53 protein-coding genes and 1 riboswitch (2 of these 54 cut by a window edge) are annotated in these 57,019 nt (G+C 62.5%); of the genes, 29 read left to right on the top strand and 24 right to left on the bottom strand.

Annotated elements, in window-relative coordinates; translation table 11 throughout:
- Nucleotides 1-161: the 3' end of a hypothetical protein gene (locus LDN70_RS19585; protein ID WP_142937560.1), read on the top strand. The gene continues 379 nt to the left of window position 1, outside the view; only the last 161 of its 540 coding nucleotides appear in the window; the start codon falls outside the window, past its left edge; it ends in the stop codon at nt 159-161.
- 130 nt (nt 162-291) lie between these two features.
- On the opposite strand, the gene LDN70_RS19580 is transcribed toward LDN70_RS19585, so the two are convergent.
- On the bottom strand, nt 292-1,200 hold the full coding sequence (locus tag LDN70_RS19580; RefSeq protein WP_223941166.1) for a GerMN domain-containing protein: 909 nt from the start codon (nt 1,198-1,200) through the stop codon (nt 292-294).
- Between the two features lie 88 nt (nt 1,201-1,288).
- A complete protein-coding gene (locus LDN70_RS19575; RefSeq protein ID WP_142937561.1) occupies nt 1,289-1,858 on the bottom strand; it encodes an NAD(P)H-dependent oxidoreductase in 570 nt (189 codons plus the stop codon).
- Between the two features lie 123 nt (nt 1,859-1,981).
- Here LDN70_RS19575 and LDN70_RS19570 point away from each other — a divergent pair, with 123 nt between their 5' ends.
- The 7 genes from LDN70_RS19570 to LDN70_RS19540 all read left to right on the top strand — a co-directional run bounded on the left by LDN70_RS19570 (nt 1,982) and on the right by LDN70_RS19540 (nt 11,465).
- Nucleotides 1,982-2,587 carry a TetR/AcrR family transcriptional regulator gene (locus LDN70_RS19570; protein WP_223941165.1) on the top strand — a complete coding sequence of 202 codons (606 nt, stop codon included), beginning with the start codon at nt 1,982-1,984 and terminating at the stop codon, nt 2,585-2,587.
- 331 nt (nt 2,588-2,918) lie between these two features.
- Nucleotides 2,919-3,902 (top strand): ABC transporter permease, encoded by a 984-nt coding sequence (locus tag LDN70_RS19565; RefSeq protein WP_142937562.1) that lies wholly within the window; start codon nt 2,919-2,921, stop codon nt 3,900-3,902.
- A complete protein-coding gene (locus LDN70_RS19560) occupies nt 3,902-4,873 on the top strand; it encodes an ABC transporter permease (RefSeq protein ID WP_142937563.1) in 972 nt (323 codons plus the stop codon). Before LDN70_RS19565 ends, LDN70_RS19560 begins: the two co-directional genes overlap by 1 nt.
- Nucleotides 4,870-7,029, top strand: a complete 2,160-nt coding sequence (locus LDN70_RS19555; protein ID WP_223941164.1) for a dipeptide ABC transporter ATP-binding protein — start codon at nt 4,870-4,872, stop codon at nt 7,027-7,029. Before LDN70_RS19560 ends, LDN70_RS19555 begins: the two co-directional genes overlap by 4 nt.
- A 76-nt stretch (nt 7,030-7,105) precedes the next feature.
- Complete coding sequence (locus LDN70_RS19550) at nt 7,106-8,833, top strand: ABC transporter family substrate-binding protein (RefSeq protein ID WP_142937565.1); 1,728 nt, start codon at nt 7,106-7,108, stop codon at nt 8,831-8,833.
- A 185-nt stretch (nt 8,834-9,018) separates the two neighbouring features.
- Nucleotides 9,019-10,235, top strand: a protein-coding gene (locus tag LDN70_RS19545; RefSeq protein WP_142937384.1) for an IS3 family transposase whose coding sequence is annotated in 2 segments (ribosomal slippage) — nt 9,019-9,283 and nt 9,283-10,235 — 1,218 coding nt in all. Because the reading frame shifts where the segments join, the coding sequence is not laid out codon by codon here.
- A gap of 183 nt (nt 10,236-10,418) precedes the next feature.
- Entirely contained in the window at nt 10,419-11,465 is a 1,047-nt protein-coding gene (locus LDN70_RS19540) for a Gfo/Idh/MocA family protein (RefSeq protein WP_223941163.1), read from the top strand.
- On the opposite strand, the gene LDN70_RS19535 is transcribed toward LDN70_RS19540, so the two are convergent.
- On the bottom strand, nt 11,449-11,925 hold the full coding sequence (locus LDN70_RS19535) for a hypothetical protein (RefSeq protein ID WP_142937567.1): 477 nt from the start codon (nt 11,923-11,925) through the stop codon (nt 11,449-11,451). The genes LDN70_RS19540 and LDN70_RS19535 overlap by 17 nt on opposite strands.
- A 36-nt stretch (nt 11,926-11,961) precedes the next feature.
- Complete coding sequence (locus LDN70_RS19530; protein WP_166842499.1) at nt 11,962-13,164, bottom strand: WXG100 family type VII secretion target; 1,203 nt, start codon at nt 13,162-13,164, stop codon at nt 11,962-11,964.
- 334 nt (nt 13,165-13,498) lie between these two features.
- Here LDN70_RS19530 and LDN70_RS19525 point away from each other — a divergent pair, with 334 nt between their 5' ends.
- The 4 genes from LDN70_RS19525 to LDN70_RS19510 all read left to right on the top strand — a co-directional run bounded on the left by LDN70_RS19525 (nt 13,499) and on the right by LDN70_RS19510 (nt 16,657).
- Nucleotides 13,499-14,215 carry a hypothetical protein gene (locus LDN70_RS19525; RefSeq protein WP_142937569.1) on the top strand — a complete coding sequence of 239 codons (717 nt, stop codon included), beginning with the start codon at nt 13,499-13,501 and terminating at the stop codon, nt 14,213-14,215.
- Between the two features lie 92 nt (nt 14,216-14,307).
- Nucleotides 14,308-14,859, top strand: a complete 552-nt coding sequence (locus LDN70_RS19520) for an RNA polymerase sigma factor (RefSeq protein ID WP_142937570.1) — start codon at nt 14,308-14,310, stop codon at nt 14,857-14,859.
- On the top strand, nt 14,856-15,701 hold the full coding sequence (locus LDN70_RS19515; RefSeq protein WP_223941162.1) for a hypothetical protein: 846 nt from the start codon (nt 14,856-14,858) through the stop codon (nt 15,699-15,701). Before LDN70_RS19520 ends, LDN70_RS19515 begins: the two co-directional genes overlap by 4 nt.
- 128 nt (nt 15,702-15,829) lie before the next feature.
- On the top strand, nt 15,830-16,657 hold the full coding sequence (locus LDN70_RS19510) for a type IV toxin-antitoxin system AbiEi family antitoxin domain-containing protein (protein ID WP_223941161.1): 828 nt from the start codon (nt 15,830-15,832) through the stop codon (nt 16,655-16,657).
- Here the strand turns inward: LDN70_RS19510 and ald are convergent.
- Nucleotides 16,647-17,765 carry an alanine dehydrogenase gene (ald, locus tag LDN70_RS19505; protein WP_142937573.1) on the bottom strand — a complete coding sequence of 373 codons (1,119 nt, stop codon included), beginning with the start codon at nt 17,763-17,765 and terminating at the stop codon, nt 16,647-16,649. The genes LDN70_RS19510 and ald overlap by 11 nt on opposite strands.
- Before the next feature lie 209 nt (nt 17,766-17,974).
- On the opposite strand from ald, the gene LDN70_RS19500 reads away from it, so the two are divergent.
- The gene (locus tag LDN70_RS19500; RefSeq protein WP_223941160.1) at nt 17,975-19,189 is read left to right on the top strand and encodes a PucR family transcriptional regulator; all 1,215 of its coding nucleotides are present in this window, start codon (nt 17,975-17,977) and stop codon (nt 19,187-19,189) included.
- Between the two features lie 165 nt (nt 19,190-19,354).
- On the opposite strand, the gene LDN70_RS19495 is transcribed toward LDN70_RS19500, so the two are convergent.
- A complete protein-coding gene (locus tag LDN70_RS19495) occupies nt 19,355-20,677 on the bottom strand; it encodes a hypothetical protein (RefSeq protein WP_223942710.1) in 1,323 nt (440 codons plus the stop codon).
- Nucleotides 20,678-20,679: 2 nt separating this feature from the next.
- Nucleotides 20,680-20,828: riboswitch (cyclic di-AMP (ydaO/yuaA leader) on the bottom strand.
- A 239-nt stretch (nt 20,829-21,067) separates the two neighbouring features.
- On the opposite strand from LDN70_RS19495, the gene LDN70_RS19490 reads away from it, so the two are divergent.
- A complete protein-coding gene (locus LDN70_RS19490; protein ID WP_223941159.1) occupies nt 21,068-22,138 on the top strand; it encodes an ATP-dependent DNA ligase in 1,071 nt (356 codons plus the stop codon).
- An 81-nt stretch (nt 22,139-22,219) separates the two neighbouring features.
- Here LDN70_RS19490 and LDN70_RS19485 read toward each other — a convergent pair whose 3' ends face one another.
- The 6 genes from LDN70_RS19485 to ptsP form a co-directional block, all read right to left on the bottom strand.
- Nucleotides 22,220-22,498, bottom strand: coding sequence for a DUF6480 family protein (locus LDN70_RS19485; protein ID WP_142937577.1), 279 nt, complete (start codon nt 22,496-22,498; stop codon nt 22,220-22,222).
- Between the two features lie 113 nt (nt 22,499-22,611).
- Entirely contained in the window at nt 22,612-23,415 is an 804-nt protein-coding gene (locus LDN70_RS19480) for an alpha/beta fold hydrolase (protein WP_166842493.1), read from the bottom strand.
- Between the two features lie 2 nt (nt 23,416-23,417).
- The gene (locus LDN70_RS19475) at nt 23,418-23,678 is read right to left on the bottom strand and encodes a maleylpyruvate isomerase mycothiol-dependent enzyme family protein (RefSeq protein ID WP_223941158.1); all 261 of its coding nucleotides are present in this window, start codon (nt 23,676-23,678) and stop codon (nt 23,418-23,420) included.
- Between the two features lie 36 nt (nt 23,679-23,714).
- Nucleotides 23,715-24,131, bottom strand: a complete 417-nt coding sequence (locus tag LDN70_RS19470) for a helix-turn-helix domain-containing protein (RefSeq protein WP_166842491.1) — start codon at nt 24,129-24,131, stop codon at nt 23,715-23,717.
- 139 nt (nt 24,132-24,270) lie between these two features.
- Nucleotides 24,271-24,549 (bottom strand): HPr family phosphocarrier protein, encoded by a 279-nt coding sequence (locus LDN70_RS19465; RefSeq protein ID WP_089596564.1) that lies wholly within the window; start codon nt 24,547-24,549, stop codon nt 24,271-24,273.
- A gap of 30 nt (nt 24,550-24,579) precedes the next feature.
- Nucleotides 24,580-26,280 (bottom strand): phosphoenolpyruvate--protein phosphotransferase, encoded by a 1,701-nt coding sequence (gene ptsP, locus LDN70_RS19460; protein ID WP_223941157.1) that lies wholly within the window; start codon nt 26,278-26,280, stop codon nt 24,580-24,582.
- A 129-nt stretch (nt 26,281-26,409) separates the two neighbouring features.
- Between ptsP and LDN70_RS19455 the strand changes: the two genes are divergently transcribed.
- From LDN70_RS19455 to LDN70_RS19420, 8 genes are all read left to right on the top strand, one after another.
- Nucleotides 26,410-27,132 (top strand): TetR/AcrR family transcriptional regulator, encoded by a 723-nt coding sequence (locus LDN70_RS19455; protein WP_142937582.1) that lies wholly within the window; start codon nt 26,410-26,412, stop codon nt 27,130-27,132.
- 66 nt (nt 27,133-27,198) lie between these two features.
- A complete protein-coding gene (locus LDN70_RS19450; protein WP_223941156.1) occupies nt 27,199-29,295 on the top strand; it encodes a PTS mannitol transporter subunit IICBA in 2,097 nt (698 codons plus the stop codon).
- Complete coding sequence (locus tag LDN70_RS19445) at nt 29,295-30,443, top strand: mannitol-1-phosphate 5-dehydrogenase (RefSeq protein WP_223941155.1); 1,149 nt, start codon at nt 29,295-29,297, stop codon at nt 30,441-30,443. The genes LDN70_RS19450 and LDN70_RS19445 overlap by 1 nt, the downstream gene beginning before the upstream one ends.
- Before the next feature lie 171 nt (nt 30,444-30,614).
- Nucleotides 30,615-31,565 (top strand): siderophore ABC transporter substrate-binding protein, encoded by a 951-nt coding sequence (locus LDN70_RS19440; RefSeq protein WP_223941154.1) that lies wholly within the window; start codon nt 30,615-30,617, stop codon nt 31,563-31,565.
- A gap of 12 nt (nt 31,566-31,577) precedes the next feature.
- On the top strand, nt 31,578-32,585 hold the full coding sequence (locus LDN70_RS19435; RefSeq protein ID WP_223941153.1) for an ABC transporter permease: 1,008 nt from the start codon (nt 31,578-31,580) through the stop codon (nt 32,583-32,585).
- Nucleotides 32,578-33,642, top strand: a complete 1,065-nt coding sequence (locus tag LDN70_RS19430) for an iron chelate uptake ABC transporter family permease subunit (protein WP_223941152.1) — start codon at nt 32,578-32,580, stop codon at nt 33,640-33,642. Before LDN70_RS19435 ends, LDN70_RS19430 begins: the two co-directional genes overlap by 8 nt.
- Before the next feature lie 13 nt (nt 33,643-33,655).
- Nucleotides 33,656-34,414 carry an iron ABC transporter ATP-binding protein gene (locus LDN70_RS19425; RefSeq protein WP_142937587.1) on the top strand — a complete coding sequence of 253 codons (759 nt, stop codon included), beginning with the start codon at nt 33,656-33,658 and terminating at the stop codon, nt 34,412-34,414.
- Nucleotides 34,415-34,718: 304 nt separating this feature from the next.
- Nucleotides 34,719-38,579: a CLIPPER-2 domain-containing protein gene (locus tag LDN70_RS19420; RefSeq protein ID WP_223942690.1), complete on the top strand. Its 3,861-nt coding sequence runs from the start codon at nt 34,719-34,721 to the stop codon at nt 38,577-38,579.
- A gap of 79 nt (nt 38,580-38,658) precedes the next feature.
- Here the strand turns inward: LDN70_RS19420 and cycA are convergent, their stop codons facing one another.
- The 5 genes from cycA to LDN70_RS19395 form a co-directional block, all read right to left on the bottom strand.
- The gene (cycA, locus tag LDN70_RS19415; protein WP_187697086.1) at nt 38,659-40,119 is read right to left on the bottom strand and encodes a D-serine/D-alanine/glycine transporter; all 1,461 of its coding nucleotides are present in this window, start codon (nt 40,117-40,119) and stop codon (nt 38,659-38,661) included.
- 165 nt (nt 40,120-40,284) lie between these two features.
- Nucleotides 40,285-41,046: an ABC transporter permease gene (locus LDN70_RS19410; RefSeq protein ID WP_166842484.1), complete on the bottom strand. Its 762-nt coding sequence runs from the start codon at nt 41,044-41,046 to the stop codon at nt 40,285-40,287.
- Nucleotides 41,043-41,837, bottom strand: a complete 795-nt coding sequence (locus LDN70_RS19405; protein WP_166842483.1) for an ABC transporter ATP-binding protein — start codon at nt 41,835-41,837, stop codon at nt 41,043-41,045. The genes LDN70_RS19410 and LDN70_RS19405 overlap by 4 nt, the downstream gene beginning before the upstream one ends.
- Nucleotides 41,834-42,199, bottom strand: a complete 366-nt coding sequence (locus LDN70_RS19400; protein WP_142937592.1) for a DUF1048 domain-containing protein — start codon at nt 42,197-42,199, stop codon at nt 41,834-41,836. Before LDN70_RS19400 ends, LDN70_RS19405 begins: the two co-directional genes overlap by 4 nt.
- A 1-nt stretch (nt 42,200) precedes the next feature.
- A complete protein-coding gene (locus LDN70_RS19395; protein ID WP_142937593.1) occupies nt 42,201-42,530 on the bottom strand; it encodes a PadR family transcriptional regulator in 330 nt (109 codons plus the stop codon).
- 113 nt (nt 42,531-42,643) lie between these two features.
- Between LDN70_RS19395 and LDN70_RS19390 the strand changes: the two genes are divergently transcribed.
- From LDN70_RS19390 to LDN70_RS19380, 3 genes are read left to right on the top strand one after another with little or no spacing between them, the layout of a single operon-like run.
- The gene (locus LDN70_RS19390; RefSeq protein WP_223941151.1) at nt 42,644-43,150 is read left to right on the top strand and encodes a GNAT family N-acetyltransferase; all 507 of its coding nucleotides are present in this window, start codon (nt 42,644-42,646) and stop codon (nt 43,148-43,150) included.
- Between the two features lie 59 nt (nt 43,151-43,209).
- Nucleotides 43,210-43,650, top strand: a complete 441-nt coding sequence (locus LDN70_RS19385; RefSeq protein ID WP_142937595.1) for a MarR family winged helix-turn-helix transcriptional regulator — start codon at nt 43,210-43,212, stop codon at nt 43,648-43,650.
- A 29-nt stretch (nt 43,651-43,679) separates the two neighbouring features.
- Nucleotides 43,680-44,918 carry an MFS transporter gene (locus LDN70_RS19380; RefSeq protein WP_142937596.1) on the top strand — a complete coding sequence of 413 codons (1,239 nt, stop codon included), beginning with the start codon at nt 43,680-43,682 and terminating at the stop codon, nt 44,916-44,918.
- 59 nt (nt 44,919-44,977) lie between these two features.
- Here the strand turns inward: LDN70_RS19380 and LDN70_RS19375 are convergent, their stop codons facing one another.
- The 3 genes from LDN70_RS19375 to rraA form a co-directional block, all read right to left on the bottom strand.
- Nucleotides 44,978-46,447 carry a sugar porter family MFS transporter gene (locus LDN70_RS19375; RefSeq protein ID WP_142937597.1) on the bottom strand — a complete coding sequence of 490 codons (1,470 nt, stop codon included), beginning with the start codon at nt 46,445-46,447 and terminating at the stop codon, nt 44,978-44,980.
- 325 nt (nt 46,448-46,772) lie between these two features.
- A complete protein-coding gene (locus LDN70_RS19370; RefSeq protein ID WP_142937598.1) occupies nt 46,773-48,425 on the bottom strand; it encodes an MDR family MFS transporter in 1,653 nt (550 codons plus the stop codon).
- A 132-nt stretch (nt 48,426-48,557) separates the two neighbouring features.
- Nucleotides 48,558-49,031, bottom strand: a complete 474-nt coding sequence (gene rraA / locus LDN70_RS19365) for a ribonuclease E activity regulator RraA (RefSeq protein WP_011776445.1) — start codon at nt 49,029-49,031, stop codon at nt 48,558-48,560.
- Between the two features lie 157 nt (nt 49,032-49,188).
- Between rraA and LDN70_RS19360 the strand changes: the two genes are divergently transcribed.
- Complete coding sequence (locus LDN70_RS19360; protein ID WP_223941150.1) at nt 49,189-50,493, top strand: MFS transporter; 1,305 nt, start codon at nt 49,189-49,191, stop codon at nt 50,491-50,493.
- Nucleotides 50,494-50,495: 2 nt separating this feature from the next.
- On the opposite strand, the gene LDN70_RS19355 is transcribed toward LDN70_RS19360, so the two are convergent.
- From LDN70_RS19355 to LDN70_RS19345, 3 genes are all read right to left on the bottom strand, one after another.
- Nucleotides 50,496-51,341, bottom strand: coding sequence for an FG-GAP repeat domain-containing protein (locus tag LDN70_RS19355; RefSeq protein WP_223941149.1), 846 nt, complete (start codon nt 51,339-51,341; stop codon nt 50,496-50,498).
- Nucleotides 51,342-51,717: 376 nt separating this feature from the next.
- Nucleotides 51,718-52,863: an FG-GAP-like repeat-containing protein gene (locus tag LDN70_RS19350; protein WP_142937601.1), complete on the bottom strand. Its 1,146-nt coding sequence runs from the start codon at nt 52,861-52,863 to the stop codon at nt 51,718-51,720.
- A gap of 51 nt (nt 52,864-52,914) precedes the next feature.
- Nucleotides 52,915-54,042: an FG-GAP repeat domain-containing protein gene (locus tag LDN70_RS19345; RefSeq protein WP_223941148.1), complete on the bottom strand. Its 1,128-nt coding sequence runs from the start codon at nt 54,040-54,042 to the stop codon at nt 52,915-52,917.
- A 204-nt stretch (nt 54,043-54,246) separates the two neighbouring features.
- On the opposite strand from LDN70_RS19345, the gene LDN70_RS19340 reads away from it, so the two are divergent.
- From LDN70_RS19340 to LDN70_RS19330, 3 genes are all read left to right on the top strand, one after another.
- On the top strand, nt 54,247-54,855 hold the full coding sequence (locus LDN70_RS19340) for a TetR/AcrR family transcriptional regulator (protein WP_166842476.1): 609 nt from the start codon (nt 54,247-54,249) through the stop codon (nt 54,853-54,855).
- A 279-nt stretch (nt 54,856-55,134) separates the two neighbouring features.
- On the top strand, nt 55,135-56,325 hold the full coding sequence (locus LDN70_RS19335; protein WP_166842475.1) for an NAD(P)-dependent malic enzyme: 1,191 nt from the start codon (nt 55,135-55,137) through the stop codon (nt 56,323-56,325).
- 120 nt (nt 56,326-56,445) lie between these two features.
- Entirely contained in the window at nt 56,446-56,955 is a 510-nt protein-coding gene (locus LDN70_RS19330; protein ID WP_223941147.1) for a DUF456 domain-containing protein, read from the top strand.
- A gap of 62 nt (nt 56,956-57,017) precedes the next feature.
- Here the strand turns inward: LDN70_RS19330 and LDN70_RS19325 are convergent, their stop codons facing one another.
- On the bottom strand, nt 57,018-57,019 hold a 2-nt sliver of the coding sequence (locus LDN70_RS19325) for a polysaccharide deacetylase family protein (RefSeq protein ID WP_166842474.1). Its footprint extends 946 nt past the window's final position; only 2 of the gene's 948 nt are visible here; the start codon falls outside the window, past its right edge; only part of the stop codon is in view: it crosses the right edge, with 2 bases visible at nt 57,018-57,019.

Below are 57,019 nucleotides of genomic sequence, written 5' to 3'. Positions count from 1 at the left end.
TGGTGGTTGCCGCCCTGGTCACGGTGGTTCTGGAGGGAGACTCCGTTACGGGACTGTGGATCCCGGAGGCTCTGGCTTTCCTGCTGGCGTTCGCTTCCGTCCTGGCGCTTCTTCGCGTGGGGTGGGCGCTACGGAGGGTGTTGGCAATCGCCACGGCGTGAAGCTCCAAGCCCCGCCAGTCCGCTACTACGTTGCGAGCCCGCTATCACGTTGCGAGCCCGCTATCACGTTGCCGGGCGACAACGGAACAGCGGCTTCACAACGGGTTGCGGGGCCACCGGCAGCCCGTCATCACCGCACGCTCAGCGCCTCTGTCAGTGTTCGGCCGTTCACGTAGATCTCGGCACGTGAAGCGCCGCTGGCCTGCACTATGGTCTGCGTCAGTTGCGCCTGGATGCGCGGGATGTCGCACACACCCCCGGGCCGCAGTGATCCGCTGAGGTTCACCACCACCGTGGCCCCGTTCATGTAGCCGGAGAGATAGCGCAGCGACGAATTGGCCAGTGCGTCGTAGAGGGCTGCATCGCTATCCACTGGCATTCCGGCTTCCAGGAGCCGGCCGAGGGCAACGGACAGCGGATCGCCGGGTACGGCAACGCCCCTGACGGGTACCAGGCTGTCGTTGCAGCCGAACCGCACGCCCCGGGCGCCGCCGTCGTCAATTGCCACGTAGTAGACCGCCGGCCCGGTGGTGTCAGCATCCACGGGGATGACGGTGGGCGTAGCTGTTGGTTCAGGCGCGCTGGTGCCTGGCTGGGGTGAGGGCTCGACGACGGCGGTCGGCTGGGTCGGTGGGGCCTCGGAAGGAGTGATCGAGGGCGCGGGAGTGGGTGTTGCCGGTGAGGGTGGAGCGGCAGGGACGGCAACGGAGGGAGTCCCGGACTGTGCAGGGGGAGGAGTAGGTGGGGCAGGAACTGACGCAGCGGGCGCGGATGCCGTGGGCGTGGTGCTGGGTGATGGGGAGCGTGGGGTGACCGAAACCGTCGGTAAGGGGGTGGGACCGGCAGCTGGGGTAGGTGCGGTAGTGCAGCCAGCCACCCACAGACCGAAGATGAGGCAGGCAGCGGTGATCGCCGTCGTGCTTTTTGTTCCCCGTCCGGCATGCATGACAGCCCCGCGCTCCTGTCCATCCACCTGTACTTCCAACGGTAGGACGGGATGGCCGAACACAACATGCCGTTCCGGTGACGGTTCGGACAAGAGTTGATCACGTCCGCCGAGGCAGGCCGCTGGAACGCGAATGCCCCCGCTCCGCGGCTAGCGGAACGGGGGCATTAAAAGCGGGGGATCAGGCTGCTGCTTCTTCTTCTTCCTGAACGGCGGTCAGGGGCTCGAAGATGGCCTTGATCTGCTCTACAACCTCGGCGTCGTCCTTCGGGTGCAGTTCAGCGAAACGGATCATGGAACCCGGTACTGCAAGCTTGACGTCCTCAAGTACCTTGGCGCCGGCGATCCCGGCGGCCTTGCGGGCCTCATCCTGCGCCCACACGCCACCGAACTGGCCAAAAGCGGTTCCGACGACGGCGGTCGGCTTGCCGGAGAGGGCGCCGGCACCGAACGGGCGGGACAGCCAGTCAATGGCGTTCTTCAGGGAGGCGGGCATGGTGCCGTTGTGCTCGGGGGTGACCAGCAGGATGGTGTCGGCGTCGGCTGCTGCAGCGCGGAGGGCGGCGGCTTCGGCGGGGACCTGGCCTTCGACGTCGATGTCTTCGTTGTAGAAGGGGATGGTGCCCAGCGAGCCGTGAATCTGCACGTCAACGTTCTCGGGTGCGTTCAGCTGGATGGCTTCGGCGAGCTTCTTGTTGTGGGAATCGGCGCGCAGGCTGCCGACGAGGGTAAGAACTGTGCTCTTGGACATGGTGTCTCCTTGTGTCTGGCCGGTGCCTTGCGGGTCCGACCTGCGTTGTGTGGGCTTTGTGGCCTTCATCGATACTAAACGGACTATGGTCCGCTTTCTATTCCCGGGGTCTAGAATATTTCTGTGAGCTCGATCCCCATGAGGCCGGACGTGCCCCTAGGTGCGCCCCACGAGCGCAGCGACGCAGCGAGAAATCGCGAGCGCCTCCTCAACGCTGCCCGGGATCTGGTGGCCGAGTTTGGTGCCGAAGCGCTGACCATGGATGCGCTCGCTTGCAAGGCCAAGGTGGGCAAGGGGACTGTGTTCCGCCGGTTTGGCAGCCGCGCTGGGCTGATGATGACGCTGCTGAGTGACTCGGAGTCTGAATTCCAGGCTGGTTTCATGTTCGGCCCACCCCCTCTGGGTCCCGGGGCGTCACCGAAGGATCGTTTGGTGGCGTTCGGCGAGGGGCGGATCTATTTCGTCTTGGAAAACGGTGAACTCCTGAAGGCCGCCGGGGCTGCAACCCGCAACAGGTTCGATGTTCCCGCGACCAAACTTTCGCATCGACATATGGAGGTCCTGCTGCGGGAGGCGGGAATCGCGGATCCTTGGGTGATGGCGATGTCCCTGACGTACGCTCTGGACCCTGAGCGAATCGTGGACGACGTCCGCGTCCGGGGCATTTCACCCACCCGGCTTGCGGATTCCTGGCGTGAGCTGATCACGCGGCTCCTGCGCGCGGCCTAAACAGCCAAGGGCCGGCGAATATGCCCGTGAGGGCACTCCTGCCCGCTCCTCGGTGAGCCCATAAGTATCGCTGGGGTCCTAAACATGACGCAACCTGCACATAACAATCTGGCTGCAGCCGCGAAACTGGACACCGTGAAGCAAAACGTGAAGCAGTTATTGTGGTAGTTTCCTCTTGAATGTGACGCATGCCATACAGGGCTGGTGATCACTGAAGGGGCGTGGGGACCCAACCACCCGCTGCGCCACTTCGCAGCTGACGCCGGCCACAGCCGGGAACCGCGGAAGGACGAGCTTTGAGTTTTGCCACGATTCGGGGCAGCTACCCGACATGCTGAAATATCTGATGAAGCGGTCGGGAATCTACCTGATCATGATCTTCCTGACCACGAGTGCAGGGTACTTCCTGGCGGTCTCGTCCCTGAAGCCCGCAGTTCTGGAGCAGGAGAAGATCCCGCGGCCAACCCCCGAACAGGTAGCGGCGTCCTTCAGGGGACTCGGTCTTGATCCGGAGTTGAACCCGTGGGAACGGTACATTCAATGGCTCTGGGGCATTGTCACCCGCTGGGACTGGGGCCGCAGCCCCAACGGCGCGTTCGTCAACGCCGAGTTCGCCGACCGCGTGTTGGTCTCCACCCGGCTGTTCATCGCCTCGATCATCCTGACCTTGGTGATCGGCGTCGCCCTCGGTGTCTATTCCGCCGCACGCCAGTACAAGTTCCAGGATCGCGTCATCACGTCCTACAGCTACCTTGTCCACATCCTCCCCGCGCCCATCGCCTACTTCCTGGTGCAGCTCGGGGCCATCGGCATCAACGAGGCCGTCGGGGAGCGCATCTTCTTCGTGACAGGAATTTCGACGCCGGGAATCGACCCCGGTTGGCCCGCTTTCGTTGACATGGTGGCCCACTATGCCGTGCCCACCTTCGCGATGACCGTCTTTGGTTGGGCTGGCTACCAGATCGCCCAGCGGCAGTACCTGTTGGACAACGTCAATGCCGACTTTGTCCGCACCGCCCGGGCCAAAGGACTCACCCGCAACCAGGCCATCAGGAAGCACGCGCTGCGCGTGTCCTTCATCCCGGTTGCCCAGAGCATCGCGTTCACCATCCCCGCAATCTTCACCGGCGGCTTCTTCGCCGAGGCCATCTTCGCCTGGCCAGGAATCGGCCTCTGGAGCATCCAGGCCATCAGCCTGCAGGACGTCAACGTGGCCACGGCCACCTTGGCCTACGGGTCAGTGATCTTCGCGATCGGCGCCATCCTTGCTGACTTCGCCACCACACTGGTCGATCCACGAGTGAGGGTCCAGTAATGACAAACATCATTGATCCCATTGCGGAAATCGACGAATCCCGGGTTGGCGACCAGGACGTCGTCATTGGCAAGTCCCGAATCATCTTCCGCCGCTTCATGCGGAACCGGACCGCCGTCGCCGGCTTGTTCATTTTCCTCGCGTTGTTCCTTTTCTCGATCTTTGGCGGGTTCCTCACCTCATGGGACAAGGACACCATTGATCCGTTGAACATTGGCATGCCGCCGTCGCCGGACCACTTGCTCGGCACCACGCAGGCCGGTATAGACCTCATGGCGCTCATTGTCGATGGCACCCGGACGTCCATTCTCATCGGTCTGATCGTGGGCGGCTTATCCGTCCTGATCTCCGCCGTGTACGGCTGCACCATGGCGTTCTTCGGCGGCAAGGTGGACGCCACCATGCTGTTCATCCTCGAAGCGCTCATCATGATGCCCGCCATTCTGGTGGTGGCAGTGGCAACCAGCGGCAGCGGTGGGCTGAAGGACCTGCCCAGCTGGCTCCTGCTGGTGGTCGTGCTCCTGTTCTTCAGCTGGATGGGAACCGCCCGCCTGGTGCGCTCGCTGTCCATGTCCCTCATGCAGCGCGATTACGTCAAAGCCGCCAAATACATGGGTGTCCCCTCCCGACGCATCGTGTGGCGCCACCTTGTCCCCAACATCGGCTCGCTGCTGGTCCTCGACTTCACCCGTGGCATCACCGGCGCCATCCTGGCCGAAGTCGCGTTCTCCTTCATCGGGATCGGCATCAAACTCCCTGATGTCAGCCTCGGTGTCCTGATCGGGCAAGCCACGGGGCAGGTGTCCTCCTTCCCGTGGATGTTCTGGGTTCCGCTGACCGTCATGTTCCTGCTGACAGGCTCGCTGGCCATGATGAACGACGGACTCCGTGACGCCTTCGATCCCAGCTCCAGTTCAATTGGCCGGGCGAAGCAGGCCAAGCCCCAGACTGCGAAGAAGACCACCAAATGAGCACCAACATCACTCCCGCCGAACGCCTCCGCGACGCCGGACTCTACGCCCCCGGTGACGCCGTCCTCAGCGTCCGCGACCTGAACGTCCGGTTCAACTCTGAGAATGGCGTAGTCCACGCAGTCCGCGGCGTGGATTTCGACCTCATGCCCGGCAAGACCCTGGGCATTGTGGGCGAGTCCGGTTCCGGCAAGTCAGTCACGTCCATGGCCATCATGGGGCTGCTCCCTGAAACCGCTGACATCACCGGCTCCGTCCGCTACAAGGGCAAGGAACTCCTGGGCCTCAGCGACAAAGCCATGTGCAAGCACCGTGGCAGCGACATCGCCATGGTCTTCCAGGACCCCCTGTCCTCGCTCACTCCCGTTTACACGGTGGGTAACCAGATCATCGAGGCACTGACGGTCCACAACCCCACCATGAGCAAGCAAGCGAAAGAAGCCCGCGCCGTCGACCTTTTGCGGATGGTGGGCATCCCAAGCCCCAAGGACCGGCTCAAAGCATTCCCGCACGAATTTTCCGGCGGAATGCGCCAGCGCGTCATGATCGCCATCGCCATCGCCAACGATCCTCGCGTACTTATAGCGGATGAACCCACGACGGCGTTGGACGTCACCATCCAGGCGCAGGTGCTGGAAGTCCTGCACACCGCGCAGGAGGAAACCGGCGCCGCCGTCGTCATGATCACGCACGACCTCGGCGTCGTAGCCGGCATGGCCGACGACATCATGGTCATGTATGCCGGCAAGCCCGTGGAAACCGGAACTGTGGAGGACATCTACTACAACCCCCGGATGCCGTACACGCTCGGCTTGCTGGGTGCCGTCCCGCGCGTGGACACCGCCACCAAGCAGTCGCTGGTTCCTATCGAAGGAACGCCGCCCAACCTCGCATTGCCAGTGACCGGGTGCTCATTCGCCGCCCGCTGCCCCTTGGTCAGCGACGCCTGCCTGCACGGTGAGCCGGAGCTCATCACCGTCCCCGGTGTTGAGGGCCAGACGTTGGGGCATAAGGCTGCGTGCATCAAGTCCAATGAACTCTCCGGCGACGCGGACGCGCACAAGATCTTCCACGCACCGCCCAAGCCCATCTCAAAGTTCGACGGCGTGGCGCGCGGCGAGCGTACCAAGGTCCTGGAACTCAAGGACGTGAAGAAGCACTTCCCGCTGCTCAAAGGTGCCTTGATCAAGCGACGGATCGGCACGGTCAAGGCCGTGGACGGCCTGAGCTTCGACATCCGCGAAGGCGAGTGCGTCTCCATTGTGGGGGAGTCCGGCTGCGGCAAGACCACCACGCTCCTGGAAATCATGGAGTTCCACCCTGACCAGGTGGGCGAAGTGGTGATCGGCGGCGTCAGCAACAAGGCAGCAACCAACCACAAGACCACCATGGCCATGCGCAAAGAAATGCAGATGGTCTTCCAAGACCCCACGGGCGCCCTGGATCCGCGCTTCACGGTGTACGAGGTCCTGGCCGAACCGCTGGAAAACCTGGGCATGCCCAAGGCCGCCATCAAGAAACGCATCATGGAACTCATGAAGCTGGTGGGCCTGCAACCTGACCATGTGAACCGCTTCCCCAACCAGTTCTCCGGAGGCCAGCGCCAGCGCATCGGCATTGCCCGGGCACTGGCGGTCAACCCCAAGCTCGTGGTCCTGGACGAACCGGTTTCTGCCTTGGACGTCTCCGTCCAGGCCGGCGTGATCAACCTGTTGGACAAGCTCCGGGCAGAGCTGGGCCTGAGCTACCTGATGGTGGCGCATGACCTCTCGGTGGTCCGGCACATTTCAGACCGTGTGGCCGTGATGTACCTCGGCAAGATTGTGGAAACCGGAGACGTGGACGACGTCTTCGACAACCCGCGCCACCCCTACACCCGGGCACTGCTGTCCGCGATCCCGGTGCCGGACCCTTCCCTGGAACGCACCCGCGAACGCATCATCCTGCAGGGTGACCTTCCCAGCCCGCTTGATGCTCCCAAGGGATGCAACTTCGCCACCCGGTGTCCCGTGTTTGCCGCCCTCCCTGCCGCAAAGCAGGAAAAGTGCCTTACTCTGGAGCCGCCACTGGCTTCGGAAAAGGAAGGCACACAGGACTTCGCCTGCTTCTTCCCGGACGGAGAGATAGATGCCGACATGCTGGTGGTGCATGCCTGACGACATATGAAGCATTGAAGAATCCCTGGTCTCAATTCGCACAAGATATTTCAGTCGTAAACATGAAGGGCAAACCATGAAGAAATACACGACGATCGGTGGCGTAGCGCTCGCAGCAACGCTCATGCTGACCGCTTGCGGCGGGGGAACGCCGTCGGGTCCGGCCTCGCAGAAGGCCGAAGAGAGCGGCGGCGACATCAGCAAGCTGATCAGCGTCAACGCCAAGGAAGCCAAAGACCTGGAGCAGGGTGGCACCGTCACCTTGGCTGTAGGCAGCATTGGTCCCGACTTCAACGGGTTCTCCAATGTGGGCAACAGTGCCGACAACTCCGCGCTGATGACGCCTATCAACACCGCGTCCATCAACAGCGGTGGCATCGGCGGTTGCTGGAAGCTGGACTTCGACGGCAAGGCAGAGCCCAACAAGGACTTCTGCGAAGAGGTCAAGAGCGAAGTCAAGGACGGCAAGCAGACCGTCACCATCAAGATCAACGACAAAGCGACGTGGAACGATGGAACCCCCATCGACGTCAAGACCTTTGAGAACACCTGGAAGATGCTCCGCGGTGAGGACAAGTCCATCGACATCGTGAGCGCCGGTGCTTACGCTTTTGTGGACTCCGTCAAAGCAGGGGCCAACGACAAAGAAGTCATTGTCACCACCACCCAGCCCGTCTTCCCGCTGGAAGGCCTGTTCTTCGGCCTGATCCACCCGGCCATCAACACCCCGGAAATCTTCAACACCGGATTTGCCGGCAACATGCATCCCGAATGGATGGCAGGACCGTTCAAGGTGGAGAACTACGACACCACGGCCAAGACCGTCACCATGGTTCCCAACGACAAATGGTGGGGCCAGAAGCCGGTTCTGGAAAAGGTCATCTGGCGTCAGATGGAACCCAGCGCAACCATTGCCGCTTTCAAGAACGGTGAAATCGATGCGGCCAACGGCCGCACACTGGGCCGCTACAAGCAGCTCGAAGGCACCACCAACTCCGAGGTCCGCCGCGGTCAGCGCCTGTTTGCTGGTGGACTGAACCTGAACGCCAAGCGGCCGGCACTGACCGACGTCGCAGTCCGTAAGGCGATCTTCACAGCCGTAGACCGCAAAGCTATCCGCGATGTGCGCTTCAACGGCCTGAACTGGTCCGAAGAAAGCTCGGGATCCATGATGCTCATGCCGTTCTCCGAGTACTACCAGGACAACTACCCCGTGAAGGACACCGGCGCGGAAGCTGCCAAGAAGGTCCTGACCGACGCTGGCTACACGGCCAACGACAAGGGCATCATGGCCAAGGACGGCACTCCTGTCTCCTTCAAGATCACCAACTTCGGTGATGACCCCACCACGGCTGCCACCTCGCAGACCCTGCAGAAGCAGCTTCAGGCTGCAGGCATGGATGTTGCCATCGACCAGCGCGGTGACGCTGACTTCGGCAAGGTAATTGGTAGCCGCGAGTTCGATGTGACCATCTCCGGTTACACCGTAGGCCCGGACGCCACCGACGCCGTGAAGCAGTACTACGACTCCGCCACCAACGAAAACGGCCTGGGCGACGCTGAGCTCGACGCTGAAATCAAGCGACTTGCAACCATCGCTGATGACAAAGAGCGCAACAAGGCCGCCATGGAAGTAGAGAAGAAGCACATGGAGAAGTACTTCTCCATGGGTACCGTCCTGAACGGCCCGGAGATCCAGTTCGTGCGCACGGGCCTGGCCAACTACGGCCCGTCCCTGTTCAAGAGCCTCTCCAACGTTCCGGACTGGACCACCATCGGCTGGGAAAAGGGCGCTAAGAAGTAGGCTCCCCGCAGCTGTAGTTTGACCAGCTGTAGTTTCCTGAAGGCCGGGAACTTCCCTCAACCTGAATCGGGTTCGGGGAGGTCCCCGGCCTTCGCCATGCCCACCCTCTCTCACTTCCCTCGTGCTTTAGCCGGATTGCGGCCGTATGGTTTTCTGAGACAGGTTGATGGGAGATCGACTTCAGAATGACTGGTCCTAGAAGAAAATATGATGCGGCTTTCCGTGAGGAAGCTGTGCAGCTGGTGTTGTCCTCGGATCGTTCAGTGAAGCAAGTCGCTGACGAGCTCGGGGTGAAGGAGAGCACGTTGGGGAACTGGCTTCATCGGCACCGGGGAAAACATCAGGACGGTCCTGCTCTAGAGCCTGTGGACCCGGGCCCGGTGTCCTGGGATGAACACCGGAAGGCCTTGGCTGAGAACGAGAGATTGAAGGCCGAGGTCGAGTTCTTGGGAAAAGTCAGCGCCTTCTTTGCCGCGAAGCAAAAGTAGAGGACTTCTACGAGTTCATCGAAGCGGAGAAGGCCAACCATTCCGTGGCCTGGCTATGCCGGGCGTTGAAGGTTTCCAGGGCCTCGTTCTACCGATGGCGCAACCCGGCCGGGCCATCCCCGCGGGCAGTACGGCATCAGGATCTCGCCGCCGCGGTTACCGAGCTGTATAAGGAGGAGAAGGGCCGTGCCGGCCGGGACCAACTGACCCTGCTTTTGAACGAGAAGGGAGTGCGGGTCTCGGCCCCCACTGTCGGGGCGATCATGCGTGAGCACGGGCTGCGGGCCGTCCGCACCCAGGCCTGGAAGGCAACTACCGTCCAGGATCCGCAGGCCAAAACAGCCCACATCGAGAACCACATGCTCGATGCAGAGGGCAAGCGGGACTTCACCTCAACAGTGCCCGGAACCCGCCTGGTCGGTGACATCACCTACCTGCGCACGGGTGAGGGCTGGCTCTACCTGGCTACGGTGATCGATCTTTTCTCCGGCATGGTCATCGGCTGGTCCATGGCCGGGCACATGCGCGCGAGCCTGTGCACCGCGGCGCTGCAAATGGCCCGCAACCACGGCCACCTGACCGGGGCCTCGGTGGTGTTCCATTCGGACCGGGGCACCCAATACACCTCGGATGAATTCCAGAAATGGTGCGGCGATAACTCGGTGACGCAGTCCATGGGGAAAGTCGGGGTCTGCTGGGACAACGCCGTCGCGGAGAACTTCTTCTCCCACCTCAAAACCGAGTTCTACCACCACCAACGCTACGGCTCCCGACTCGCCGCCCGAACCGGTGTCATGGAATACATCGAGGGCTGGTACAACCGCCGCCGGCCCAACCGCCGAGCCGGCGGCATACCACCAGCCAAAGCCCACACCAACTACCAAACCCGCGCCCAGCAACCCCTGGCCGCCTAACCAAAAACAACAACGAGACCTGTCTCAAAAACTTGACGACCGCAGATGCTCTCTCACTTCCCTCGGGCTTTAGCCGGACCCTCTCTCACTTCCCTCGGGCTTTAGCCGATCCCTCTCTCACCCGGTGATAGAGGGTTGGCGAAAAAGGGCTATTACGTGAGAGAGGATCGGTAGCCTAGGCACATGACTTCCCAGCCGATACGTACCGCCGTTGCAGGTTTTGGCCTTTCGGGCAGCGTCTTCCATGCGCCCTTCATCGCGAGCAACCCTGCTTATGAGCTCGCAGTTATTTCAACCTCGGACGCCGGAAGGCAGGCCAAAGCGAAAGAGCGGTACCCGGAAACGCGCATCGTCAGTTCCCCACAGGACATCCTGGCTCTCGCGGACCAACTGGACCTGGTGGTCCTGGGCACTCCGCCCGCCACCCATTTTCCACTCGCGAAAGCTGCGCTGGAAGCCGGGCTCGACGTCGTCGTTGATAAACCGTTCACGGTGCGCAGCGCCGAGGGTGAGGAACTGATCCGACTGGCTGGGAAACTGGGCCGTGTCCTCACCGTCTACCAAAACCGGCGATGGGATGGTGACTCGCTCACCGTGAAGAAACTGCTCGACGCCGGGACGCTGGGAACCGTGACCCGGTTCGAGGTGGGCATGGAGCGCTGGGCGCCGGAAATCGCCAAGGCTTGGAAGGCCAGCGCCACGGCCGAAGACGGCGGCGGTGTCCTGTTCGACCTCGGCACCCACGTCCTCGATCTCACTCTCCGGTTCTTTGGGCCGGCCACCGTCACTTTCGCGGAAATACAGGCTCGTCGTCCTCAGGAAAGCGCCGCCGACGACGTGTTCCTGGCTCTCCGGCACGAGTCAGGGGTGATCAGCCATGTCACCCTCAACCTCAACAGCCAACTCCATGGCCCACGCTTTCGCATCCTCGGCACAGAGGGCGGCTACGTAAAGTTCGGCACCGATCCGCAGGAGCCGTACCTGCTGGGTGGCGGGCTGCCGACGGATGCGGAGTACGGCGTCGAAGCTCCCCAAAACCACGGCACGCTGGAGGGAGACGGGCAGCGCACCGCTATCCCCACGGAGCGCGGTGCATACCCTGAGTTTTACCGGATCCTCGCCGAAAAGCTCGACGACGGCGGCTCAGCATCCGCGCTTCCGTTACCTGTGGATCCGGCGGACTCGGTTGAGGTGCTGAAGCTGATCGAGCAGGCTAGGACGCTGGCGTAATGTCAGCGCTGGCGACCAACGAATAGATGGCCTTCAGGTCCTCGCCTTCACTGGGCTGGCAGCTGCCAGTCAGCTGGACGATATCCGAAGCGGCGTCCTGATGGACCACCGTAACGGCGGTGAACTGGGTCAGTGAGCCCGCTTGCGGGTGTGTATAACGTGCCTCGCGTACGTACCAGTCCCTTCCGTTGATCACTACCGGTTCTGTGCCCAGCAGGACGGCGTCCGGCAAAGCGTCCAAGAACGAGTCAACGGACGCAGCGATGTCCTGCAGCTGGTAGCCAGGCAATCGACGGGACACGGAGATGACCACGTTTGGCGTGTAGCGGCCTTCGGATGCAGGAGCCATCAAGGCGCCCACGGCGTCGGGGACCACCTGATGGGTCCACCCGGCTGGCGGGCTGAGTTTGATGGTGGGGTAGGCGGGGAAAGCTGTGGACGGGAATACCTGCTGCGACATGGGAGCCTTTCCGGCAGTGGACTGGAGTGAGGAATGTCAGTTGTTCAGGAAATCGACGAATCCGGTGACGGAATCCACCAACCCCTTGGGGCTGAGGGTGATCTGGCCACCCGCACCCAGGCCCAGTTCCGCGGTGAGCTTGGCGCCCGCGCCCAGAGTGAGCCCGTCCTCGTCAACGGATGCCGTGAAGAAGTGACCCTCGCCCGCTCCGGCGGCGACCGTTGCGTTGAGAGTTACGGTTTGGCCCAAAACTTCTACATACCGGCTTCCAGTCAGTTCCGCTCCGGCACCTGCGCTGAAGGCTGTCCCGGTGGTCTCGCGGCCCTTGACGCTGACCTCGCCTTCGCCGGCGCTTGCCCAGGCTCCGGCCCGCAATTCTCCGCCCTGACCCACGGAGAACAAGCCGCCGGCGAACTCGGTCTTGTTATCTATGGTGACCTTTTGACCGGCAAAGCCTTCCCCACCCGCGGAAAACAGGAACGGGCTGCTGGCATTGGCGTGTGCGCTGGCCTCCACTCCTGTCATCATTCGCGTGGTGGAGGTGTCGGTCACCCAGCCGTCAAAGAAATCGGATCGTACGGTGGTCACGTTCTCTGCGCCTGCGAATGCTTCGCCGTTGGCGTGGGCGTTCGGCAGTCCGAACCCGAACGGCACACTGGCCCCGTACTCGCCTTCGGCGCGCGCGCCCACAAACGTTTCGTTGGTAACTGTCGTCTTGACCGGACCGAACTCAGAGCCTGCCTTCCAGGTCATCTCACCTCCGGTGGAAGCCTCGCCGGAGCCGCCAACGTCGATGCCGGCCGGACCTATGGAACCGTGCGTTTCGCCCGACGCTTTACTGTCGAAGGAGCCGCTGCCTTCCACCGTGACCGGGCCGTAGGTAGTGGGATCAAAAGTGAACTCCAGCGGCCCGGGTGCTGTCCTCCCCGTCCCTGCTGAGGGTCCTCCCTTGGATCCCCCGGGACCGCCCGTGGAGGCTTGTTCCTGCTGGTCTGCGTTGAGTTTTAGGGCGCGGGCGTTGGTCCGCAGACATGTGGCTGCTGCTCCCAACCGTCCGCGGAGATCGCTCTGCCACCTGCTCCGGAACTGGTCGGCGTCATTTCCCTGCCAGTACGAACCTGCCTGGATCATGGCTGTGAGCTGCTGTTGAAGACTTGTGATCTTCTCAGCCTCGGCGTCCATGACAGCGGACAAACGCCGGAGATCCCCGACATCAGCGCCTACCAGTCCCTGCCCCATCAGATTCTCAGCCCCATCACGTATCCCCTGAACGTAGTGCCATGTCAATCGCCGGGCGTCCAAAGGTGCCGGGCGGTTTCTTGAGCATAGTTGGCCCCAGCGTGCCCGGCCATGGGGACATCTAGCCAGTGTGGAAAAGGAGCGTTATGTGGATAAGTAGCAGCACGGCCAAGAAGCAGTATCCGAGCTCTTGAAAAAGAATTTCGGACAAGGCGTAACCTCACCGGCGTCGCGAACGATGTAGGGGGTGTGCGGGCCACGTCCGCACGCTGATCATCCGGTCGCGACCCAACCGCGGCCGGGGCAATCCCAAAATCGTTTGTCGGAGGGTTTCATGTCCTTGTTCACTGTCCTTGCCACCAGCAAAGTCGCCGCGGGCGTCCTGGCTGCCGGAGCTGTAGCTGCCGGTGGAACCGGCGTCGCTGCGTTCAATGGCGCACTTCCCACTGATATTCAGCAGTCCGCCCACGACCTCGTTGGAGCGCCGGCCCCGGTGGCCGGGAAGACCGTCGCAGCAGCCGAAGCTGCAGCAGCCGACGCTACCGAAACCGCCAAGTCTCAGGCCACTGACGCCGTCGAGACCGCGAAGGCAACGGCAACCGAGGCCGCCGAAGCCGGCCAGGCCAAGGCTGCCGACGCAGTGTCCGATGCCAAAGCTGCGGCAGAAGATGCCACCTCCCCGGAGGCTTTCGGTCTCTGCACCGCTTTCCTCAACGGCGGCCTGGAGTCCGACACGAAGGTTCCGGGCTTCGAGTCCTTGACCATCGCTGCCGGCGGCGAAGCCAAGGTGGAGGCGCATTGCGAGTCCGTGGTGGAAGCCGGTAAGGCCGCCGGCCTGAAGGCTGACGGTTCGGCAAAGGCTGAGGCTGACGTCGACGCCGCCGTTACGTCCGAACTGCCTGCAACCCCTGCCGTACCGGCTGTCCCCGCAGTGCCGGGCGTTCCCGCCGCGCCGGCTGTTCCTGCCGTTCCCGCGACTCCTGAGCTGCCCACTCAGCTTCCCTCCGAGGTCCCGGCTGTTCCGGGCGCACCCCTCGATTCTGTCCGCTAAGCAAGCAGCGGTTACGGTTTAAGGGCGGGGCTCCTTGGCTTAGGACAAGGAGCCCCGCTACGTAGTGTGGTGTGGGACGGAGGCATCCACGGGTGCTAGACCCTTTGGCTGATGAATACGTGCAGGCGGATCAGGATGATCCCGCCCTGCTCTTCACGGCTGCCTACAACAACTTCGCCGGACCGGTTTTTGGCTATCTCAGGGCACGCGGCGTGGACGACCCCGAAGCCGTGACGCAGGACGTATTCCTGGCCCTGTATCCCAAGCTGGATTCGCTCCGTGGAGGGCTTCAGGGTGCCAAGACGTTGCTGTTCACCATCGCGCACGCGCGGATGGTTGACCACTATCGCAAGCGGGAACGAACGCCCGATTCCACGCCATATGAAGTGGACCTGGACGCGCGGCGGTCACCATCGGCCGAAGACCAGGCTTTTGGACGAGTCGCCGGCCTGGGAGTCACCGAGATTATGGATGATCTTCCCGACGATTATCGGGAGGTCCTGGCACTTCGGGTCGTCGCAGATGTTTCGGTGGAAGACACGGCGGCCATCATGGGCAAGTCCCAGGGATCCGTCAAACAACTCCAGCGCAGGGCATTGGGTGCACTGAAGAAGCGTGCACTACTAAGGAACGGCACATCATGAGCGAACAATTCACGCCTCGCGGACGCCGCGACCAGCAGGCCATCGACCATTTGCTGGCCGACTCCGGCCTCTCCGGCGACGCAGCCCTCCGCACGGAACTTCTGGAGCTCCGTTCACTGGCTGGCACTGCCCCTTTGCCGTCCGACGCAGTCCGCGCGCTCATGGTCAGCAGCCCAGCCGCCACAGAACGGCTCGCTGTCACCGAACAGCCCTCGACGGCGGAGAAACCGTTCGCGTCGTCGGGTGCACCCACGGCGGTACTCGCCACCGTTGCGCCGGAGCCCCAGCCCGGGTTCGCTCCTGTGGACGAACTCGCTGCACGTCGTCGTAAGAAGCGCCGCGCCGCCATCGCGGGCCTTGCCGTTGCCGTGTCCTTGGCAGGCGGGGCTACCGCTGCCGTCGCATCGGAGGGCGGCCTGCCGGGCGCTTTCCAGCATCTTGGAGCAGCAATCGGTTCGGTGGTGTCACAACTGAACCCGGGTTCGGGCAGCGCTCCCCAACCCGATGCGCCCGCTGGCACCACCCCCGAGCAGCAGGTGCCTGCTCCGGACGTGCCGCAGCAAGGTTCTGCCACTGTCCAACCCCAGCCTGCTCCGTCGGCACCCGTCAGTCCTGTTGTTCCCGAACCCCAGCCGCAGCCCGGGGGCGAACCATCGCAACGTACCCCCAACGCGCCGTCGCACCAGGAGCCCGGAAACGGCGTCATCCCCACGCCGCCGGTGTTGCCCGTGACCCCGCCGGAGATCGACCCCTCCACGATCGATCCCTCAAAGCTTGGCCCCTCGGGTGTTCCTGTGCCGGTTCCATCGCAGCTGATTCCGTCCCTCCCGTCGAGGCCCTAACCGCAAATCCGTTCTCGGCCCGCTGTTCCGTTGTTGGGCCTCAACGGAACAGCGGCCTCGGCACGTAGTTGTCCACATAGGATGCATCCTCGATGGCTGTCGGCCACCCCTGCACCAAAAATGGGTAGATGCAATCACCAAAGCTTGATGCCCTTCTCGCTGAGCATTGGCCGTCCACCCTTGTTGCCTCAACCCCCGAGCTTGCGGCCACGGGCCTGGGGGACCGCGCGCTGACCGCAGGAGTGCGTTCGGGGAAGCTCCTGAGGCTGAGGCGCGGTGCCTATGTCCGGACAGTTGACTGGCGTCGTCGCAAGCCCTGGGAACGGGAGATACTCCGTATTCAGGCCCAGGCGTGCAGCACGTCGGGCCAAGCAACGTATAGCCACCTGAGTGCTGCCCGGCTCCATGGGTGCCCTGACTGGGAAGGTGGCCCTCAAGTGCATGTCACCACGCCATTCTCTCCTGCCCAGGCAAGTTCGGGTGCGGATGTGGTTGCCCACGGTGGGCCGTTGAACCCGGAAGAAATCACGGAAGTGCCCGCGCCGTGGGGAGGCCGGGTCAGAGTCACGAGCCTTGAACGGACAGTGATCGACTGTGCGAGAACGTTGGCGTTCGAAGCAGCCGTGGTTATCGCGGACCAGGCCCTCAGGCGGGGTGCTGATCCGGGAATCCTGCAACATTTTCTGGACAGCGGCAGGATCACGCGGGGTGCGCGGCGGCTGCGTCAGGTTCTCGCCGCAATGGATAAGCGATCCGAGTCAGTGGGGGAGACACGCACTCGCCTGCTTCTCCACAAGCTGGGCATCCAGGAGCCTGTGCTGCAGCTTGAGGTGGAGACACCCATCGGAACTTTTCGCGCTGAAACGTCGGAAGCCCGCTGTTCCGTTGCTGGGCAGCAACGGAACAGCGGGCCAGGGACGAGTTTCTGTCGCCGCGAAGGCTTCGCTATGCGGTGACCAGGCTGTGCCAGTCCGTCACCAGCGGCAGGTTGTGTGCCTCGGAAACGGAGTGGTGTGCCACGTGGCCTGCAGCGATGTTGAGGCCGGCGGCGAGCGCGGGATCGCGGTCGAAGGCGGCCTTGACGCCCAGGTTGGCCAATGCCACGGCGTAGCGCAGGGTGACGTTGGTCAGTGCGTACGTGGAGGTGTTCGGAACGGCGCCAGGCATGTTGGCAACGCAGTAGAAGATCGAGTTGTGGACCTTGTACGTCGGTTCCTGGTGGGTGGTGGGGTGCGTGTCCTCGAAGCAGCCGCCCTGGTCAACGGCGATGTCCACAAGAACCGAGCCCGGCTTCATGCGGGCAACGAGGTCGTTGGTGACCAGCTTGGGTGCCTTGGCGCCGGGGATCAGGACGGAGCCGATCACGAGATCTGCGTCGATGACTGACTTCTCGATCTCGTAGGCGTTGGAGGCAACGGTCTTCAGGCGGCCCTGGTAGAGGGCGTCGAGTTCGCGCAGCCGGTTGATGTTGATGTCCATGATGGTGACATCAGCACCGAGGCCCAGCGCCATGGCGGCGGCGTTGGTTCCCGCAACGCCGGCGCCGAGGACAACAACCTTGGCCGGGCGCACACCCGGTACGCCGCCCAGGAGGACACCCTTGCCACCGGCCGGAGCCATGAGGGAGGAAGCGCCGACCACTACGGACAGGCGCCCTGCGACCTCGGACATCGGGGCGAGCAGCGGAAGCGTGCGGCCCTCCTGAACGGTTTCATAGGCGATGGCCGTGACGCCGGAGTTGATGAGCTCGGCGGTGAGCTCGGGCTCTGCGGCGAGGTGGAGGTAGGTGAAGAGGATGAGGCCCTTGCGGAAGCGGTGGTACTCGGCCGCGATGGGTTCTTTGACCTTCATGACCATGTCCGCGCGGGCCCAGACGTCGTCGGCTTCGTTGACGATTTCTGCGCCGGCGATCGAGTATTCCTCGTCGGTGATGCCCGAGCCGAGGCCTGCGCCGCGTTCAACCAGAACGGAGTGTCCGTGGGTGCGGAACTCGTGGACGCCGGCAGCCGTGATGGCTACGCGGAACTCGTTGTTCTTGATTTCTTTGGGGACACCGATGATCATCTGTGGGCTCCATCGTTAGCGGCCTCTTCGGCCGAAAAATGTGTTGCGGGCTGTGATTCCAGAATAAATCCGGCTGTGAGGCAGGCGACATGGAGCAAGAACTGCCCGCACAGGAAAACCCTGTGGATACAAGGATCCTAGCCGGGCAAGTTCGACATTTGTCGAGCACTGAAGCGTCAAGTGTCGCCTGCTGTTGGTACGCTTTTCCGATGCAGCAGGACGTGGAACAGATCGTTGAACGGGTGGCTTTGAAGCTGGGCCGCGGGCTCTCCCTGGAAGACCTCGACGGCGTTCTCCTCGCCTACAGCTCCAACCAGTCCCACGCCGACCGCGTCCGCGTGAACTTCCTCCTGAGCAAGCGGGTACCCAGCGACGTCAGCGCATGGCAGCTCGCTCACGGCATTGCTACGGCGGTGCGACCCGTGGTGGTTCCAGCCAACGACGAACTGGGCATGTTGGGCCGCGTCTGTGTCCCCTTGCTGGTGCGCGGTTTCCGCGTGGGGTACTTGTGGGTGCAGCTTGACCTTGAAGAACAGAGCGCGACGGCGATACTCGCCGAACTGCCAGGCGTGCGGGACGAGCTGGACCTGCTGGCGGGCTTGCTCCTTGATTCCAACACGGCTGAATCGGAGTTCCGGCGACGGCGTGAACAGGAGTTTCTGTCAGCCTGCGGCGGCGAATCCAACGCTGTGGCCGCCGTCGCGGGTTGGAAGGAAATCCAGGGCCGCGGTCCGTGGCAGCTGGTGACTATCCTCGACCCCTATGGTGCGAGGTCCGACGTCGATCCCATTGCAGCTACCCTGACGCATCGATCTGCCGCGCTGCAGTCCACCATTGGCGTGAACGCCGCGTTGTTCAGCGCCGGAACGGAGACGCATTCCGTTGTGTTGTTCCGCGAGTCGGGCGGCCGGGCGGACCATGCCCAGGTTTTGGTGCACTATCAACTGGAGCTCGCCAAACGCGCAGGCCGCAAAGTGGACAGGGTAATCTTGGGGATCAGCGAACCATTCCAAGTTATCCGGCAGCTGTCCGGTGCGTACCGGCAAGCGAAGGTTGCTGCCCAAGCGGCCGCAGTAGACCTCCCTTTGGGTGAGCTCGTGGACAGCCGAACTGTTGGCGTGTACCAGCTGTTCGATCGTTTGGTAGCACCGGGCGGTTGGGATGACACGGGATCTGTGCATTTCAGGGCACTCGAGGACCACGACAAAAACGGCGAACTCCTGCCCGTCCTTGAATTGCTCTATGACAATGACGGCTCGGTTCAGGACGTCGCCGCCAAACTTCATCTCCACAGGAGCAGCATCTACAACAGGCTCGGCCGGATCCGCCAGCTCATCGGTGCTGATCCGTTGAGTGGCGCGATCCGGCTCGAGTTACATGCGGCCCTGAAGGCCAGGCGTTGGGCAGTACGGCCACGGATCTGAGCCTGCTTCCCCTTGTAAGTACGAAGTATGCGGTGTTGCCTTACGAGCGCCGCAAACGCTGGCAGCTCCAGCGCCCCATCCGCCGACGGAACGTGGCAGTCCGGCTGCTGCTGCAGTACCGGCTATGCCACCCCGCATGGGTGGACGTACGCGGCAGGCGGGTGCTCAACCGAATACCTTCTGTGCGGCATCGAGGATGTCCTGAAGTGCCGATTCACTGGGCTGCGGTGCTGAGGCAGCGGTCGGCTTGCCCGGTTTCGGCTTGGACGTCGGCGTTGCAGTATCCGTCGGCGTTGGAGTCGGTGTGGGAGTCGCAGTTCCTGTGGGAGTCGGGGTCGGTGTGGGAGTGCCCGTTGGCGTCGGCGCAGGCGGTGTAGTGATGGTGTCCGAGGGCGGCACATCGCTCGGCGCGGGGGCCGGCTGGGTGGGTGCCGGGCTGGTGGCGCCAGGAACTGCCGGGACTGCGGACGAGCCCGCTGACGGAACCCATACCGGGTCCGCGAGCGAAACCTGTGGGGTGGGAGTCGACGACGGCGACACCGCCCCGGGTGCCTCCGCGATCGTCGCGGGCTGGCCGGCCTCGGAGGAAGCCGTTGCCCCTGATGCTGTGGATGGCGTGGAGGCCGAAGGTGATGACGCCGTGGTGTAGGAAGCCTTGGGCCCGGGCGATGCCGAACCCGAGGTGCGGCCTTCGCCCCCGCCGGCTTCCTGCGACGGGGTTTCCTGGCCGAAGAACGGAAGTTCAAGGGCCGGCCCCAAAGCGCCGGCTGTCAGCACGAGGCCAAGGGCCCCCGCCACCACGGCCATGCGCTGGCTCATGTGTTTGACCGAAGCCGCCTTGCGCAGGGCGGCCTGTGGTTCGCGGCCGAACGGCTCACGGCCGAACGAGGATGTGGCGCCAAAACCGGACTTGGTGGTGGGCGCAGCGGCCGGCTTTCGAACGTCCCGGCGGCTTGCCAAGGATGCTGAGGCTGTAGCGGCTGCGGCCACCTGAGCCGGAGACTTGCCGCGCGGGGACTCAGCGTCCTTGCGCGGGGACTCCGTGGGTTCCGGCGTGCGCGCGGACTCATCGCGGGCAGTGACTACGGGAATGGCCGCAGTTGCGGGTTCCGGCGTTGCAGGCTGCACTACTGGAATAGCCGTGGTGGCGGGTTCCTGGCTGGCCGGCGGAACGATGGGGATGGCTGCGGTAGGAGGTCCCGGTGTGGTGGACTTCGGAGCTGCCGCCGATTCCTCGGGCGCGAGTACGGCCCGGGCAGCACGCTCGCGCTCGGCTGCGCGGATTTCCGCACGCGTGGTGGGTTTCACCGCGGCGGGCATGGCCGCCGTGGCGGGTTCCGGCGTCGTGCTTGACGTTCCGCTGACGGCGGCGGAATCTGCCGGCGCGTTGTCAAGGAATCCGCTGGGTTGGGCCCGACGGCGTCCGGTTGGCTTGGTGCGCTCGCCTTCAGTCTGGGCGCGGCGCGGCTGATCCATGGTTGGGGACATGGTGGTTGCCTCTCAACGCCTTCGAGGTTAGCTGTCGGGTTCGGACGAGGCCGTCCGGCCGCGCAAGGCGGCTTCACCCCAAGGGCTTGTGGGTAACAAGCCCGGGAACCTGGGTCCCCCGTCTCTGCCGCGGGTCTGGCGGATCCCGGATTGCGGCAGAGCTCGGCGTCAATCCGGAAGCGGCCCAGCGGAGATATGGGTCGCCCTACGACGGTACATGAGCCGGAAAGTAAAGTCACATTAATGTAACGGGCGGTAGTTCAGCCTAAGCGGTAGGCTTCTGGCGCTTAGGCTTCGGGGCCGGTGCTGGGCGGCACTCGCTGGGCCGCTCGACCAAGATATCCCTGGCCAACACTAGCTTCGGCGCGCACCGGCGGGTAGACATTGTCTATGGACCTGCCTGTGATGCCACCCGTCTCGCCCATGCTCGCCAAATCCGTTCCGACCATCCCCGATGTTGGGCACTACGAGCCCAAATGGGACGGCTTCCGGACCATCGTCTTCAAGGACGGCGACGAGATCGTCCTGGGCAGCCGCAACGAGAAGCCCATGACCCGCTACTTCCCGGAGCTGGTGGATGCCCTCAGGAAGAACCTGCCGGACAAATGCGTGATTGACGGCGAAATCGTCCTGATCGAGGGTGGCCGGCTCGAATTCGAGGTGCTCCAGCAGCGGATCCACCCCGCCGACAGCCGCGTCCGTATGCTCGCAGAGAAGACCCCGGCGTCCATGATTGCGTTCGACATCCTCGCGCTGGGCGATCAGAACCTCATGGACAAGCCGTTCTCCGAGCGCCGGGCCATTTTGGAACGTGCGCTCGCCGAGGCCGAGCCGCCTGTGTATGTGACTCCTGCGGTGACTGATCTGGAACGGGCGCGGGAGTGGTTCGTACAACTGGAGGGCGCGGGCCTGGATGGTGTGCTGTCCAAACCACTGGATGGGGCGTACCTCCCGAACAAGCGGGTGATGTTCAAGACCAAACACGAGCGCACGGCCGATTGTGTGGTGGCTGGGTTCCGCTGGCACAAGACCGCGAAAGTAGTGGGCTCCATGCTGCTTGGCCTGCACGACGACACCGGCCGGCTACATCACGTGGGAGTGGTGGCATCGTTTCCCATGGCCAAGCGCGAGGCCCTGGTGGCTGAGCTTGAGCCGTATCAGATTGAACTCGACCAGCACCCGTGGGGCGAATGGGCCAAGCAGGACGAGGCTGCCGGGGGTTCACGCATGCCGGGCGCCCAAAGCCGCTGGAGCGGGGGCAAGGACTTCTCCTTCGTGCCCCTGCGCCCCGAGCTCGTGATCGAAGTGAAGTACGACTACATGGAGGGGGACAGGTTCCGGCACACCACGCAGTTCCGCAGGTGGCGGCCGGACAGGACCCCCGGGAGCTGCACGTACGCGCAGCTGGAAGAGCCCGCTGAGTACGATCTCGGGGAGATCCTGAAGCTACCGAACACCTAGGGCGTTGCCAACCCGCTGTTACGTCGCTGGCCAGCAACGAAACAGCGGGTTAGCAACGTAACAGCGAGGCTTGCAGCGTAGTTACTCGTGGTGGCCTTGGTCGCTGCTCATGCTGCCTTCGGCCGGCGGGGTTTCTCCCGGAGGAACTCCACCGCCGGGCTCCAACCCTGTGACGTTGCCGTCCAGGGGGTCCGGGTTGGCGGAGGCTGCGGGATCCTCGTCCTCGTCCTGGCGCATATCGGGATCTTCGTGGATGCTGTCGGCATCGGAGGTCGTGTCATAGGATCCTGTGGCGAAGGGTCCTGTGGCGCCGGTGGTGCCGAAGCCCTGTGTCTCTTCAGTTGAGTCTTTGTCAGTCACGATCAGCCCTTTCGTAAGCAAACTTACTAATGCGCTTGCTCCGTCAGCCTAGCCGGGACGCGGCTACCCGACAAGCGGCACCCAGTCCAGGTGCCGGCGTCGTGCGTCAGTGTTTAGCGGTGCGGAGTGGTAGCGGTGACGAAGCTCCGGATGGCATCCGCCACAGCCTTGGGACGCATGTGCTGCGCCACGTGCCCGACGCCCGGAATCTCTACCAAGCGACCCTGTACCACTGTCCTGGACAACCGCAGTGACCAATCCGGGCCCGCCACCTGGTCGCGGCTACCGCGCAGGACCAGCAACGGTACCTGGATGCCGGCCAGCCTTTTCTCCGTGGGGTATTTCATCATCACCGGCAGCTCGGTGAGGTACCAGCGCGGGCCGCAGCGGAAGTAGTCGGACATGACGATCGCGTTGGACGTGGGACTCTCGCGGAGTATTCCGTCGAGGGTCAGGGCCAGCGACTGCCGCCACACATTTTTATGCCGTGAATCCACCACGGGACCCATCAGTACTAACTGCTTGACCTGCTCGGGGGCGCGCAGGGCCGCCTCGATGGCAAATTGCGTACCCATCGAATGCCCCACCAACACGTAGGAGTCGATGCCACACGACGCGAGTGTATCGGCAATGAACGCGCCGTAGTCCTCCACTGAGAGCTGGCGACCGGGCTTGGGCGTCCCGCCAAAACCGGGCAGGTCCAGCGAGTACGTCGGTGCGCTCGCCGCGAGAACAGCATGCAACCGCGCCAGGTATCTATGCGACACCCCGATCCCGTGAATCAAGATGTACGCGGGTTCGCTCCCCGGCTCTGCGCCCGGCTCCGGCGCAGGCGAGCCTTTCGTCCAATGGATCCTGCCGGTCAGGCCTAAGGCCTGGACGTCGGCAGAAAGCAATCCTTTTGTGTCCCCTGGCATCTTCACTCGTTTCCCAACCGTTGCAGGAACACCGGAGCTCCGGGTCCGCTCACTTCATCGCTCCCGATCGGCCGCCCTGACACCGCAAGCAGTAATGCGCTGAGTACGGTGGCCCCGTGCTGGGCGGGGTAGTCGCGGCGGATGCCGGAGCACAGGGACGGCGTCTGCCATTGCGCTGGCTCAAGCGGTTCGAGGTCTTGGATCAGCGCACGACGCTCCTGGTGCACCACGGGCCAAACGGTCGAAGGGGAGCTTTTTGCCATACCGCTATTGAACAGCATGCTGGTGATGTGGGTTGGCTAGCTCTGGGAATCGGTGACGTCGTCTGCCGTAGCCGCTTGGGCTTGCTGCTTTTTCTTCTGCGTTGCCAGCCATTCAATGATGGCGGCCTGCCGGATGCGACGATGCGTTCCCCGGTACTCCACCGGGATTTCGCCGCGATCGGTCATGTTGCGCAGATAGGTGTGGGAGATGCCGGCAAGCTCAGCGGCTTGTGAGGTGGTGAGCATTTCCTCCACGCTGCTCACCGTCACCGTTTCGCCACGGCTCAGCCTGGCGAGGAGGTCGACGACGGCGTCCCTCGCCTCGGTGGGCAGGCGGTGGACCGTGCCATCTACGAACACGGTGATGTCATCGCTGTCTTGGAGGGAGCGTGCCAGATTCCGGGCGTCATCGGCGGGCAAGCCAGGAGTGACGCGGGGAGCTATCAATGCCATGGCAGAAGCCTAGCGCGTGGCTCACGTTGGACCGTCGCACACCGCGTCCAGCATCCATTGAGACGGATCGCTGCACCTTGGACGACTCCAACCGTCCAAGGTGCAGCGAATCGTCGTACCGGCCCAACCCGGCGAGCAGCTACTCTGCGTCCAAGTCCGTCTCCAGCAGCTTGACCAGTGCGTCCAGCGCGGCGTCGGCTCCGTCCCCCTCGGCCCGCAGCACCACTACGTCACCCTTGGCAGCGCCGAGCGTCATGAGCGAAAGGATGCTCGCGGCGTCGAGCGCGTCATCGGCGGGTTCGCCTTGCATGGCAATGGTGACCTCCACGGGCTGCTCGCCTGCAGCCTCGGCGAACAAGGCGGCGGGGCGGGCGTGCAGTCCGGAGCGGCTGGCGATGGTGGCTGTGCGTTCGGGCATGGATTTCTCCTAAAAGTCGGAAGCGAAAAGTTAGAGGCCGAGTTCTTCGAGTACGGGGAGTTTGGCGCGGACCCAGTCGCGGGCCTCAAGAGCGCTCGGAGCAGACAAAGCGAGCCGGGCCAGTTCCTGCGCCTGCTCCAGTGTCACCGTTTTCAGCACGGTCCCGACGGCGGGCAGGGAGCGCGCGGTCATGGACAGTGTGGTGACACCCAGCCCGGTCAGTACGACGGCGAGGGCAGGGTCGGCGGCAGCCTCACCGCAGACGCCCACGGGCTTGGGGTCGCCTTCGCGGCCGGAGCTTTCCTGCGCCGCACCTTCAACGGTGAGCTGCACGAGCCGGAGCACGGCAGGCTGCCACGGGGTGTTGAGTTCCGCGAGGGGTCCGAGCTGGCGGTCGGCGGCCATGGCGTACTGGGTGAGGTCGTTGGTGCCGAGGGACGCGAACCCGACTTCGCGCAGCACGGTGGCGGCGGTCAGCGCAGCAGAGGGGACCTCCACCATCACGCCCGGCGTCTTGATTCCGGCAGCAGCGCAGAGGGAGGCGAAGCGGCCGGCTTCCGCGGCGGTGGAGATCATGGGGGCCATGACCCACACGTCGGCGTCGGATTCCGAAGCTGCCCGGGCAATGGCCTCGAGCTGGCGCTCCAGGACGCCTGGTGTGGTGAAGTCGGTGCGGTAGCCGCGAACACCCAGTGCAGGGTTGGGTTCGGTGGCATCCGTGAGGAAGGGGAGTGGCTTGTCGGCGCCGGCGTCGAGCGTGCGAAGGACAACTTTCTTGCCCGGGAACGCGTCAAAAACGGCCTTGTAAGCCGCGGCCTGCTCCTCCACGGAGGGCTCGGTGTCTCGTTCAAGGAAGCAGAATTCGGTGCGGAACAAGCCAACACCCTGGGCGCCCAAAGCGGCAGCTGCCACGGCGTCCTTGGCTCCGCCGACGTTGGCGAGGAGCGGCACTAGGTGGCCGTCCGCCGTCGTGCCGTTTCCGTCAAACTCCGCAAGCGTCGCGGAGGTCTCAGCCCAGGCAGTCGCCGCAGCGCGTTGTTCATCAGAGGGCGATACGGCCACGAAGCCAGCTGCGCCGTCTACGTAAACCTCGGAACCGTCGGCAATATCGTCAACGCCGTGCGCAGCCACCACGGCGGGCAGGCCGAGTGAGCGCGCAATGATGGCCGTGTGGGACTGCGGGCCGCCGCCCGAGGTCACCAGAGCAAGGACCACGGCGGGATTCAGTGTTGCGGTGTCCGCCGGTGCGAGGTCCTCGGCCACCAGGATGAAGGGCGTGTCCGAGGCGGGAATACCCGGTGCGGGGACGCCGCGGAGTTCGGCAACGATGCGGGCGCGCACGTCCAGGACGTCGGTGGCGCGCTCGGCCATGTAGCCGCCCAGGTTGTGCAGCATTTCGGAGACGGAAGCGCCGGCTTCCCAGATAGCCCTTTCGGCCGAGGAGCCGGCATTGATCAGCTTCGCGGCCGACTTCAGGAGCATGGTGTCCTTGGCCATGAGCGCAGTGGCTTCGAGGACGGCTTTGCCGTCGCCGGAAGCACTGTCCGCGCGTCCCTTGAGTTCGTCATGCACCGCCTGCGCAGCCGCTTTCAAACCCGCGACGGCGTCTTCCGGACTAACGTCCGCTGCCAAACGCTCTCCCGACGGCGGTTCGCTCACCGGCTTGGGCATCTGGCGGACGGAACCAATGATGCGGCCAGGGCTGACCCCTACTCCTTGGAAATTCTGCACTGAATCCTCTGTTCCTGCTTGTTGGTTCAGGCCCGCCGGCGACGGCACCGGGAGCCTCGAAAACTAGCCTACAAAATTCCTTTGTGAGCCACTTCATATAGCAACGCTATAGGTGCTAGGGTAGCGGTTATGAGTTTCGATGACCAGCTTCCGCCCAAAATTCGGTTGCTTCGCGCAGCTGCCGAATTGCTGGCGAATTCGGAGGGGTCAGCGGTCTCAACGCGCCAGATCACCAAGCTTGCCGGGGTCACGGCGCCAACGCTCTACCACCACTTTGGCGACAAGGAAGGCCTGTTCGACGCCGTCGTATCGGCCGGATTTGAAGAGTATGTGGCGGGGGAGCGGGATTTTGCACCGTCCGGGGAGCCCTTGGAAGACGTCCGGAGGATGTGGGACAACCACGTCCAGTTCGGGCTGAGCCAACCCCATCTGTATTTGGTGATGTTCGGCAATATCAGACCGGAAAGCCGGCCGGCAATCGTGGCCGATGCTGAAGCGCTTCTGGAAGAAATGCTGAACAAAGCCGCTATCGCCGGTCAGATCAACGTGCCGCCCCGCGAGGCGGCACGCAGCATTCTGGCCGCCAACGTGGGCGTCACGCTCATGCTGATCGCAGAACCGGTGGAAGAACGGAACCTCGAGCTCTCAACGATGACCCGGGACTCCATGATTTTCGCCGTCTCCACGGACACCGCCCGTGGCGCCGCAGCGGACGACTCCGGTAAGTCGTCCGTGGTTGTTGCGGCAATCGCCCTGAATGCGGCACTGCAGGCCTCACATTCGGACCAACTTTCCAGCTCTGAATTGAAGCTGTTCCTCGAGTGGCTTCACCGCATTTCCAGCAGCTCCTAAGGCTGTTCTCTCTCGATCTATATCGACTGACCCCGCGCCGCAGCGGGACACACGTTAGGAATTCACATGGCAACAGAGACCGTTGCGAAGCCCCGCACCAGCGCCCGCGTTGGTGTCCAAAAGTTCGGAACATTCCTGTCCGGCATGATCATGCCCAACATTGGCGCCTTCATCGCCTGGGGCCTCATCACTGCCCTGTTCATTGAGAAGGGTTGGATTCCCGTAGCCGAGTTGGGCGGCTTCGGAACCAATGCCGAAGGCGAACCCAACGGCGGCATCGTCGGCCCGATGGTCACGTACCTGCTTCCAATCCTGATCGCCTACACCGGCGGCCGGATGGTCTATGACGTCCGAGGCGGCGTGGTGGGCGCCATTGCCACCATGGGCGTGATCGCGGGTACAGACTCTCCCATGTTCATCGGTGCCATGATCATGGGCCCGCTGGGTGCCTGGACCATGAAGCAGATCGACCGGCTCTGGGACGGCAAGATCCGTCCGGGCTTTGAGATGCTGGTCAACAACTTCTCCGCCGGTATTTGGGGCGCAGTGTTGGCGCTGGGCGGTTTCTACGGCCTTTCCTATGTTGTTAAGTGGTTCACGGACCGTGCTGGCGAGGTTGTGGAGTTCCTGGTCAATAACGGCCTGTTGCCGCTGACCAGCATTTTCATCGAGCCCGCCAAGGTCCTGTTCCTCAACAACGCCATCAACCACGGCGTGCTTACTCCGCTGGGTATTCAGCAGTCGCTGGAACAGGGCAAGTCCATCCTGTTCCTGCTCGAAGCCAACCCCGGCCCGGGCCTCGGCATCCTGCTGGCCTACATGTTCTTCGGCCGCGGTGCAGCCAGGGCTTCGGCTCCCGGCGCAGCAATCATTCACTTCCTCGGTGGTATTCACGAGATCTACTTCCCATACGTGCTCATGAAGCCCATCCTGATCCTCGCTGCGATCGGTGGCGGCATGACGGGCATTGCCACTATGGCCGTCACCAATTCCGGCCTCGTGGCTCCGGCTGCCCCGGGTTCGATCATTGCCGTGTTGGCACAGACATCCCGTGACAGCTATGTGGGCGTCATCCTGGCGGTTGTTTTGGCGACGGCCGTGTCCTTCCTCATCGCTGCGGTCATCCTGCGCACGTCCAAGAACAAGGGCGAGGACGACCTTTCCGCAGCCACGTCCCGTATGGAAGCCATGAAGGGCAAGAAGAGCTCCGTCTCCTCTGCACTTGTTGGTGACCGCGCAGACGCCCAGCCGGGCACTGTCCTGACCCGCCCGGTCCAGAACATCGTGTTCGCTTGCGACGCCGGCATGGGTTCCAGCGCCATGGGTGCCTCGGTCCTGCGCAACAAGATCAAGGCGGCCGGCTTCCCGGACGTCAAGGTCACCAACTCGGCCATCGCCAACCTCAACGACAACTACGACGTTGTGGTCACGCACCAGGACCTCACCGAACGTGCCCAGCCGAGGACGGCCAGCGCCGTTCACTACTCGGTGGACAACTTCATGAACAGCCCCAAGTACGACGAAATCGTGGACCTGGTCCGGAGCAGCAACAGCGAAGGTGCGGCATCTGAAACAGGCGTAACGCCCGACTCAGGCACGACGACGGAGCCCGGCGCCGGCGTACAGCCCGCCGCAGCTGCCACAACAGCAGCCCCCGCCCATGGTGCGCATGCCGCTGAGCCGGCCCCCGCCGCAGGCGGTAAAGCAACAGACGGTCAACCCGTTGAAGGTAAAGGTGTCCTGCTCCGCGAAAGCGTGGTCCTGAACGGAACTGCGACTGACCGGGACGCCGCGATCGATGAAGCCGGAAAGCTCCTGCTGGATCGCGGTGCCGTGGATGTCAGCTACGTCCACGCCATGCACGAGCGCGAGGAATCCGTGTCCACGTACATGGGCAGCTTCCTGGCGATCCCGCACGGCACCAACGATGCCAAGGAACACATCAACCACTCGGCAGTGTCCATCATCCGCTACCCGGAGGGCATCGACTGGGGCGGCAAGCAAGTGAAGTTTGTGGTGGGCGTGGCCGGTATCAATAACGAGCACCTCCAGATCCTGTCCTCGATCGCCAAGATCTTCACCAACAAGGCGCAGGTTGCCCAGTTGGAGGAAGCCACCACGGTTGATGAAGTGTTGGAGCTGTTCGGAAAGGTCAACGCATAGTGAAGGCAGTTCATTTTGGGGCAGGCAACATCGGGCGTGGTTTCGTGGGGCTGCTGCTCCACGAGGCCGGCTATGAGGTGGTGTTCGCGGACGTAGCGGACGCCCTGATCAGCCAGCTCGCCTCGGCAAGCAGCTACGACGTTCACGAGGTAGGCGAGAACCCGGCGGTCAAGACCGTGACCGGTTTCCGCGCCTTCAACTCAGCGTCACAGGAAGCCGCCGTTGTTGAGGAAATTTCGACGGCGGATGTGGTCACCACTGCGGTGGGGCCACACATCCTGAAGTTCGTGGCACCAGTAATCGCCCGAGGGCTGGCGGCCCGTCCCGCGGACTTGCCGGCCCTCCAAGTGATGGCTTGCGAGAATGCCATCAACGCCACGGACCTCCTGCACACGGAGATCCAGGCTGCCTGGGACGAATCCGCGGGTGACTTGGGGGCAGTCGCGGTCTTTGCCAACACGGCCGTGGACCGCATCGTCCCCAATCAGGCGGCGGGACAAGGCCTGGACGTCACGGTGGAGACCTTCTACGAGTGGGTCATTGACCGTACGCCGTTTGGAGACAACGCCCCGAAGATTCCCGGAGCTACCTTCGTGGACGAGCTGGGGCCGTACATCGAACGCAAGCTGTTCACGGTGAACACCGGCCACGCTTCTGCTGCGTACTTCGGCTACGCAGCAGGGCTTGAGAAGATCTCCGATGCCATGGCGGATCCGGCTGTGGCAGCGAAGGTCCGGGCGGTGCTGGAGGAAACCAAGGAACTGCTGGTGGCCAAGCATGGGTTTGTGGAGGCTGAGCAGGAAGCCTATGTGCAGAAGATCCTGTCCCGCTTCACCAACCCACACCTGCCGGATACCGTGAACCGCGTGGGCCGGGCGCCTCTGCGGAAGCTCAGCCGCCACGAGCGATTCGTTGGCCCGGCGGCGGAGTTGGCCGAACGCGGTGTCACGCCGGTGGCATTGCTTGAGGCGATGTCCGCAGCCCTCCGTTTCGACGACGGCAACGACGACGAAGCGGTGGAACTGGCAAAGCTTCTGTCCGAGCTGGACGCAGCGACCGCCGTCGAGCGCATCACGGAACTGACGCCGCCGCACCCGCTCTTCGCCGCCGTCCAGAAGCTTGTGGAGGACCGGCAGGCCGAAGCGTAAGTTTAACCACCGATCGTCATAAAGGCTCTCCAGCGGGAGAAAAACCAGTGAGATAGCTCACTTTTACCCGCTGGAGGGCCTTTCGGCTTTGAAGTTAGCCTCACCTAACTAATAGAGTCAAAGCGCAATTAGGCAACACATCTATGACTTATTAGTGAGTGGAGTACTGGCGTGAAGAAGAGGCTGTCGAGCTACATTGGGGCACTGGCTGCAGGGGCTGCCTTGCTGACTGTTACGGCTTGTGGGGGCGGGGCAACGGCGTCTTCGCAACCCGAGGAAGCCAGCACCATTACCATCGAGCACGCCCAGGGCTCCACGTCCAACGTTCCCGTGAACCCGGAGAAGGTTGTCACGTTCGATCTGGGCGTTCTGGACACCATGAACGCGCTCGGCGTCGAACCCACCGGTGTTCCCGAGGCCAGCTACCCGGAAGCGTTGAAGAAGTTCTCCGACGCCAAGTACGCCAAGGTCGGCTCCCTCAAGGAGCCCGATTTCGAAGCCGTCAGCTCCGCAGCTCCGGACCTCATCATCGTCTCGGGCCGCACCGCCGGTGCTTATGAAGAATTGAGCAAGATCGCCCCCACCATTGATCTCTCCGTGGACGCCGCAAAGCCCATGGAAAGCTTCAAGGCCCAGACAGAGAAGCTCGGCAAGATCTTCAAGAAGGAAGACGAAGTTACTTCCAAGCTTGCTGAGGTAGACAAGGTTGTCTCGGACACCAAGACCAAGGCTGCCACCGCCGGCAAGGGCCTGATCGTCCTGACCTCCGGCGGCGAAGTCACCGCGTACGGCGCGGGCTCCCGCTTTGGCATCATCCACGACGTCCTGGGCGTTCCGACGGCCGCCGAGGTCAAGGCTGAAGGCTCCCACGGCGAGGCCGTTTCCTTTGAGTACATCAAGGAAACCAACCCGGACATCCTCTACGTCATCAACCGCGACACCGCCATCGGCACCGCCGGTTCCACGGCAAACCCGATCCTGGACAACGAGCTCGTCAGGTCCACCAACGCCGCCAAGAACAACAAGATCGTCAACCTCGATCCTGCCGGCTGGTACATCGTGGGCTACGGACTGAACAACGTCCAAGCCATGGTCACAGCAGTGGCCGACTCCGTCGCCTAGCCCCTAACTGAAGTGACAATCACAGCCGTGCGCCCCACGGCACCAGCAAGCCGCAACCGGGCTGGCGAGACCGCCCGCCTGGTTGCGGCTGCTGCCGTGGTGCTGGTGATCGCTGTTGGCAGCATCTTCGTTGGGGTCAGTGACGTCTCACTGCCCGCGTTGCTGGCGAACGACGCCGGCGCTTGGGAAATCTTTTGGGTTTCGCGGGTGCCGCGCACCGTGGCTGTGGTCCTGGCCGGGATGGCTGTTGCCGTTGCCGGGTTGATCATGCAGCTCATGGCCCGGAACCGTTTTGTGGAGCCCTCCACCGTGGGAACGGTTGAATCCGCAACGCTCGGAATCCTGGTAGTCACCGTGCTGGCTCCGGACTCTCCAATTCTCACCAAGATGGTGGTGGCTTCTGTGTTCGCGATCCTCGGCACAGCGTTGTTCCTGGCCATCCTGCGGCGGCTCCCGACCCGCAACACCCTCCTCATTCCCTTGGTGGGCATCATGCTGGGCGGCATTATTGCGGCAGTTACCACGTTCTTTGCCTACCGCTTTGATCTCCTGCAGACACTCAGCAACTGGATGATCGGCGATTTCTCCGGTGTTCTCCGTGGCCGGTACGAGCTGCTGTGGATTGTTGCTGTTCTTGTCCTGGTGGGCCTCTTCGCCGCCGATCGCTTCACGGTGGCAGGCATGGGCCAGGACTTCACCACCAACCTTGGCCTGAACTACGCCCGCACCATGCGGCTTGGCCTGATGATCGTCTCCCTGATCTCCGCCGTGGTGGTCACCACGGTTGGAGCTGTGCCCTTCCTGGGACTCGTGGTCCCCAACATCGTGTCCCTGCTGTTCGGAGACAACCTCCGCCGGGCCGTTCCGTGGACCGCGTTGTTCGGTGCTGCCTTCGTGCTGGTTTGCGACATCATCGGCCGGACCATCAGGTTCCCCTACGAGGTGCCGGTTGGCATGGTCATGTCCGTGCTCGGCGCCATCCTGTTCCTCTTCCTGCTCCTGAGGAAACGCAATGCCTGAAACTCCTGTGACCCCGGCGACGGCCTCCCATATCCGTCCAATGCCCGACGGCGGCAGGCCGGGTCCGCGGCCATGGTCGCCGTCGCGCTGGCGTGATGCCGTCCGAAGCACCCCGCCGGGACTGGTGATCGCCGTAGTGGCGATTGCCGCCGTCGTGCTGGTTGCTGTTTTCCTGACAATCGACCTCAAAGGGAACATCGCGTACGTCCTGCCGCGTCGGGTCATCAAGGTCTCCGCGATGCTGCTGGTGGCCGTCGCGGTGGGCGTGTCCACGCTGCTGTTCCAGACAGTGACGGCGAACCGGATCCTGACGCCGTCCATTATGGGCTTCGATTCGCTGTACATTCTGGTGCAGACCGGCTTGGCTTTCGTGGCCGGAGCTGCAACGCTGGCCACGGCGCCGTCCACGCTCAAGTTCGGGGTGGAGATCCTGCTGATGATGGGGTTCAGCGCCATCCTGTACCGGTGGATGTTCACAGGTGCCACGCGATCGCTGCACCTGCTGTTGCTGGTGGGGATTGTGCTGGGGACCTTGTTCCGGGGGTTCTCCTCGCTGCTTCAGCGGCTCATGGAACCCAGCGAATTCATCATCCTGCAGGACTTGTTCTTCGCCAGCTTCAACAACGTTGACCCGGGTTTGCTGGGTGTTTCTGCTGTACTGGTCGCTCTGGTCTGCGTTGGCGTCTGGCGCATGCGGCACACACTGGACGTCCTGGCGCTGGGCCGCGAAGTAGCCATCAACGTGGGCGTCGACCACAAGCCAGTGGTGATGCGCGCGCTGCTGGCATGCTCCCTGCTGGTGGCGATTTCCACGGCGTTGGTGGGTCCGGTGACATTCTTCGGGCTCCTGGTGGTCAGCCTTGGCTACCAACTATGCCGCGGTTTCCGGCACGCTTGGCTCCTCCCGATCGTGGTCCTCATCGGTGCAATCGCCTTGGTGGGTGGCCAGTTGCTGCTGGAACGCGTGTTCGGGTTCGCCACTGCCCTCAGCGTGATTATCGAATTCACCGGAGGCATTCTTTTCCTCTATTTGTTGCTGAAAGGCTCACTGAAATGATCGGTATCCGTCCATGATTACCGTCCGCAATGTGACCAAGCGCTACGGCGGCACCACTGTGCTGGACGATGTCAGCTGCCAAATCCCCCGCGGCGGCATCACGTCCATCATCGGCCCCAACGGCGCCGGCAAGTCCACGCTGCTCTCTTTGATCAGCCGCCTGCAGCCCATGGACGCAGGGGGAGTATCCGTTGCCGGGCTGGATGTGACGGCCACTCCCAGCAAGGAACTGGCCAAGACCATGGCCATCCTCCGGCAGGAAAACCACCTGACCATGCGATTGACCGTGCGTGATCTGGTGGCGTTCGGGCGCTTTCCGCACAGTGGTGGGCGGCCAACAGTTGAGGACCTTGAGCACGTTGAAGAGGCCATCCGGCAGCTGGACCTGGCCTCCATGGCGGACAAGTTCGTTGATGAGCTCTCCGGTGGTCAGCGCCAGCGCGCCTACATTGCCATGGTCCTGGCGCAGGACACGGAATACCTGTTGCTCGACGAGCCGCTCAACAACCTGGACATGAAGCACTCGGTGGAAATGATGCGGCTTTTGCGTCGTTTGGCTGACGAGCTCGGAAAGACCATCGTGCTGGTGGTCCACGACATCAACTTCGCATCCTGCTATTCGGACACCATCCTGGCAATGAAGAACGGCCGTCTCATCCATCAGGGCACGCCCGCAGACATCATGCGCGCCGGAATGCTGTACGACGTCTACGACATCGATATCCGCATAGAGGAAATCGACGGCAACCGAATCGGCGTGTACTTCGCCTGACACTCCCTTTCCCATGCCGGAGTTATCAACATATGTCCCCGGTCAGCAATCTCTTCGTCACGTTTGCGATACCTCCCCCACTAGATAGGAGAAGAGAGCGAACGCTCACTTTCCAAACCCCGAGCTTCCTTGCCCTGCGCACCGCTGTGTGTGCACCAGGGTTGGGAGGCCGGGACTAGCAAGGGAGCTATAGATGTCCGCAGTACAGTCACGGGGTCGTTTCGGCCGGCGGCAAAAATCGCCGGGTTCGAGGGAGGACTCCACAGTCAAGCCTCGGATACCCCCGTCACGGAGACGCTCTGTGATGCGGATTCCGGCGGCAGCACTGGCCGCAGTGGTCAGTGCGGGTTCGCTGATGCTGGGCGTTTCCCCGGCCATGGCAGCGGCAGGGGATTTCACCATCTCACTGACCGCCCCGGAAACGGTCCCGCTGAGCCAGAATTACAACTACACTGCAACCGTTGATTTCGAGGGCGTCGACGCCTCCCATCCGGCAACCGGTGTAACCATGACCACAACACTCCCGGAGGGCACTACCTTCGCGGGGCTCCCTACCGGTAGCTCTTCACCAGTTTTGAGCCACAGCTACGACCCCGCTACCCGAGTACTGAGCATGATCCTTGACGAAACCACTGAGGATCTTGTCAGCATTGTGTACACGGTGTCTCAGGTGGACAACGGGCGCAAGTACGAGGGCTTTCCGCTGAGCACGGAAATGACCGGTACCGGAGGACCAGGCGGGGAAGTATCATCCGGTCCGGTGACGTCACTGGTCACTGGTCCCCATGATTACCGTGCGCAGAAGACGGCCACCACCATCACCGGCTCCACCCATCGCGAGGTGACCTACCGGTTTAATGTGTGCTCGGAGGAAAGCTACTTGAGTTTCTCCGCCTACGCGCAGAAACTCACTGACGTCTTGCCTGCCGGTGCCGTGTTCGCCTCGGCCTCTACCGGCCTGGGCACATGGGACACGAGTGCATGGCCCACAGCTACGTGGACCAGCACCGAACAATACGACCACACCGGATACTGCCTGGACCGAAGCAACACGGGCATTTGGCTGACCGTCCGGTACCCGGAGGATGTAGCTGGTTGGGAAGACGGCCAGCGGCCTCCGGTCAACACCGCCACGTTGGAGACAACAGACGCCAACGGTGTGCTCAGGGCAGGCGTACCCGCTACTGCACAGGGCCCTGCATTCAGTCCGGCAGGTGGCGTAACAACGGCCATCGAGAAATCCTCAGGAGGCCAGACCTCCGCCGGCATGATCGCCAGAAGCACCTACGTTAATGCCTCCTACCTCGGGCCCCGGGACAGCCCCAAGGCCGAGGACCTCGTAGTCACCGATAGCGGTACCGCCGGCGGCCCGTCGGAGGAGTGGTTTCACCACAACGATGTCACCGCTATCAACGTGGCCTTCAGCCCCGTTTTGGCTACCGATGATCTTCCTTACCGCGTTGAGTACCAGACTGATTATTCTGACGCTTGGCAGACCTTTACACCTGCCCAGCCTTCCACCAGTACCAATCTGGCGCTGACCGTGCAGAACACTGGTTCCAGCAGCTGGGAGACGTTCAATGGGAACAATACGCTCGATCTGCCGCCGGGCTCCGTCCTGACAGGGTGGCGCATCTCCGTTGCACCTGGCGCCGAGACGGTGTCCGTTGGCTCGGAAATGCGAATCACAGTTGCAAGCGTGCCAATCTTCCGGGACATCACCGATGGTGTGGTCGCCGTGAACAGTCCTGCCGGCATTCCGCCAGGACCCGTGAACAACACGGCCACCCTCAAGGCCGGGGACCTGACGGGCGAGGCTTCTGACGTCTTTACTCCGGTGGATTCTGTCTACCTGACCACCAACGTCTCAGCTCCCTCGGTCCTGAGCGTGGGCGACACCGGCACTATCAGGGCCGGTATCGTCAACCAAAACCCGTCGGAAACCTACAAGGACGCCTCGATGTCCGTGGTGCTTCCCTGCGGCGTCCAGTACGATCCCACCAAGGCCATCACACCCATCACCGACCTCTCGGTGGGAGTGGAGCCCATCCCTGCTATCGGCAACGGTGTGAAGGTGGATTCCACCTCGCGGGTGGTTGATGCAGAAGGATGCGAACTGCAGGTCATTACCTTCGCCTTCGATCACATCACTCCCATGCGGGATCCGAAGGAAGCTTCTGACCGCAAGGTTGAGAACACGGGGTGGCAGTACGACATTCCCGTCACGGTCCTCGCCAAGGCCTACCAGCCCACCACCTCCTCGGTTCAGGTCGAATCGTATGCCTCCACAGCAGACCCACGGTTCATCGGAGTTGCTGACGGCGGCACAGCCGAACAGACGGTACCGATGATTGGCTACGCCCCCTTCTTCAGCGAAGACATCTACAATTTCGATGCCGCACGGGCAAGTGTCGCCAAAGATATTGGTCGTGTATCGATCAATATTGCCGGTGGTTTGCTGCTGGATAAGTTGTCCGGAACCTCGGCAACGGGTCCGTGGTCCTTGGCCACCACCGTAGGCGAGGACGCGTTCTGGCAGGTCTACGTCAGCAACGTCTTGCCAAACCCGGTGACTGGCGCCACCTTCTTCGACCGTTTGCCGGCGGTGGCAACGGGCGACGATTTCGATGTGGTCCTTTCGGGCGCCGTAACGGGCGCACCGGCGGGGGCAAGGATCGAATATTCCACAGATGCAACGGATGCCACCTCGGGCAACTGGTCCACTGATCCCCTCAACGCCACTGCCTTCCGGATGTTCGTTGACGTCCTGGCATCCGGGGATGACTTCACCTTGGTGGTTCCCACCAAGGTGGCAGGAGATCCCGGCTTCGGGGCGAAAGCAAGCAACGTACTCCTCGCAACAGGAACGTATAACGGGGAAGCGGTCCAGTTCGCTACTAACGAGGCAGCTGTGAATGTGGCCGGAACTCCTGGGCTCGGAATCGTGAAGAAAACCAACGGGACCGTCTACTCTTCAGCTCCCGGTGCAATAGTGGCTAACGGTTCCGATGTGACATGGACCTACGAGGTCACCAACACGGGCAATACGCCGCTTTCAAACATAGCCGTCTCGGATGCCTTCTCCGCAGGGGATGGCAGCACGGGTACGTTGATACCCACCTCGAGCGATACAGGCGCACTGGCCCCCGGAGACACCCGTGTCTTCACCGCTCAGGATGCCGCCGTGGCAGGTCAGTACCACAACACAGCCACTGCCACTGCCGCGGCTACGGACGCAGCAGGGACCCCTTTGGCGCAGCAGCCCGCTCCAGTTGCCGCTGAATCCTGGTACCTCAGCGGCAACACCGGTTTGTCTGTTGTGAAGACCACCAATGGCGAGGATGTTAAAGCTGCTCCGGGGCCGCAGGTGGTTCCCGGCAGCGAGGTGAAGTGGACGTACACCGTGAAGAACACCGGGGACTTTGTCCTGAAGGATGTCCTGGTTGTTGATAAGGACAGCGCTGGCAGGGAGGTGTTCTCCGGGACAGTTCCCCTGTTGGCGCCGGGTGCTTCTGTGGTGTTGTCGGCTCAGGGCGAGGCTATTGAGGGCCAGTACAAGAACACTGTGACGGCATCGGCGGAGAACCCCCTTGGCGGTTCTGACCTGAGTGCTGCTGATGACTCGTACTACTTCGGTGCTCTCCCCGGCTTGACGGTGGACAAGCTCGTCTCAACTACCCAAGAAGGGCCTTGGAGCGAGGCTGTCACCATCAACCCGGCTGAGACGGTCTTCTGGCAGCTCAGCGTGACCAACACCGGCAACACGGTACTCACGGATGTCCGATTCGACGACCCCGCGCTCGGGGCCATCGAGCCAGTTGCCACTCTCGCACCCGGGCAAACGGTCAGCCGGGTCATTGCCCAGAGCAATGTCACAGAGTCCTACGTCAACGTCGTGGTTGCTTCTGCAACGGTGCCCGGCGGAGGAGAGGTCACGGGGAGTGACTCAAGCGAGGTCATAGTGAAGCCGGTGGTGGATGTTCCTCCCGCCGCGTCAGCCACTGTGCCTCCCGCCGCAGCGTCCACCCCGCCGCCCGCCGCGACGACGGGCGACCTTCCTGACACCGGCGCAACCGGTGTCATGATCGGACTCTGGGGCGCTGCAGGGCTTCTGGTTGCTGGAGGCCTGGCACTGGTTGCCAGCCGCCGGCGAGGGAGCGCCTAACGCGGGGCATAAGGTGAAATAAAACAGCGACGTCGGCACTCAAGTCAGGGTGCCGACGTCGCTGTTTCTGTCCTAAGAGTTAGCGCGTTGCCGCGGTTTCGGTTTCCACCATCGCCTTCCACTCAGCCACGCGGGCCTGGTGCAGAGGTGATTTCCGAACAACCGCGTAGGCCACACCAAGAATGGCGAACCAGATGGGCGTCACCAGCAGGGCGGTGAGCGTGTCCGGCTGAGTGGTCAGCGCCCAGACGAGGAACGCGAAGAAGGCGAACACCACCCACACCATGGGGATTCCGCCGGGCATCTTGAACGATGAGGCCGCGTGCTGTTCGGGGCGGCGTTTACGGTACACGAGGTAACTGGCCAGGATGATCGACCAAACGAACATGAAGCAGACTGCGGACACGGTGGTCACCATGTCGAATGCCACGCCAACGTCCTTGCCCGCGTACAGGAGTGCGACGCCGGCCAGCAGCAGGACGCAGGACAGGAACAGTGCGTTCTGGGGTACTTTGCGGCTGGAAAGGCGGCCGAAGAGCTTGGGTGCGTCGCCATCGTTGGCCAGGCCGTAGACCATACGGGATGTTGAGTAGATTCCCGAGTTGGCGGAGGACATGGCCGAGGTGAGGACCACGAGGTTGACCACGGTAGCTGCCATTCCCAGGCCTGCCAGGGAGAACATGGCAATGAACGGGCTCTGGCCGGCTTTGAACTCGGTCCACGGGGTGACGGACATGAGGATGATCAGGGCACCTACGTAGAAGAGCATGACGCGCAGGGGGATCGCGTTGATGGCGCGGGGGAGGTTGTGCTCAGGGTTCTTGGTTTCGGCGGCGGCCGTACCCACCAGCTCGATGCCCACGAACGCGAACACGGCGATTTGGAAGCCAGCCACGAAGCCCATGAATTCCTTGGGGAAGAACCCGCCGTGGCTCCAGAGATTGGTGAAGCTCGCGGTTCCTGCGTTGGATTGGAAACCGGTGAAGATCATCACCAGGCCCACAACGATCAGTGCCACGATGGCGATGATCTTGATGAGCGCGAACCAGAACTCGGTCTCGCCGAAGGCCTTCACGGTGGGCAGGTTCAGGAGAAGCAGAATGATGATGGTGGCCAGGCCCGGGATCCAGAGTTGGATTCCCGGCCAAAGCTCGTCGGCGTATCCCGCAATAGCGATGACGTCTGCCACACCGGTGACTACCCAGCAGAACCAGTAGGTCCAGCCTGTGAAGAAGCCGGCCCACGGTCCAAGAAGGTCGCCCGCGAAGTCGCTGAAGGATTTGTAGTTCAGGTTGGACAGCAGCAGCTGGCCCATGGCGCGCATGACGAAGAAGAGCATGAAGCCGATGATCATGTACACGAAGATCACGGAGGGGCCGGCGACGGAGATGGTCTTACCGGAGCCCATGAAGAGGCCGGTCCCAATGGCGCCGCCGATGGCCAGGAGCTGGATGTGGCGGTTGCTCAGGGAGCGCGACAGGTGTGGCTCGCTGTCCCTGCTGGAGGCGTGAAGCTTCCCTTGTGTTGTCTGGTCGGACATTAGTTCAAGAACCCTTCGAAGGACCCGCCACAATGGTGACGGCCGTTACAAATCTGTTCGATAAAGCTATAGCTAATGTCTGACCAATGGCGAATCGGTCTGCATAGCGAAAGCTCCTCCCATGACATGGAGGAGCTCTGGCCGTTATAGGAACGTGGTGGGAACCTAGGCGATCTGGCGCTTGTAGGCGGCTGTGGCAAAGGCGTAGGAGACCACGAGGATCCCCAGACACCAGGCCAGCGCTACCCATATGTCCCCACCTACCGGACGCTGCGCGAACAGATCCTGGATGGTATTCACAATGGACGTCACTGGCTGGTTTTCGGCGAACCAGCGGACCGGGCCCGGCATGGTCTCCGTAGGGACGAAGGCGGAGCTGATGAACGGTAGGAAGATCAGCGGGTAGGAGAACCCGCCCGCGCCGTCAACGGACTTCGCCGAGAGGCCCGCGATGATTGCGATCCAGGTCAGCGCCAACGTGAAGAGCGACAGGATACCCGCCACGGCCAACCAATCCAGGATGTTGGCGGAGCTGCGGAATCCCATGAGAAGTGCCACCAGCACGATGATCACCAGCGACAGTCCGTTGGCCACCAAGGATGTCAGGACGTGCGCCCAGAGAACCGATGAGCGTGCGATCGGCATGGACTGGAACCGCTCAAAGATCCCGCTCTGCATGTCCGTGAACAGGCGGACTGCCGTGTAGGCGATGCCGGAGGCGATCGCGATCAACATGATGCCTGGGAGCAGGTAGTTCACGTAGTTCTCAGTGTCGGTCCTGATGGCTCCGCCGAAAACGTAGACGAAAAGCAGCATGAGGGCGATCGGTGTGATTGCTGTGGTGATGATGGTATCCACGCTGCGGAAAATGTGCCGCATGGAACGGCCCAGCAGAACAGAAGTGTCTGCGAAGAAGTGGGTGTTCATGACCTGTCCTTTACTGACTCGTTGCCACTGGCCCCAGCGTTGCCGCTACCCACCAGAGCCAGGAAGATGTCCTCCAGGCTCGGTTGCTTTTCTACGTATTCGATCTTGGCCGGCGGCAGCAATTGCTTAAGCTCGGCGAGGGTGCCGTTGGCGATGATGCGTCCCTCATGCAGGATGGCAATCCGGTCTGCCAGTTGTTCAGCCTCATCGAGGTACTGCGTGGTGAGCAGGACTGTGGTGCCTTGGTTGGCGAGGTTCTTGACGATGTCCCACACCTCAAGGCGGGCTTCAGGGTCCAGGCCGGTGGTGGGCTCGTCCAGGAAAATCACCGTGGGGTTGCCGATCAGGCTCATCGCTATGTCCAATCGACGACGCATGCCGCCGGAGTAGGTAGCTACTTTGCGGGACCCGGCTTCCGTGAGGCTGAACTGCGCCAGCAACTCATCCGCGATCTGTCCCGGGTTCTTCAGGTGGCGCAGCTTAGCCACCAGGACCAGGTTCTCCTTACCGGACAGGACCTCGTCCACCGCCGCAAACTGCCCGGTCAGGCTGATGGACTGCCGTACCTGTTGTGACTCGGTGGCGACATCAAAGCCTTCGACGGCGGCAGAGCCGGCACCCGCTTTGAGCAGGGTGGACAGGATCTTTACCATGGTGGTCTTGCCCGCTCCGTTGGATCCCAGCAGTGCAAAGATGCTGCCGGGGGCCACCTCAAATTCCACACCCTTGAGTACGTGGAGGTCCTTGTATGACTTCTCGATGCCCTCTACGCGGATTGCTGCAGTGGTCATGATTCCGCCTCCCTGGCTTTATCAATCGCCTTGTTCAGGCGCTCGCGTTCTTTGTCGATCCAGCGTTTTCCGCCGTATGCCTGGGCGAAGCTCTCTGCGAACTCGATGGGGTCATCACCCACGATGTCGCTGACGGGGGTGCCGTCCACTGCGGCTCGTTCCCATAGGTCGGCCAGGTCCGTGAACATCTGCACCATGGTGTCGCCTTGCGTGACACCGCCGTAGTACATCAAATAGCGGTTGAAGGCGGTGGCCACAGCGAGGTAGGGCTCGGGCAAGGCGTCCAGCCGTGCCTTGGCTTGCTTGTACTGCTTTTTCTGCTCGAGCGATCCGGTGACCAGCTCGATCCATTTTGCTGCCATGCTATTTTCCTTCCTTGCGGAGCTGTTCCAGCCGTTCGGACAAGAAGCTCCATGTGTTCCAGAATTCGCTCAGTTCTTTTTCGCCCTGGGTGTTGAGCGTGTACACCTTGCGGGGCGGCCCTTTTTCGGACGGCCTCTTCTCCACGTCCACCAGGCCCTTTTGTTCGATCCTGACCAGCAGTGCGTACACGGTGCCCTCAGCGATCTCGGTGAAGCCTTGCTCTCGGAGCAGCGTGGTGATTTCGTATCCATACGCCGCCTTCCCGGTCAGGAGGGCCAGGACGATTCCCTCCAATGTGCCTTTGAGCATCTCTGTCATTTGCTTGCCCATCGGACACCTCCTTCACTACTCAGTATTACTAGCTACCACTACATAGTAGAACTAAGTACCGGTACTTAGCAACACTGAGTTCCGAAGAATATCGACCGGAGTGGCATGCTGGGTTGGTGACTACTCAATCCGGTTCCGTGCCCGCCCTGCTGACTGCCGCCGTCGAGTATGGGACCTTCACCCTTCGGCGCGCCCGCAGGGGTGACCTCCCGCGCATCCTCGCGCTGCTCGCGGATGACCAGTTGGGTGCCACGCGCGAAAATGCGGACGATTTAGCGCCCTACGAGCAGGCTTTTGACGCGATCGACGCCGACCCGGCGCACCTTTTGGTGGTGGGCGAACTCGACGGTGATGTTGTTGCGACGTTCCAGCTCAGCTATATCCCCGGCTTGTCGCGCCGGGGATCCTGGCGCGCGCAAATCGAGGCGGTCCGGGTCTCCAGCGCGCTGCGGGGTCAGGGGGTTGGCGCGTTGATGATTCAGTGGGCTATTGATCAGGCCCGGGAGCGCGGCTGCTCTCTGGTGCAGCTCACCACGGATAAGTCCCGCGTGGGGGCCCACCGCTTCTATGAGCGCTTGGGGTTTGTTGCGAGCCATGAGGGTATGAAGCTCACACTCTAAGAGCCTCACCCGCCCTATTCTTTGACACTTAGGTACCCTAACTATTAGGGTACCTAAATATGAACACCTTTGATCCCCGGCTATTGGATCTCGCCCAGGACTTCCGTGAGTCACTTCGGCTCGGCGTGTACATGTTCCGCCGCCTCGATCCCGAAGGCGAGCTAACCGCCGCGCAGCTCAGCCTGCTGTCCATGATTTCCGAGGGCGGCCTCCGAGTGGGCGACATCGCCAAGAACCTGGGGATCAAAGTCCCGAGCGCCACGGAGCAGATCATCAAGCTCGAGCGCGCCTCACTGGTTACACGCCAGCCTGACCCGGACGATTCCCGGGCCGTCCAGGTGGTCATCACCCAAGCCGGGACCGCCGCCGTCGAGTCCGCCAATCAGCGGCGCAATGCCATGGTGGCCGAACTGCTGCAGGGTCTCAGTAACCAGGAGATTGAGCAGCTCGCCTCAGCGTTGCCCGTGATCGCCAAGCTCAACAGCTCGTTCCAGAACTAACCAGATAAGCACCGACAAGGAGCCATTGAATGTCACGCCAGTTGGCTGACGCTTCAGCAAGCGCCGAAACAACCATCGAAACCACCCTTGAAGCCGAGAAAGCTTCATTTCTCAAACAGCCCAAAGCGGTGTGGGCCACGGCGCTCGCGGCCGTTTTCGCGTTCATGGGCATCGGGCTCGTGGACCCTATTCTCCCCGCGATTGCAAAGAATCTCGAGGCGTCCACCAGTGAAGTCTCGTTGCTGTTCACCAGCTATTTCCTGGTGACCGCAATCGCCATGTTGATCAGCGGATTCGTGTCCTCCAGGATCGGTGGAAAGAAGACGCTGCTCATCGGCTTGGCGATCATCGTGGTGTTCGCGTCGTTGTCCGGCCTCGCCGGCAGCGTTGAGCAGTTGGTGGGATTCCGGGCGGGCTGGGGCCTCGGTAATGCGTTGTTTGTGGCCACGGCACTAGCGGTGATCGTAGGTGTGGCCAGCGGAGGAACCGGCACTGCCATCATCCTTTACGAAGCAGCACTCGGTCTGGGTATCTCCCTTGGCCCGCTGCTGGGCGCCCTCCTGGGTGGCTGGCAGTGGCGGGCTCCGTTCTTCGGCACCGCAGTCCTCATGGCCGCGGCCTTCATTGCGTTGCTGGCGTTGCTTCCCAAAACACCCGCTCCCGCCAAAAAGTCCCGCCTGAGGGATCCGCTCCTTGCGCTCGGCCACAAGGGTCTCCGCACCACAGCGGCCAGCGCACTGTTCTACAACTACGGCTTCTTCACCATCCTTGCCTTCACGCCCTTCATCCTGGGTATGGACGCCTACGGAATCGGGGGAGTGTTCTTCGGCTGGGGCGTTGCTGTTGCGGTGTTCTCGGTGTTTGTCGCCCCTGTACTCCAGAAGCGCTTCGGCGCCGTCAAGGTCCTCACCGGTACGCTGGCCGTCCTCATGCTCGACCTGATCGGCCTGGGACTGGCAGCCGGGCACTCGGTGACTGCCGTCGTCGTGCTTGTCATCGTGGCCGGTGCCCTGCTGGGCATCAACAACACGGTCTATACGGAACTGGCCATGGGCGTTTCTGATTCCCCGCGTCCCGTTGCGTCCGCCGGTTACAACTTTGTGCGCTGGATGGGCGGCGCGCTGGCCCCGTTCGCGGCCGCCCAGCTGGGCGAGCACTTCGGCCCGCAAGTACCGTTCTTCGCCGGAGCGGTGGCCATGGCTATCGCCATCCTCGTTGCTTTCGGAGGACGCGGCTACCTGAAATCTCACGAGCCCCACTTGGTGTAGCGGTCCCGAAACCACAGAAAGCCCGGCGGTTTCCGCCGGGCTTTCTTGTGTCGTGTGCTCTATTTCGTGTCGTCCGAGGTGACCGGCAGGGGAGCCACCGGTGCGCCTTTGGGAACGAACAGCGTTTCAGCCTGTTCCAAGGACATGCCGTTGGTCTCCGGAACCTTGAACATCACAAAGAAGAACGACGCCGCCGCGAATGCCGCGTACATGGCGTAAGTCAGTGGCAGCGAACCTGCCGCCATGATGGGGAAGCTGAGCGTGATGGCAAAATTGGCGATCCACTGCGCCGCTGCGGCCAGACCGAGGGCCCGGGCGCGGATGCGGGACGGGAAGATCTCGCCCAGCAGCACCCAGACGAGCGGCCCCCACGAGGCACCGAAGCTGATCACAAAAATGTTCGCCGCTACCAGGGCTACCGGTCCCCACGCGCCCGGGAGGCTGATCTCGGAGCCCGTACCCACGGCGGACGAGAACGCCATTGCCATGACGCCGAGGGATACAGCCATGCCAACGGAACCGGTGAGCAGGATGGGGCGGCGGCCGATGCGATCCACCAATGCGATGGCAACCAAAGTCACCAGGATGTTGGTGACGGAGGTGGCCACGGAGATTGTCAATGAGTCCTTCTCCTGGAACCCGACGGCCTTCCACAACGTGGTGGAGTAGTAGAAGATCACGTTGATGCCAACGAACTGCTGCAGGACGGAGAGGATGATGCCGATCCACACCACTGGCAGAAGGCCGAATCTGTTGCCGCGGAGGGACCCCTTCCTGGTGGAGAGCTTCTCCTCCTGAATGGACTCGCGGATCTCGCGGATGTGGCGCTCGATGTCGTCGCCCGGGATGATGTTGTTGAAGATACTGCGGGCCTGGTCTTCCTTGCCGTTCAGTACCAGGAAATGCGGGGACTCGGGCAGGCGGAATGCGATCCAGCCGTACACTGCGGCAGGCACGGCGCAAGCGATGAACATCCACCGCCAGGCTTCAATGCCAAACCACAGCGTGCCATCTGCGCCGCCGGCCGAGTTGGCCAGCACGGCATCGGAGAGAAGGGCCGCGAAAATGCCGGTGGTAATGGCGAGCTGCTGGAGGGAAGCCAAACGGCCACGTACGTGCCGGGGGGAAATTTCGGAGATATACGCAGGGGCAATAACGGAGGCAAGTCCAATGCCCAAACCGCCTACCAATCGCCAGAGGATGAGGTCCCACACACCAAAGGCAAGGCCCGTTCCCACCGCGCTCACCAGGAAGAGCAGCGCACCGATCTTCATGGCAGGTATACGGCCGTAGCGGTCGGCGATCTTGCCGGCAAAGTAGGCCCCGGCGGCACAGCCCAGCAGGGCAACGGCAACGGCGAAGCCTGTGACCGCTTCCGTCATGACGAACTCGTCCGCCATCGCATCCACGGCGCCATTGACCACGGAGGAATCGAAGCCGAAGAGGAAACCGCCCACCGCGCCGGCGACGGCCAGGCCGATCACCTTCCGTGAAACTGGGGGCGCGCCTTCGGTGCTGGAACTGGACATGGGTCTCCCTTAGGGAATGGGGGTTTGGAAGCGATGTGCGGGACGTCGTCGGCTGTCCGACGGGGACGCCGGTGCACTCGCGCTACACAGTGTGGCACGTCATATCGCTCCAGTTCCAGTCAAGTGACGGAGGCGACATGTATTCACGTAGTTAACGCATCATGTTGCTTCCGCACAGCTGGGAGTTGACTGGGTGGACGCTCCCTGGTTGCTGTGGCGGCAAAAGCGGGTTCATGGCTCAACTAGTTGAACACAAAGCACGGCAGGCCGTCCGAAGACTGCCTGCCGTGCTTGTGGTGCGTGACGTAGTACCTGACGCGCAAATCTAGTGCGCGGGAACGGACTCTTTGGCTGCCGCCTTGGGGTCCGTGAGCTTCTTGTTCGGCAACGCGAAGCTGATCAGGAAGGCAACGAGCATGAGCCCGGCAGCAGTAAGCATCACGATGTCGATCGCCTGGGCGAAGCCCTCGGTGATCGGCCTGGTGAGCGTGCTGTTTGCCGTGTGGAGCCAGCTGGTGTCGTTCAGGGACTCGTTGTTGGCGCCGTTCTTGAAGAAGTCGAAGAGCTTGGCGTTGGCGGGATCCGACGCCACGGCAGGGTCCTGCATGACCGCCTGATAGTCCGGGGTAGCGGCGGCAGTTTTCATGCCGTCGGCGATCTTGTCAGCCGCAGTGCTAAAGAGCATGGAGATGAAGACTGCCGTGCCCACTGCACCACCCATGGAACGGAAGAATGCGGCTGTTGAGGTGCCCACGCCCATATCCTTGGGCGGGACCGAAACCTGCATGGCAAGCGTGAGCGGCTGCATGCAGAAACCCAGTCCGACGCCGAAGAACACGGCGATCAGGCCGGGAACCCAGAGGCCGGTATCGACGCCGAGGACCAGGCCCATTACGGTGGCGGCAGCCGCAAGGATAGCCGTACCCATGATGGGGAAGACCCGGTAGACGCCTGATGAGGAGATGGTTCGGCCGGCGGAGATGGAGCCGAAGAGGATGCCCACAGTGAACGTGATCATCATCAGGCCGGCCTCGGTAGGAGTAAGCCCCTTCACGAGCTGCAGGTACATGGGCAGCATGGCGATGGCGCCGAACATACCAATGCCGATGATGAAGTTCAGCAGCGAGGACAACCCGAAAGTGGTGTTCTTGAAAAGACGCAGCGGGATCAAGGCGTAGTCTCCGGCGCGCTTCTCAGCCAGAAGGAAGGCGACGATGCCGATGACGCCAAGCCCATAGCAGAGCCAGGATGCGCCCGAGGCCCAACCCCAGGTGCGGCCCTGTTCTGCAACCAGCAGCAGCGGAACAATCGCAAGGGTGATCGCGGCTGCACCCCAGTAGTCGATCTTTTGCTTCACGTGCCGGGCCGGGAGGTGCAGGTACATGAAGACCACAACAAGGGCGGCGAGCCCAATGGGGAGGTTGATGAAGAAGACCCAGCGCCAGCCTTCAAAGCCCAGGATGTTGGCCGAGCCGGCGAACGCGCCGCCAATGACCGGACCGAGCACGGAAGAAATACCGAACACAGACATGAAGTAGCCCTGGTACTTTGCCCTGTCCTTCAGCGCCACGATGTCGCCGATGATGGTCAGCGCCAAGGCCAGCAAACCGCCGGCGCCCAGGCCTTGGATGCCGCGCGCAATGGCAAGCTCGGTCATGGAGTGGACGGATCCTGCGTAGAGGGAACCGATCAGGAAGATCACGATGGCCACGAGGTAGAGGGGGCGGCGGCCAAAGATGTCGCTGAGCTTGCCGTACAGCGGGGTGCTCACGGTGGAGGTGATGAGGTACGCCGTGGTGGCCCACGCCTGGAGGGACAGGCCATCGAGGTCGTTGGCGATGGTGTAAATGGAGGTGGACACGATGGTCTGATCCAGCGAGGACAGGAACATGCCGAGCATGAGCCCCACCATGACCGTGAGGGTCTGACGATGCGTCAGGACCTCTCCGGCGGCCCGTACAGGCGCAGTTTTGGACATATCTTCTCCAGAGGTGGCAGAAAAGTGGATTAAGCAGGATAGTTGCTTTCAGTAACTATCTTACAGGCCGGTTGATTCCCGACGGGATAATATTTCTTCCACTTTCCCTCTAAGTCGGCAGCCCGGTGAGGGTCAGCGCTCGATCAGAATGCCGTCCGGATCGCAGAAGATCATCACGCCTGGCTGGATACGGACGCGATCGATGACCAGCTGGACATCCACTTCACCCACACCTGTCTTGGCGCTCTTCTTCGGGTTACTGCCGAGTGCCTTGACGCCCAGGGGTAAGCGGGCGATCGCCTCGCGGTCTCGAATGGCACCGTTGATCACTACGCCAGCCCAGCCATTGGCCACAGCGCTTTCCGCAATCATGTCTCCCATGAGTGCTGTCCTCAGTGACCCTTGTCCATCGATGACCAGAACGGCGCCGTCGCCGGGTGTATTGAGGATGGTCTTGACCAGGGCGTTGTCCTCGAAGCAGCGGATAGTGCGGACAGGGCCGCTGAAATGCGTGCGCCCGCCCAGGTTGTGAAACTGGATGGCGATGGACTCGAGTTCCTCGCCGCGATCGTCGTAGAGATCGGCGGTATTTACTTGCTCACTCACGGTGCTGCTCCTCTATCGGTTTGAGGCCACACTAACCCCTGGTTCAGTGCTGCGGCAGGAGTTGTTTCGGCCTATGTGGATAAAAGACCCGACGGCGGTTCAGTGTGGCCGCGTCGCGCTAGGCTGAATCCAAACATTCAAAGAGGGGGAACCTGCTATGAGCTTGTCCGATCTGCCGGGACCGGTGCCGGACCCAGCCGTAGTCCGTGGAGGTACCGCTACGGCGCTGGCCGAGCCGGTCAGCCGTGTGCGACCCCTGTGGGTTACGGGCGTGGTGCTGGTTAACCTGGGCATCAATGCAGCGTTCTTTGGACCCCTCCAAGTGCTCCTGGGCCTGCAGGCAGCTCACTTCGACGAAGGCCAAAAGGAAGCGATCCTTGCTTTGGTCACCGGCTGTGGTGCAGCCGTTTCCATGGTGGCGAACCCGCTCTTCGGGGCCTTCAGCGACCGCACGACGTCCAGGTTTGGTCGCCGCGTTCCCTGGGTGTTGATGGGCGCCATCCTTGGAGCTGTTGCGTTGATTGCTTTGGCTGGCGCTCCCAACGTTGCAGCCATGACTTTGCTGTGGTGCCTGGTGCAGGCCGGAGCCAACGCCATGTACGCCGCCATCACGGCCGCCATTCCTGATCGTGTTCCTGTTCCACAGCGCGGAACTGTTGGCGGATTGGCCGCCATGGGACAGACGGTAGGAATTCTCATCGGAGCCGTGATCGCTGCGGTCGTTGTTGGAAACTTTGCCGTTGGTTACTGGCTGTGCGCTGCAGCGCTGCTGGCCGGCGTCGTGCTTTACCTCTTCAAGAATGACGATCAGCAGCTTCCACCAAGCGAACGTCCGCCGTTCAACTTGGCGGACTTCCTCAAAGGCTTCTGGGTTTCGCCCAGGCGCTACCCGGATTTCGCGTGGGCTTGGCTGACTCGCCTGCTGGTAAGCACCGGCAACCACATGGTCACGTTGTACTTGTTGTTCTTCCTGAGTGATGCTGTGCGTTTGAAGGAAACCGAGGGAATCGATCCGTCGTTTGGTGTGCTTATTCTTACCGGGCTGTACGCGGTGTCGGTTATCGTCACCAGCGTGGTCGGGGGCAGGCTGAGTGACAGGATGGGCAAACGGAAGCCTCTGGTCATCGCTTCGTCGGTCATCATTGCACTGGCGTCGTTGATCCTTGCCTTTGCGCCGACGTGGATTGGCGGGCTTGCCGGTGCAGTGGTTCTGGGGATCGGCTTCGGAGCCTATCTCGCCGTTGACTTCGCGCTCATCACGCAGGTCCTTCCGACGGGGATGGACCGCGGCCGGGATTTGGGCGTTATCAACATTGCCAACTCACTGCCGCAGGTGATCGCCCCCTTGATCGCCTCTCCGTTTGTCCTTTATTGGGGCGGCTACGTCTCGCTGTACGTAGCCGCCGCAGTCATTGGGCTCTTGGGCGCCGTGTTCGTGGTGAAGATCAAGAGCGTGGACTAGTCCTAAAAGACGTAGTTCATGACGTTCCAGCCACTTCCGACTACCGGCTGCCCCTTCCATTTGAAGCCGTAGATGCCCCAGCTGCTGAAGCCTGAAGGGTCGGCGAGGTACATCGTCAGCAGGCCGTTGGGGCTGATGCCGTAGACGTCGTTGTAGCCATCTCCGTTGAAGTCACCGGCAATCCCGAAACGACTAAGCGCCTCCCAGCCCCTGCCAATGGTTCCGTCAAAGGCGTCGGGGCTACCGTAATCGAAGAAGAAACCGTTGCGCTGCGATGAACGGGCCTGCAAGTCGCCAAAGCGGGTGCGCGCGAGGACCACGGCTTCGGATGTGCCATAGAAATGCCCGGCCCCTGCAGCATCTAGTCCCTGCCAGCTCGTAGTGACCTTGCTCGGCGCGAGCCAACCACCCCGCCCGTTGCCGGGGTAGAGGAAGACATTGCCTGAACCATCCTGGGCAAGGATGTCGTTGGTGCCATCACCGTTGAAGTCACCGGGTGCGATCAGATTGACGAACCCCTGCCATCCCTGACCAATCTGGAACGCCTGTTTCCAAGCCCCTGCACCGTTTCCTTGGTAAAGGAAGAGCCGTCCGTAGCCGTCGCGGCCCATGACGTCTACGGTTCCATCGCCGTCAAAGTCGCCCGGTGAAACCAAGAGGTTGTAAATGTGCCAGCCGTTGCCGATCACTTGCGGCGCTCGCCAATTGCCTCGTCCATCGGTGGGGTAGAGGAGCAAGCGGCCCGCGTTGTCCCGGGCGAACAGATCGAAGGTGCCGTCGCCGTCGAAACCCTTCGATCTAGGGGCTGCTTCTACGGGAAGCCCCTGGATGGATTCTTTGCTAGGCACCGCATCTTTTGTGAAGGAGGCCGTGGTGTCCACCGCTTCTTCAGCTGCGGAAGCAGGGACGGCCGAGACCAAGAGGCAAGTGGCTAAAGCCGGGGCCGTAATGAGTGCAAGCAGTCGGCGTGGACTGCGGCGGCGCGCAGGCGCGCGAAGGGCAGAGTTAAAGCCCAAGGATTCCCCCAAAATAAGGCGGCACAGAGTTGGCCGAAGAGATCAATTGGGATGACACTACCGCCTGCTGGCCCGCTGGCATATAGCGGTCCGAATATTGCGACGCCGTGGATGGATGGCGAACACACACCAATTCGATGGTTCCCTGCTCACGGTGCCGTTCGCAACAGCGTAAGCGCCAAGGAACCCTCGAAATGGTGGCTTGAGGCTAGAACAGGTCCGTGAAACCGCCCCAACCCCAGCCGACAACTTCAGCGCCGGCCCAGCCGGCCCTGCCGTTGCCGTAGTAGGCGCGCAGTTGGCCGGAGCCATCCACAGCAAAGACGTCGAGGCTGCCGTCGGCGTTGATGTCGCCGGCGCTGCCGATCTTGCTCATGCCGTTCCAGCCCTGGCCAACTACGGTCATGCCGTTCCAGCCGCCGGCACCGTTGCCGCTGTAGAGCCTCAGGTAACCGGCAGAATCGCGAGCCAGTACGTCAACGTTGGTGTCGCCGTCGAAGTCGCCGGGGGTGATGAGCGCGTTCAGGGAGTTCCAGCCTTGCCCCGCCACGGACCGGGGCAGCCATCCGCCGGCACCATCGCCGGGGTAAAGGTAGAGAACCCCGTTGGCGTCGCGGGCCAGGACATCGTTGGTGCCGTCGCTGTTGAAGTCTCCGGGAGAGACCAGCGAAGTGAAGATGTTCCACCCGGTCCCGACCTTCCGGGGGCCGCTCCAGCCGCCTGAGCCGTCACCGCTGTACAGGTAGAGGCCGCCTGCTGAGTCCCTGCCCAGGACGTCGTTGATGCCGTCGCCGTCGAAGTCACCGGGGGAGAGCACTGTGGGGAAAATATTCCAGCCTGCACCGACCGTCTTCGCCGGTTCCCAGGAGTTCTGGACCCGCGGGTACATCAGCAGCGCGCCATCGGATCGGCGGGCCAGGAGCTCGAACGCCCCGCGGCCAGTGAACCCGTTGGGCCGGTTGGACGCAGAAATCGGAGCGGTTTCCTCGCTGGCGACTTCCATGCCTTCACAGGGATAGTTGGCCACCAGGTGCGCGGCGATGGTTTTGCCGCGGTCTTCTTCAGTGAGGACATAGTCGGGCCATGTGGGGTGGTCCGTTGCTACTTCACCATCGCGCGTCCAATAGATGCGTGTGTCCGGGCCGGCAGCAGCGCCGCAGCCCTTGTACGCGTAGGGGTCCCAGGTGACCGTAAGGGTGGAACCAACGTATGGCGCGCCCGTGATCACCGGCGGTTCGGGGTCCATGGTGGCCATGGCGGGGGCGGGGGCCAGAACAACTGCTGCAAAGATCGCAGCCCCTATTCCGGCTATAGCCCGGCGCACGCCGGACGTAGGGCGTGATGAAGCAAACATTGTGTCCTCCCCAGACTTTATGGGGTTAATGGTACCGCGACTGGGATCTTCCTAGAAGATTGCTGTGAACCACCCGAATCCGGCGCCCACCGCTTCGGAACCTTTCCACCCCGTCTTGCCGTCGCTGTAGTACGCAAGCAGCCGGCCCTGCTGGTCCACTCCGTAGACGTCGGGGAAGCCGTCACCGTTGAAGTCACCGGCACCGCCAACATATTTGAGGGCGTTCCATCCGACGCCGATCATCCAGGACCGCGACCAGCCTCCTGAGCCATTGCCGCCGTAGAAGAACAGATAGCCGCTGCGGTCACGTGCCAGGATGTCCACATTTCCGTCGCCATTGAAGTCGCCGGGCGTCACCAGTGCGTCCATGACGTTCCAGCCGGTCCCGACGGCGGTTCGCGCCAACCAGCCGCCGGCACCATTGCCCGGGTAGAGATAGAGGGCGCCGCCGGGTTCTCGCGCGAGGACATCGTTATGGCCGTCGCCGTTGAAGTCTCCCGGACCGACGATGGAGTCAAACACGTTCCATCCGTTACCGATGGGCTTGGCTGGCTTCCATCCGCCTGCGCCGTCCCCGCTGAAGAGGTAGAGCCCCCCGACGGAGTCACGCACTATCACGTCGCTTTTGCCGTCACCGTCGAAGTCGCCTGGGGAGAACGCCGTGTTAAAGATGTTGAAGCCGTAACCCACGGTTCGGGCTGGATCCCATGCGCTGCCATTTCGCCCGTAGAGCACCAGCGAGCCATCGTTGGCGCGGGTGAGGAGTTCAAAGCTGCGACCAGTGAAACCTGCAGCCCTGTTCGCGGCTCCCACGGGCTTGGTTTCGTTACTGTGCAGCGATTCTCCGCCGCAGGCCGTGGTGCTGGCTGTTAAGTGCGCGGCCATGCGGGCGCCGGTGTCGTCCTGCTCCAGCGTGTAGCTGCGTGCGGTTTCCCCGGCCACCAGAAAGCCGTCCCGGGTCCAGTAGATCGTGAAATCGGGGCCTTTGCCGCCCCCGCATCCGTAGAACGTGTACGGGCCGATATCCGCGGTCAGCTTCTTGCCGACGAATGCTTGACCGTTGACTATGGGGTCCGGCCCGTTGCTGGGCGCGGCCGACGCCGGCAGGGGGCTAAGTGCCATGGCCGCAACAGTAGCGGTCAGCAGCGCTGCTGCCATCCGGCGTCGTAATTTCCCCATGTGTGTGTTCCTCCCGAGTGGCTTCAAAACCTGCATGAAGTGTATGTCTGCCGGGTGGATAGACGGGAAAGGCATGGCTCATGGAAGCAGATCGAGCTCTCAGGAAACGGTCATTTTGCTCCCGTATCATTGATGCGATCGGCCAGCCGTGGTCCTGGACCCAGCCGGCCGTTTCCTTGTCAGCCTGCCAAGAGATCGCCGGAAATGCCCGCAACAAACTCACTGGAACCCTACTCCCTTGACCTGACCACGGGGCTGCCCCGTATGGCTGCCGCGCCCACCACACCGCGGCAGCAGTTGCGCTATGCCCGCATTCTCAAGACTGCCGAAGGCTTCGCCCAACGGCAGTTCGATACGTTGAGCCTTTCTGACGTGGCGGCCCGGGCTGACATTCCGCTCGGTACGCTCTACCGTTACTTCCCCTCCACAGCTCACCTGATGCTGGCCGTCTATCGGCAACAGCTGAGGGAACTCCGCGACGGCGTCGGGCTGCGGGAAGGTAAAGGCCATGCCCTCGCGGGTTTGATGATGGAAATTTTTCACTTGCGGGTTATGCAACCGGGTATTGAGCACTGCCTCATCCGTCCTGCGGGTAAGGATGACGACACAGCGCAGCTGCTGCGCGAGATCGATGCCCTGTCCGAAGAAGTGGTCGGTTCGTTGAGCAAGGACCAGGGTAAGGACACGGTGAAGGCCCGCATCCTGCTGCACTTGGTCAGTGGCTTGGTGCAGGCGGTCCGCTGCCGGAGGTTGTCCTTATTTGAGGCGGAAAAGGACCTGAAGAAAGCGTGCACGCTGCTCTCTGGTGAATGAGAAACGGGCCGCTGGTCTAGACCGATGCGGCCCCAAAACACGCTTTTTGGCGTGAGGTAGCTCACAATTTGGCTTGGTTGAACGTTTTACTCTCGAATCGTCTCTGTTGGTATTGAATCTTGTACCCTCAACGTGTCCCTAGGCTGGAATCACCGAAGCGGCTAGCAGCCCCCTATCTGCAGAAGCAATGCCGGACCAGTCACCCTTGGCCCGCACCAGCAGTTCTGTTCCTGCCCGAATCATGCCGTGGGTCCACGGCTAGCCTGAGGAGACAAAGACGTGTCCATTGAGACAATTGCAACTGATAACGACGCCCTGGTACTGAGTGAAGAAGAGATCTTCACCGCCCACGAAGGCGGCAAGCTGACCATTTCCAGCACCGTCCCGCTCAACAACAAGCGCGACCTCTCCATCGCATACACCCCTGGCGTTGCCCAGGTCAGCCGCGCAATCCACGCCAACCCCGAGCTGGCCCGCACCCACACCTGGGCCGAACGCCTGGTTGTTGTGGTCAGCGATGGCACCGCCGTTCTGGGTCTGGGCAACATTGGCCCCAGCGCTTCCTTGCCGGTCATGGAGGGCAAGTCGGCCCTCTTCAAGTCCTTCGGCGACCTCGACTCCATCCCGCTGGTCCTCAACACCACCAATGTGGACGAGATCATCGAAACCCTGGTCCGCCTCCGCCCGAGCTTTGGCGCAGTAAACCTTGAGGACATCTCGGCTCCGCGCTGCTTCGAACTCGAAGAGCGCCTCATCGAAGCCCTGGACTGCCCGGTCATGCACGACGACCAGCACGGTACCGCCGTGGTGGTTCTTGCCGCCCTGACCAACGCCGCCAAGGTGACCCAGCGCGAGCTCGCCGGGCTCAAGGTAGTCGTCTCCGGTGCCGGTGCCGCTGGTATCGCCATTGCTGAGATCCTTCTGGCTGTTGGCATCAAGGACGTCATCCTGCTCGACTCCAAGGGCGTGGTCAACGCGGACCGTGCAGATCTCGTAGCCGATCCCGGCAGCGTCAAAGCCCGCATGGCCCAGCGCACCAACCCCCGCGGCATCAGCGGCGGTCCGGGCGAAGGACTGACCGGAGCCGACGTCTTTGTGGGTGTCTCCTCTTCCAAGCTGGATGAAGAACACCTGAAGCTCATGAACGATCAGTCGATCGTGTTCGCCCTGTCCAACCCGGACCCTGAAGTTCTGCCCGAGGTTGCCCAGAAGTACGCAGCAGTTGTAGCCACCGGCCGCAGCGATTTCCCGAACCAGATCAACAACGTTCTGGCCTTCCCGGGCATCTTCCGCGGAGCGCTCGATGCCAAAGCCCGCCGCATCACACCCGCCATGAAGATCGCTGCGGCCAACGCCATTGCTGAGCTCGCCGCAGAGGACCTCTCCGCGGACTACATCGTGCCGAGCCCGCTGGACGCCCGCGTGGCACCGGCGGTCACCGCGGCAGTTGCCGCAGCCGTCACCGAGTAGCGGTTACCAACGCAAGACCGACGACGGCGACGCCTCCCGTGCTGGGGAGCGTCGCCGTCGTTTGTGCTTAAGCGGCTGGCCGCGACGCCGGCTAACTCAGCGGCCCATAGACTTGGGGCCATGAACGCCGAACTCATCGTGACCATCCTGTGTGGCCTGGCCATTGCGGTAGGCGTGGCCGGGACCATCATTCCTGTACTGCCCGGCAGTATCCTCATCGGCGCGAGCCTCTTGGCCTGGGCTATCTGGGGCGGTGCCGATGGCATGGGCTGGGTGATCTTTGCTGTGGGCATGGTGTTTGTGGTCTCTGGAATGGCGGCCAGCGCCGTGTTGACGGGGCGCAAAATGAAGCAGCACGGGATCCCCAACAGATCGGTGCTGATTGGTGTGGTCCTAGGCGTGGTGGGCATGTTCGTTATCCCCGTGGTGGGTCTATTTGTGGGGTTCGCGCTGGGGCTGCTCCTTAGCGAAGTGCAGCGCACGCGAAACTTCCAGGCTGCGCTGCGGTCCAGCGGGGCTGCGCTGAAGGCGACCGGCATAGGGATGCTGGTGGAGTTTGCCTTGGCCTGCGCCGCCGCGAGCACCTGGATCATCGGTGTATGGACAGAAGCGGTGTACGGGGGCCCTTAAACACCGTCGCCGGGATGGCGTGCGATACAGAGTTGTCATCACATGCCATCCCGGCGGAAGAATT

It is taken from the genome of Arthrobacter sp. StoSoilB22 (assembly GCF_019977315.1).
GTDB lineage: Bacteria > Actinomycetota > Actinomycetes > Actinomycetales > Micrococcaceae > Arthrobacter.
This window is presented reverse-complemented; position numbering and strand designations above follow the sequence as displayed.

Coding starts and splice junctions, on each gene's coding strand:
- cycA (WP_187697086.1), bottom strand. CDS start 40,119: ATGTCCGACCAGACAACACAAGGGAAGCTTCACGCCTCCAGCAGGGAC.
- LDN70_RS19510 (WP_223941161.1), top strand. CDS start 15,830: ATGCAATCACCAAAGCTTGATGCCCTTCTCGCTGAGCATTGGCCGTCC.
- LDN70_RS19530 (WP_166842499.1), bottom strand. CDS start 13,164: ATGGGGCAGGGACTGGTAGGCGCTGATGTCGGGGATCTCCGGCGTTTG.
- LDN70_RS19515 (WP_223941162.1), top strand. CDS start 14,856: ATGAGCGAACAATTCACGCCTCGCGGACGCCGCGACCAGCAGGCCATC.
- LDN70_RS19375 (WP_142937597.1), bottom strand. CDS start 46,447: ATGTCCAGTTCCAGCACCGAAGGCGCGCCCCCAGTTTCACGGAAGGTG.
- LDN70_RS19550 (WP_142937565.1), top strand. CDS start 7,106: ATGAAGAAATACACGACGATCGGTGGCGTAGCGCTCGCAGCAACGCTC.
- LDN70_RS19395 (WP_142937593.1), bottom strand. CDS start 42,530: ATGGGCAAGCAAATGACAGAGATGCTCAAAGGCACATTGGAGGGAATC.
- LDN70_RS19555 (WP_223941164.1), top strand. CDS start 4,870: ATGAGCACCAACATCACTCCCGCCGAACGCCTCCGCGACGCCGGACTC.
- LDN70_RS19495 (WP_223942710.1), bottom strand. CDS start 20,677: ATGTCCCCAACCATGGATCAGCCGCGCCGCGCCCAGACTGAAGGCGAG.
- LDN70_RS19475 (WP_223941158.1), bottom strand. CDS start 23,678: ATGGCAAAAAGCTCCCCTTCGACCGTTTGGCCCGTGGTGCACCAGGAG.
- LDN70_RS19370 (WP_142937598.1), bottom strand. CDS start 48,425: ATGTCCAAAACTGCGCCTGTACGGGCCGCCGGAGAGGTCCTGACGCAT.
- LDN70_RS19340 (WP_166842476.1), top strand. CDS start 54,247: ATGCCCGCAACAAACTCACTGGAACCCTACTCCCTTGACCTGACCACG.
- LDN70_RS19575 (WP_142937561.1), bottom strand. CDS start 1,858: ATGTCCAAGAGCACAGTTCTTACCCTCGTCGGCAGCCTGCGCGCCGAT.
- LDN70_RS19490 (WP_223941159.1), top strand. CDS start 21,068: ATGGACCTGCCTGTGATGCCACCCGTCTCGCCCATGCTCGCCAAATCC.
- LDN70_RS19535 (WP_142937567.1), bottom strand. CDS start 11,925: ATGTCGCAGCAGGTATTCCCGTCCACAGCTTTCCCCGCCTACCCCACC.
- LDN70_RS19380 (WP_142937596.1), top strand. CDS start 43,680: ATGTCACGCCAGTTGGCTGACGCTTCAGCAAGCGCCGAAACAACCATC.
- LDN70_RS19540 (WP_223941163.1), top strand. CDS start 10,419: ATGACTTCCCAGCCGATACGTACCGCCGTTGCAGGTTTTGGCCTTTCG.
- LDN70_RS19470 (WP_166842491.1), bottom strand. CDS start 24,131: ATGGCATTGATAGCTCCCCGCGTCACTCCTGGCTTGCCCGCCGATGAC.
- LDN70_RS19330 (WP_223941147.1), top strand. CDS start 56,446: ATGAACGCCGAACTCATCGTGACCATCCTGTGTGGCCTGGCCATTGCG.
- LDN70_RS19420 (WP_223942690.1), top strand. CDS start 34,719: ATGCGGATTCCGGCGGCAGCACTGGCCGCAGTGGTCAGTGCGGGTTCG.
- LDN70_RS19560 (WP_142937563.1), top strand. CDS start 3,902: ATGACAAACATCATTGATCCCATTGCGGAAATCGACGAATCCCGGGTT.
- LDN70_RS19450 (WP_223941156.1), top strand. CDS start 27,199: ATGGCAACAGAGACCGTTGCGAAGCCCCGCACCAGCGCCCGCGTTGGT.
- LDN70_RS19430 (WP_223941152.1), top strand. CDS start 32,578: ATGCCTGAAACTCCTGTGACCCCGGCGACGGCCTCCCATATCCGTCCA.
- LDN70_RS19480 (WP_166842493.1), bottom strand. CDS start 23,415: ATGCCAGGGGACACAAAAGGATTGCTTTCTGCCGACGTCCAGGCCTTA.
- ald (WP_142937573.1), bottom strand. CDS start 17,765: ATGATCATCGGTGTCCCCAAAGAAATCAAGAACAACGAGTTCCGCGTA.
- LDN70_RS19360 (WP_223941150.1), top strand. CDS start 49,189: ATGAGCTTGTCCGATCTGCCGGGACCGGTGCCGGACCCAGCCGTAGTC.
- LDN70_RS19385 (WP_142937595.1), top strand. CDS start 43,210: ATGAACACCTTTGATCCCCGGCTATTGGATCTCGCCCAGGACTTCCGT.
- LDN70_RS19565 (WP_142937562.1), top strand. CDS start 2,919: ATGCTGAAATATCTGATGAAGCGGTCGGGAATCTACCTGATCATGATC.
- LDN70_RS19455 (WP_142937582.1), top strand. CDS start 26,410: ATGAGTTTCGATGACCAGCTTCCGCCCAAAATTCGGTTGCTTCGCGCA.
- LDN70_RS19425 (WP_142937587.1), top strand. CDS start 33,656: ATGATTACCGTCCGCAATGTGACCAAGCGCTACGGCGGCACCACTGTG.
- LDN70_RS19400 (WP_142937592.1), bottom strand. CDS start 42,199: ATGGCAGCAAAATGGATCGAGCTGGTCACCGGATCGCTCGAGCAGAAA.
- LDN70_RS19345 (WP_223941148.1), bottom strand. CDS start 54,042: ATGGGGAAATTACGACGCCGGATGGCAGCAGCGCTGCTGACCGCTACT.
- LDN70_RS19410 (WP_166842484.1), bottom strand. CDS start 41,046: ATGAACACCCACTTCTTCGCAGACACTTCTGTTCTGCTGGGCCGTTCC.
- LDN70_RS19465 (WP_089596564.1), bottom strand. CDS start 24,549: ATGCCCGAACGCACAGCCACCATCGCCAGCCGCTCCGGACTGCACGCC.
- LDN70_RS19525 (WP_142937569.1), top strand. CDS start 13,499: ATGTCCTTGTTCACTGTCCTTGCCACCAGCAAAGTCGCCGCGGGCGTC.
- LDN70_RS19405 (WP_166842483.1), bottom strand. CDS start 41,837: ATGACCACTGCAGCAATCCGCGTAGAGGGCATCGAGAAGTCATACAAG.
- LDN70_RS19350 (WP_142937601.1), bottom strand. CDS start 52,863: ATGTTTGCTTCATCACGCCCTACGTCCGGCGTGCGCCGGGCTATAGCC.
- LDN70_RS19500 (WP_223941160.1), top strand. CDS start 17,975: ATGCAGCAGGACGTGGAACAGATCGTTGAACGGGTGGCTTTGAAGCTG.